The organism is Actinomadura verrucosospora (genome assembly GCF_039540335.1).
Taxonomy (GTDB): Bacteria; Actinomycetota; Actinomycetes; order Streptosporangiales; family Streptosporangiaceae; genus Spirillospora; species Spirillospora verrucosospora.
This window is the reverse complement of sequence record NZ_BAABEV010000051.1, coordinates 1-56234: the sequence shown is the minus strand read 5'-3', so window position 1 is coordinate 56234 and position 56234 is coordinate 1. Positions and strand designations below refer to the sequence as shown.

Annotated in this window: 53 protein-coding genes, 1 pseudogene and 1 riboswitch (1 of these 55 running past the window's edge); of the genes and pseudogenes, 37 read left to right on the top strand and 17 right to left on the bottom strand. The window is 73.9% G+C overall.

The genetic code is table 11. The annotated features are described in order from the left end of the window. Positions 1–542, bottom strand: partial view of a polyprenyl synthetase family protein gene (locus tag ABD944_RS36250; protein WP_345184786.1) — the 5' portion only. It extends 511 nt beyond the left edge of the window; 542 of the gene's 1053 nt are visible here — the first part of the coding sequence; it begins with the start codon at positions 540–542; its stop codon lies beyond the left edge, outside the window. Between the two features lie 179 nt (positions 543–721). On the opposite strand from ABD944_RS36250, the gene metF reads away from it, so the two are divergent. Then, on the top strand, positions 722–1657 hold the full coding sequence (gene metF / locus ABD944_RS36245; protein WP_345184784.1) for a methylenetetrahydrofolate reductase [NAD(P)H]: 936 nt from the start codon (positions 722–724) through the stop codon (positions 1655–1657). On the opposite strand, the gene ABD944_RS36240 is transcribed toward metF, so the two are convergent. Genes ABD944_RS36240 through ABD944_RS36220 form a run of 5 tightly spaced genes read right to left on the bottom strand, consistent with a single transcriptional unit; the run spans position 1594 to position 4296 of the window. Then, on the bottom strand, positions 1594–2196 hold the full coding sequence (locus ABD944_RS36240; RefSeq protein ID WP_345184782.1) for a GNAT family N-acetyltransferase: 603 nt from the start codon (positions 2194–2196) through the stop codon (positions 1594–1596). The two genes, metF and ABD944_RS36240, sit on opposite strands and share 64 nt — an antisense overlap. Before the next feature lie 10 nt (positions 2197–2206). After that, entirely contained in the window at positions 2207–2539 is a 333-nt protein-coding gene (locus tag ABD944_RS36235) for a hypothetical protein (protein WP_345184780.1), read from the bottom strand. Positions 2540–2548: 9 nt separating this feature from the next. Beyond that, positions 2549–3391, bottom strand: a complete 843-nt coding sequence (locus ABD944_RS36230; RefSeq protein WP_345184777.1) for a hypothetical protein — start codon at positions 3389–3391, stop codon at positions 2549–2551. Positions 3392–3449: 58 nt separating this feature from the next. After that, complete coding sequence (locus ABD944_RS36225; protein ID WP_345184775.1) at positions 3450–3800, bottom strand: arsenate reductase family protein; 351 nt, start codon at positions 3798–3800, stop codon at positions 3450–3452. Between the two features lie 31 nt (positions 3801–3831). Continuing rightward, a complete protein-coding gene (locus ABD944_RS36220; RefSeq protein WP_345184773.1) occupies positions 3832–4296 on the bottom strand; it encodes a YbaK/EbsC family protein in 465 nt (154 codons plus the stop codon). Positions 4297–4319: 23 nt separating this feature from the next. Here ABD944_RS36220 and ABD944_RS36215 point away from each other — a divergent pair, with 23 nt between their 5' ends. The 5 genes from ABD944_RS36215 (at position 4320) to ABD944_RS36195 (ending at position 10188) form a co-directional block, all read left to right on the top strand. Further along, the gene (locus tag ABD944_RS36215) at positions 4320–5111 is read left to right on the top strand and encodes a L,D-transpeptidase family protein (RefSeq protein WP_345184771.1); all 792 of its coding nucleotides are present in this window, start codon (positions 4320–4322) and stop codon (positions 5109–5111) included. Between the two features lie 260 nt (positions 5112–5371). Continuing rightward, on the top strand, positions 5372–5875 hold the full coding sequence (locus ABD944_RS36210) for an SAV_6107 family HEPN domain-containing protein (RefSeq protein WP_345184768.1): 504 nt from the start codon (positions 5372–5374) through the stop codon (positions 5873–5875). 197 nt (positions 5876–6072) lie between these two features. Next, entirely contained in the window at positions 6073–7260 is a 1188-nt protein-coding gene (locus tag ABD944_RS36205; RefSeq protein ID WP_345184767.1) for a CoA transferase, read from the top strand. A 119-nt stretch (positions 7261–7379) separates the two neighbouring features. Then, positions 7380–8630 (top strand): cytochrome P450, encoded by a 1251-nt coding sequence (locus ABD944_RS36200; RefSeq protein ID WP_345184765.1) that lies wholly within the window; start codon positions 7380–7382, stop codon positions 8628–8630. A 133-nt stretch (positions 8631–8763) separates the two neighbouring features. After that, positions 8764–10188, top strand: a complete 1425-nt coding sequence (locus ABD944_RS36195; RefSeq protein ID WP_345184762.1) for an MFS transporter — start codon at positions 8764–8766, stop codon at positions 10186–10188. A gap of 35 nt (positions 10189–10223) precedes the next feature. Here ABD944_RS36195 and bldD read toward each other — a convergent pair whose 3' ends face one another. Further along, entirely contained in the window at positions 10224–10718 is a 495-nt protein-coding gene (gene bldD, locus ABD944_RS36190; RefSeq protein ID WP_021597992.1) for a transcriptional regulator BldD, read from the bottom strand. Between the two features lie 436 nt (positions 10719–11154). On the opposite strand from bldD, the gene pyrR reads away from it, so the two are divergent. The 13 genes and pseudogenes from pyrR (at position 11155) to metK (ending at position 25854) form a co-directional block, all read left to right on the top strand. Next, entirely contained in the window at positions 11155–11715 is a 561-nt protein-coding gene (gene pyrR, locus ABD944_RS36185) for a bifunctional pyr operon transcriptional regulator/uracil phosphoribosyltransferase PyrR (RefSeq protein WP_345184760.1), read from the top strand. After that, on the top strand, positions 11712–12653 hold the full coding sequence (locus tag ABD944_RS36180) for an aspartate carbamoyltransferase catalytic subunit (protein WP_345184758.1): 942 nt from the start codon (positions 11712–11714) through the stop codon (positions 12651–12653). Before pyrR ends, ABD944_RS36180 begins: the two co-directional genes overlap by 4 nt. Further along, the gene (locus ABD944_RS36175; RefSeq protein ID WP_345184756.1) at positions 12650–13936 is read left to right on the top strand and encodes a dihydroorotase; all 1287 of its coding nucleotides are present in this window, start codon (positions 12650–12652) and stop codon (positions 13934–13936) included. The genes ABD944_RS36180 and ABD944_RS36175 overlap by 4 nt, the downstream gene beginning before the upstream one ends. Further along, positions 13933–15051, top strand: coding sequence for a glutamine-hydrolyzing carbamoyl-phosphate synthase small subunit (carA, locus tag ABD944_RS36170; RefSeq protein ID WP_345184753.1), 1119 nt, complete (start codon positions 13933–13935; stop codon positions 15049–15051). The genes ABD944_RS36175 and carA overlap by 4 nt, the downstream gene beginning before the upstream one ends. Then, positions 15051–18359: pseudogene (gene carB, locus ABD944_RS36165) on the top strand (carbamoyl-phosphate synthase large subunit); the annotation flags it as partial. The gene carA and the pseudogene carB, both read left to right, overlap by 1 nt. Before the next feature lie 156 nt (positions 18360–18515). After that, positions 18516–19403 carry an iron-sulfur cluster-binding protein gene (locus tag ABD944_RS36160; RefSeq protein WP_345184748.1) on the top strand — a complete coding sequence of 296 codons (888 nt, stop codon included), beginning with the start codon at positions 18516–18518 and terminating at the stop codon, positions 19401–19403. Next, positions 19400–20380, top strand: coding sequence for a dihydroorotate dehydrogenase (locus ABD944_RS36155; RefSeq protein WP_345184746.1), 981 nt, complete (start codon positions 19400–19402; stop codon positions 20378–20380). The genes ABD944_RS36160 and ABD944_RS36155 overlap by 4 nt, the downstream gene beginning before the upstream one ends. Continuing rightward, a complete protein-coding gene (pyrF, locus tag ABD944_RS36150) occupies positions 20377–21078 on the top strand; it encodes an orotidine-5'-phosphate decarboxylase (RefSeq protein ID WP_345184744.1) in 702 nt (233 codons plus the stop codon). The genes ABD944_RS36155 and pyrF overlap by 4 nt, the downstream gene beginning before the upstream one ends. 770 nt (positions 21079–21848) lie before the next feature. Beyond that, positions 21849–22175: an integration host factor, actinobacterial type gene (mihF, locus tag ABD944_RS36145; protein ID WP_131739210.1), complete on the top strand. Its 327-nt coding sequence runs from the start codon at positions 21849–21851 to the stop codon at positions 22173–22175. 115 nt (positions 22176–22290) lie between these two features. Further along, positions 22291–22857 carry a guanylate kinase gene (gene gmk, locus ABD944_RS36140; protein ID WP_089312392.1) on the top strand — a complete coding sequence of 189 codons (567 nt, stop codon included), beginning with the start codon at positions 22291–22293 and terminating at the stop codon, positions 22855–22857. Between the two features lie 27 nt (positions 22858–22884). Continuing rightward, complete coding sequence (gene rpoZ, locus ABD944_RS36135) at positions 22885–23139, top strand: DNA-directed RNA polymerase subunit omega (protein ID WP_131950118.1); 255 nt, start codon at positions 22885–22887, stop codon at positions 23137–23139. Between the two features lie 154 nt (positions 23140–23293). Continuing rightward, positions 23294–24535, top strand: a complete 1242-nt coding sequence (gene coaBC / locus ABD944_RS36130) for a bifunctional phosphopantothenoylcysteine decarboxylase/phosphopantothenate--cysteine ligase CoaBC (RefSeq protein WP_345184739.1) — start codon at positions 23294–23296, stop codon at positions 24533–24535. A gap of 125 nt (positions 24536–24660) precedes the next feature. After that, positions 24661–25854 (top strand): methionine adenosyltransferase, encoded by a 1194-nt coding sequence (gene metK, locus ABD944_RS36125; RefSeq protein WP_345184736.1) that lies wholly within the window; start codon positions 24661–24663, stop codon positions 25852–25854. Between the two features lie 172 nt (positions 25855–26026). Here the strand turns inward: metK and ABD944_RS36120 are convergent, their stop codons facing one another. Beyond that, on the bottom strand, positions 26027–27694 hold the full coding sequence (locus ABD944_RS36120; protein ID WP_345184734.1) for an MFS transporter: 1668 nt from the start codon (positions 27692–27694) through the stop codon (positions 26027–26029). Positions 27695–27829: 135 nt separating this feature from the next. Between ABD944_RS36120 and ABD944_RS36115 the strand changes: the two genes are divergently transcribed. The 8 genes from ABD944_RS36115 (at position 27830) to ABD944_RS36080 (ending at position 37279) form a co-directional block, all read left to right on the top strand. Continuing rightward, positions 27830–29914, top strand: a complete 2085-nt coding sequence (locus ABD944_RS36115) for a primosomal protein N' (RefSeq protein WP_345184732.1) — start codon at positions 27830–27832, stop codon at positions 29912–29914. Positions 29915–30087: 173 nt separating this feature from the next. Continuing rightward, positions 30088–31896 (top strand): hypothetical protein, encoded by a 1809-nt coding sequence (locus tag ABD944_RS36110; RefSeq protein ID WP_345184730.1) that lies wholly within the window; start codon positions 30088–30090, stop codon positions 31894–31896. Between the two features lie 142 nt (positions 31897–32038). Further along, positions 32039–32584, top strand: a complete 546-nt coding sequence (gene def / locus ABD944_RS36105) for a peptide deformylase (RefSeq protein WP_345184728.1) — start codon at positions 32039–32041, stop codon at positions 32582–32584. Next, positions 32585–33511 (top strand): methionyl-tRNA formyltransferase, encoded by a 927-nt coding sequence (gene fmt, locus ABD944_RS36100; protein ID WP_345184726.1) that lies wholly within the window; start codon positions 32585–32587, stop codon positions 33509–33511. Next, positions 33511–34917, top strand: a complete 1407-nt coding sequence (locus tag ABD944_RS36095; protein WP_345184724.1) for an RsmB/NOP family class I SAM-dependent RNA methyltransferase — start codon at positions 33511–33513, stop codon at positions 34915–34917. Before fmt ends, ABD944_RS36095 begins: the two co-directional genes overlap by 1 nt. Positions 34918–34952: 35 nt before the next feature. Continuing rightward, entirely contained in the window at positions 34953–35903 is a 951-nt protein-coding gene (locus ABD944_RS36090; RefSeq protein ID WP_345184721.1) for a phosphatase PAP2 family protein, read from the top strand. 12 nt (positions 35904–35915) lie between these two features. Beyond that, on the top strand, positions 35916–36593 hold the full coding sequence (gene rpe, locus ABD944_RS36085; protein ID WP_345184719.1) for a ribulose-phosphate 3-epimerase: 678 nt from the start codon (positions 35916–35918) through the stop codon (positions 36591–36593). A gap of 47 nt (positions 36594–36640) precedes the next feature. Further along, positions 36641–37279, top strand: a complete 639-nt coding sequence (locus ABD944_RS36080) for an HAD-IA family hydrolase (protein WP_345184717.1) — start codon at positions 36641–36643, stop codon at positions 37277–37279. 11 nt (positions 37280–37290) lie between these two features. Here ABD944_RS36080 and ABD944_RS36075 read toward each other — a convergent pair whose 3' ends face one another. Further along, entirely contained in the window at positions 37291–38796 is a 1506-nt protein-coding gene (locus tag ABD944_RS36075) for a P-loop ATPase, Sll1717 family (RefSeq protein ID WP_345184714.1), read from the bottom strand. A 185-nt stretch (positions 38797–38981) separates the two neighbouring features. Continuing rightward, a riboswitch (FMN riboswitch) is annotated at positions 38982–39112 on the top strand. 72 nt (positions 39113–39184) lie between these two features. Between ABD944_RS36075 and ABD944_RS36070 the strand changes: the two genes are divergently transcribed. From ABD944_RS36070 to ABD944_RS36045, 6 genes are all read left to right on the top strand, one after another. Beyond that, complete coding sequence (locus ABD944_RS36070) at positions 39185–39778, top strand: riboflavin synthase (RefSeq protein WP_345184711.1); 594 nt, start codon at positions 39185–39187, stop codon at positions 39776–39778. Beyond that, positions 39775–40416: a nicotinamide riboside transporter PnuC gene (pnuC, locus tag ABD944_RS36065; RefSeq protein ID WP_345184709.1), complete on the top strand. Its 642-nt coding sequence runs from the start codon at positions 39775–39777 to the stop codon at positions 40414–40416. The genes ABD944_RS36070 and pnuC overlap by 4 nt, the downstream gene beginning before the upstream one ends. Next, positions 40413–41705: a bifunctional 3,4-dihydroxy-2-butanone-4-phosphate synthase/GTP cyclohydrolase II gene (locus ABD944_RS36060; protein ID WP_345184707.1), complete on the top strand. Its 1293-nt coding sequence runs from the start codon at positions 40413–40415 to the stop codon at positions 41703–41705. The genes pnuC and ABD944_RS36060 overlap by 4 nt, the downstream gene beginning before the upstream one ends. Then, a complete protein-coding gene (gene ribH / locus ABD944_RS36055) occupies positions 41702–42214 on the top strand; it encodes a 6,7-dimethyl-8-ribityllumazine synthase (protein ID WP_345184705.1) in 513 nt (170 codons plus the stop codon). Before ABD944_RS36060 ends, ribH begins: the two co-directional genes overlap by 4 nt. A gap of 82 nt (positions 42215–42296) precedes the next feature. Continuing rightward, the gene (hisG, locus tag ABD944_RS36050; RefSeq protein WP_345184702.1) at positions 42297–43172 is read left to right on the top strand and encodes an ATP phosphoribosyltransferase; all 876 of its coding nucleotides are present in this window, start codon (positions 42297–42299) and stop codon (positions 43170–43172) included. After that, positions 43165–43611 (top strand): PH domain-containing protein, encoded by a 447-nt coding sequence (locus ABD944_RS36045; RefSeq protein ID WP_345184700.1) that lies wholly within the window; start codon positions 43165–43167, stop codon positions 43609–43611. Before hisG ends, ABD944_RS36045 begins: the two co-directional genes overlap by 8 nt. 18 nt (positions 43612–43629) lie before the next feature. On the opposite strand, the gene ABD944_RS36040 is transcribed toward ABD944_RS36045, so the two are convergent. From ABD944_RS36040 to ABD944_RS36030, 3 genes are read right to left on the bottom strand one after another with little or no spacing between them, the layout of a single operon-like run. After that, on the bottom strand, positions 43630–44268 hold the full coding sequence (locus ABD944_RS36040; RefSeq protein WP_345184696.1) for a hypothetical protein: 639 nt from the start codon (positions 44266–44268) through the stop codon (positions 43630–43632). Next, positions 44265–45665: a selenium-binding family protein gene (locus ABD944_RS36035; protein WP_345184694.1), complete on the bottom strand. Its 1401-nt coding sequence runs from the start codon at positions 45663–45665 to the stop codon at positions 44265–44267. The genes ABD944_RS36040 and ABD944_RS36035 overlap by 4 nt, the downstream gene beginning before the upstream one ends. Before the next feature lie 10 nt (positions 45666–45675). Continuing rightward, entirely contained in the window at positions 45676–46938 is a 1263-nt protein-coding gene (locus ABD944_RS36030) for a sulfite oxidase (RefSeq protein ID WP_345184692.1), read from the bottom strand. A gap of 190 nt (positions 46939–47128) precedes the next feature. Between ABD944_RS36030 and ABD944_RS36025 the strand changes: the two genes are divergently transcribed. Genes ABD944_RS36025 through ABD944_RS36010 form a run of 4 tightly spaced genes read left to right on the top strand, consistent with a single transcriptional unit; the run spans position 47129 to position 50923 of the window. Then, entirely contained in the window at positions 47129–48025 is an 897-nt protein-coding gene (locus tag ABD944_RS36025; RefSeq protein ID WP_345184791.1) for an AAA family ATPase, read from the top strand. Positions 48026–48027: 2 nt separating this feature from the next. Further along, a complete protein-coding gene (locus tag ABD944_RS36020; protein WP_345184690.1) occupies positions 48028–49146 on the top strand; it encodes a vWA domain-containing protein in 1119 nt (372 codons plus the stop codon). Further along, a complete protein-coding gene (locus ABD944_RS36015) occupies positions 49139–50263 on the top strand; it encodes an XdhC family protein (protein ID WP_345184688.1) in 1125 nt (374 codons plus the stop codon). Before ABD944_RS36020 ends, ABD944_RS36015 begins: the two co-directional genes overlap by 8 nt. An 18-nt stretch (positions 50264–50281) precedes the next feature. Then, positions 50282–50923: a nucleotidyltransferase family protein gene (locus ABD944_RS36010; protein WP_345184686.1), complete on the top strand. Its 642-nt coding sequence runs from the start codon at positions 50282–50284 to the stop codon at positions 50921–50923. On the opposite strand, the gene ABD944_RS36005 is transcribed toward ABD944_RS36010, so the two are convergent. The 5 genes from ABD944_RS36005 to ABD944_RS35985 all read right to left on the bottom strand — a co-directional run. Next, entirely contained in the window at positions 50853–52073 is a 1221-nt protein-coding gene (locus ABD944_RS36005; RefSeq protein ID WP_345184684.1) for a DUF6986 family protein, read from the bottom strand. The genes ABD944_RS36010 and ABD944_RS36005 overlap by 71 nt on opposite strands. Positions 52074–52123: 50 nt before the next feature. Beyond that, complete coding sequence (locus tag ABD944_RS36000) at positions 52124–53047, bottom strand: aldose 1-epimerase family protein (protein ID WP_345184682.1); 924 nt, start codon at positions 53045–53047, stop codon at positions 52124–52126. A gap of 56 nt (positions 53048–53103) precedes the next feature. Then, positions 53104–54555, bottom strand: a complete 1452-nt coding sequence (locus ABD944_RS35995) for a YlbE family protein (protein WP_345184679.1) — start codon at positions 54553–54555, stop codon at positions 53104–53106. Next, positions 54552–56021 carry an AllF/FdrA family protein gene (locus ABD944_RS35990; protein ID WP_345184677.1) on the bottom strand — a complete coding sequence of 490 codons (1470 nt, stop codon included), beginning with the start codon at positions 56019–56021 and terminating at the stop codon, positions 54552–54554. Before ABD944_RS35990 ends, ABD944_RS35995 begins: the two co-directional genes overlap by 4 nt. Then, positions 56018–56234: oxamate carbamoyltransferase subunit AllH family protein (locus tag ABD944_RS35985; RefSeq protein ID WP_345184674.1), on the bottom strand; the 217-nt coding region annotated here is incomplete at its 5' end. The genes ABD944_RS35985 and ABD944_RS35990, both read right to left, overlap by 4 nt.

Below are 56234 nucleotides of genomic sequence, written 5' to 3'. Positions count from 1 at the left end.
TGGCGGCGCGCGCCCTCCAGCATGTCGAGGTACTGGCCGCACATGACCTCGGTGCGCATCAGGTCGTAGACCTCCCGGCCGCGCGACCTGCTCGCACCGTCCAGCCCGGAGGTCTCGAACATCTCGCCCGACCAGGCCAGGCACAGGTCGCCGAGCAGGATGGCGGCGCCGCCGCCGAAGGCCTCGGCGTCGCCCGGCCACGCCTGGGCGCGGTGCAGCGCCTCGAACCGCCGGTGGGCGGACGGCTGGCCGCGCCGGGTGTCGCTGGAGTCCATCACGTCGTCGTGGATCAGCGCGCTCGCCTGGAGCAGCTCCAGGGACGCGGCGGCGGCCACGATGCCGGGCCCGTCCTCGCCGCCCGCCGCGCGCCACCCCCAGTAGCAGAAGGCGGGACGCAGCCGCTTGCCGCCGCCGAGCAGGGCGTCCAGGGCCGACAGCAGCGGTGCGAGGTCCTCGCTGATGGCGCGCAGCGCGGGGCGCCGGCGGTCGACGAAGGCCAGCAGCGCCTCGTCGACCTCCTTGCGGATCCGGGTGGTCGACATGCCGAGATCGTATCCACCTGGGTGCTTTCCACCCTCCATCGCGAACGTGAGATGTCATAAGATCTTCGGAAATGCGTACATAACGCATGCCGGGTGTGGCGAGCATCACGCGGATCGGCGGCCGGCCGCCCTTCCCCGCCGGGCCGGTCCCCTCCGGCGCGCTTCTGTAGGCTTGGGGAATGCGACCCGTACGCCCCCACAGGCCCCCGACCGTCCGAGAACTGCTCGCCTCGGGCGAGCGCTCGTTCTCGTTCGAGTTCTTCCCGCCCAAGACCGACAAGGGCGCGCGGAACCTGTGGCGTACGATCCGCGAGCTGGAGTCCCTGCACCCGACGTTCGTGTCGGTCACCTACGGCGCGGGCGGCGGCACCCGCGACACGACCGTCGACATCGTCGAGCGCATCGCCACCGACACCACCCTCACGCCGGTCGCGCACTTCACCGCCGTGAACCACTCCCAGGCGGAGCTGCGCAACCTGATCGGCCGGTTCGCCGCAGCCGGCGTCCGCAACGTCCTGGCGCTGCGCGGCGACCCGCCCGGCGACCCGATGGGGGAGTGGGTCAAGCACCCGGAGGGCGTCGAGTACGCCGCCGAGCTGGTCCGGATGATCCGCTCCTACGGCGACTTCTGCGTCGGCGTGGCCGCGTTCCCCTACAAGCACCCGCGCTCGCGCGACATCGAGAGCGACACCCGCCACTTCGTGGACAAGTGCCGCGCCGGCGCCGACTACGCGATCACCCAGATGTTCTTCCGCGCCGAGGACTACTTCCGGCTGCGCGACCGCGTCGAGGCGGCCGGCTGCGACGTGCCGATCCTGCCCGGCATCATGCCGGTCACCCAGCTCAGCACGATCGAGCGGTCCGAGCAGCTGTCGGGCGCGCCGTTCCCGCCCGAGGTCAGGGCCCGCTTCGAGGCCGTCGCGGGCGACCCGGAGGCCGTCCGCCGGCTCGGCATCGAGCACGCCGCCGAGCTGTGCGGCGAGCTGCTGGAGCAGGACGCGCCGGGCATCCACTTCATCACGTTCAACAAGTCGACGGCGACGCGCGAGGTCTACTCGCTGCTGGACGGCGCCGGGTACGGCGCGAGGGGCAGCCGCCCGCCCATCACCGCGTAGCGGGGCCCGCCGCCCGGGAACTCGAAGTCGGCCAGCAGGTCGACCAGGCCGACCGAACGGTAGAGGTGGCGCGCCGGGGTGTCCGGCGTCCTGTCGAGCGTCGACAGCACGACCGTCCGCTCCGGCCGCCCGTCGCACAGCGCGTTGAGCAGCCCCCGGCCGAGACCCCTGCCCTGCGCCTGCGGATGGACGTGCAGCTCGGCGACCTCGAAGGCGTCCTCCAGCCACGCGTCGGCGTGCTCGGGCCCCTCGCGGTCCGACAGCGCCTGGTAGACGACGTCGTGCCACCACTGGCCGCGCGCCCCGTGGAAACCGTAGGCGAACCCCTGGACGGGCGCCGGCATGACGGGCAGCGCCCCGCGCCGCTCGACCACGAACGCGCGGAACCCCGGATACGAGGAATGGCGCTCCATGATGGTGTGCCGGCCCGGGAGCTGCTCGTTCGGCGGTTCCATCGCGGCCGCGTACACGTCCAGCATGGGGCTCAGCCTGCGTAGGAAGGCGCGTTCGTCGATCTCGCGCAGCTTCGGGTCCCTCACCCGACAGAGACTAGACCCGCGCGATGGTCCGCTGGGTCGCGGAGAGCCGATCGTAGAGGTCCCAGAGGATCCGGTCGGCGGCCTTCCGCAGCGTGCCGCGGTTGGCGTCGAGCTGCCCGCCCCACTCGCGCGCCTCCGGGCCGAGCCACGCGTCCGTGCCGCCGAGGGTCTTCACGGGCCCGTCCAGCGCCTGCCGGAGCCGGTCGATGCTGCCGTAGGCGTCCGAGTACGCCTGGTAGAGCTGCTGGTACTCCGGGTTGGGCTGCTCGGCGGGCGACAGCCGGGCCGACGCGGCGCCCGTGATCGGCGGGGGCAGGCTGCCGGGAGGCGGTGGAGCGGCCATGGCGACCTCTCAGGCGGTGGCGGTGGACGGGTGCAGGTCGAGCCGGGCGAGGGCCTCGCGCGTGCGGCCGCTCATGTCGGCGCCCAGGAGCACCTGGACGGCGACGGGACGGACCCCGGCGCGGTCGGCCTCGGCCAGGAAGGCGCGCAGCCACTTCACGTCCATCGTCAGATGGTGGCTGGACGTGCCGAGGGACTGCCGCACGGCCGCCAGCCGCGCCCTGTCGCCCTGGGCGGCCTTCAGCAGCTCCGCGGCGGCCGCCGGGCCGAGCCGCTCGTACAGCTTCTCGGTGTAGTCGGGGTCGCCGGCGTTGGCCTCCAGGTGCTTCCAGACCGTGTCCGGGACGGGACGGCCGTGCTGGACGGACGCGGCCATGGCCAGCGCGTCGGCCCTGGCGGCCCGGGCGGCGGCGGGCCGGTCGGGGAAGTTGCCGATGTCGCCGGCGCCGTGCGGGGTCGGCTGCGGGGCCGCCTTCGCGGGCGGGGACCGGTGCGGCGGCGCCTTCACCGGCCGCGGCGCCCCCGCCGGGCCGCCTCCGGTCTTCCGCGGCGCCGGGGCCGGGGTGGGCGCCGGCGGCATGTCGATGCCTCCGCCGGGGGAGGGATGGGTGACCGCGAAGTTGTACCGGCGCGTCAGCATCCCGAGCTGCTCGGCGGCCCACCGCGCCACCTCGTCGGCCTGCCGGTACCCGGCCGCGGAGACGCCGGGCGGCGGGCGATGGCCGTTCAGCCACCCCTGGATCGCGTTCTGCGCGTCCTGGAGCTGCCTGATGACCTGGTTGAGCGCGGGCGGGTCGATTCCCCGGAACTGCGGGTCGCGCGCCGCCGGACCCGTCCGCATCTGCGTCGCCATCACCCCTCCGGTGCTCGGCCCCTGCGCCGTTTCCCGACTCCCCAGAATCACACCGGTGTCACTGGCTGTCGAGGGCCTTGCGCACCGATTCGGCATCGCGCGCCACGACGGCGCTCGCGTCCGTCACGACGATCGGACGCTGGATCAGCACCGGGTTCGCGACCATGATCTCGATCCAGCGGGCCCGGTCGCGTGCGAGGTCCTTGAGCCCGAGCTCCCTGGCGACGGGCTCGTTCAGCCGCGCCACGTCCCACGGCTCGGCGCCGATGCGGGCGAGGACCTCGTCCAGCTCCCGCGCCGTGGGCGGCTCGTCCAGGTAGCGGCGCTCGGTGTACTCCACGCCCGCCTCGTCCAGCGCGGTCTTGGCGGCGCGGCTCTTCGAGCAGCGCGGGTTGTGCCACAGTTCCATCACTCCACCCCTTCCCCTGCCTCGCCTGCCGTCACTCGACCTCGGCGGGGGTCCCGCCGGTGATCCTCAGCAGTTCGCCGTACGACGTCGGGAAGACGGTGTGCGGGTGCCCGCCCGCCGCCCACACCTCGTCGTGCCTGTCCAGCCAGACGTCCACCAGCGTGCGGATCGGCTCCGGATGGCCGACCGGCGCGACGCCCCCGATCGGCTGGCCGGTCGCCTCCCGGACGAACTCCGGCGACGCCCGCCGCACCTTCGCCGCGCCCACCAGCGCCGCGACCTTCACCGTGTCGACGCGGTGCGCGCCGCTGGTCATCACCAGCAGCGGCGACCCGTCGGCGTCGAACACCAGGCTGTTGGCGATCGCGCCGACCTCGCAGCCCAGCTGCTCCGCCGCGGCCTGCGCCGTCCTCGCGGAGTCGGGCAGTTCGACGATCGCTCCCGTCGCGCCCAGGTCGAGCAGAGCCTTCGCGACGATTTCGGCATTCGGATGCATGGGTAGAACTTTAAGGTCAGCGCATGCGAGGGAGAGCGATCGACGTGCGGAAGAGCGCGGTTCTGCTGATCGCGGCCGTCGTCCTGACGGGCTGCGACGACATCGACGCGGCGGCTCCCGCCCCGTCGGAGGGGACGAAGACGAAGGCGACGCCGTCGAAGGCGCCGGCGACGCCCAAACCGAGTCCCACGCACCGCAAGCTGAAACCGGGTGCCAAGGGGCCCGACGTCAAGGCGCTCCAGCAGCGCCTCAAGGCACTGCACTACGACCCGGGGAAGGCCGACGGGAGGTACGGGCCGTCCACGCAGACGGCCGTGTGGGCGTTCCAGGCGGTGAACCGCCTCAAGCAGAAGAGCACGCTCTCCGCCTCGTTCTGGAGGGCCCTGGACGCCCCCAAGGAGCCTCGGCCGGTTGCCAAGAAGCGCGAGAGGAACCGCGTCGACGTGGATCTGAAGCGCCAGTACCTCGTCCTCTACAAGGACGGAAGGCCGCGGCTCATCACGCACGTGTCGTCAGGGTCGGGGGAGTACTACTGCGCCAAGGACCGGGGCGCCACCGTCGCGCGCTGCCGCTACGCCACGACCGGCACGGGCGACTTCCGGACCGGGCGCCGTGCCTCCGGCTGGGAGACCTCGCCCCTGGGGCAGCTCTACAACCCCATCTACTTCAACGGCGGCATCGCCTTCCACGGCGCCCTGGACGTGCCCCTGCACCCCGCCTCGCACGGCTGCGTCCGCATGCCGATGCACATCGCCGAGTACTTCCCCGACCTCGTCGGCACGGGCGTCCCCGTGCACGTCAGGCGGGCTCGCTAGCCTCCCCGCGAGCGCCGCGTCCGGGCCGCTGTCAACCCCGCTGACCTGCGGGATACGACACGCGTTCGAACACGTTGACGAATCGCCGTCAGGGCGGTTTACTGTGAAGCGCATCGAACTTATGTTCGATGTGGTGCGGGACTCGCGGCCCGCGCCAGGGCGACGTCCCGCCGATCGCGGTGTTTCGGCGGGGCCGACGGCCGGGCGGAGAGAGGGGAAGCTCTCCGCCCGGCCGGCCCGAGCCCCGGAAGGAGGCAGAGATGTCCGGAACGATGACCGCACGCGGAGTCCACTCCGCAGCCCAGGCCGTCCCGTCCCCCAGTCCTCGCCCACGCCACCGCCCGATGCCCGCGCCGCGCCCGGCGCACACGGCCGTCGGGCAGTTGCACGCCGCCCGCATGGGCCTCGCCGAGGCGGCCGAGGCCACCTCGCCGGCCGTCCGCTACGTGTGCGCCCACCTGGCGGCGCTGCGCGCGGCCGCCGCGGTCCTGGCGTCCAAGGAGCCTCTGGAGACCCATCGCCGCGGCCGTCCGCGCAGCGTCTGGGTGCTGCTGCCCGAGGCCGAGCCCGCGCTGCGGGAGTGGGCCGCCTTCTTCGCCGCCGGCGCCGACAAGCGCGCCGCCGCCGAGGCGGGCCTGCCGCGCGCCGTCACCCCGCGCGACGCGGAGGAGCTGCTGCACGACGCCGAGGTCTTCGTCACCCTCGTCGAGGACACCCTCGGCGTCGACGGGCAGCCCACGCTGCCCGTCCCCGAGGCCGGCTGAGCCACCCCGGAGGCCGTCCCCCTCCCCGGGCCGGCCCCGCCGGAGGCCGGGGGCGCCGCCCCGCCATGGGAGGCCGCGTCCCCCCTCCGGCGGCCGGACCGATCGCGCCGGAGGGTCCGCAACCCCCGAGCCGGCCCCTCCGGCGCGGTCTCACCCCGGTCGCGGCACGGCGGAGGGCGGTTGGTAGACATGGCCGGATGTCCGACCTACTGCCGCTGGACGGGATGCGCGTCATCGAGCTGTCCAGCTTCGTCGCGACGCCGCTGGGCGGGATGACCCTGGCGCAGCTCGGCGCGGACGTCATCCGCGTCGACCAGATCGGCGGCGGGCCCGACATCGACCGGTGGCCGCTCGCGCCGTCCGGCCGCAGCCTGTACTGGGCCGGGCTGAACAAGGGCAAGCGGTCGGTCGCCGTCGACCTGCGCTCGCCCGAGGGCCGCGAGCTGGTCGCCGGACTCGTCGCGCACGGCGGGGCGGTCCTGACCAACGCGCCGCCGCGGCCGGGGCTGTCCTACGAGGAGCTGAGGGCCGCGCGGCCCGACCTGATCCACGTCCGGCTGCAGGGGACCCGGGAGGGCGGCAACGCCGTCGACTACACGGTGAACGCCGCCACGGGCTTCCCGTCGATCACGGGTCCGGCCGGTCAGGAGGCCCCCGTCAACCACGCGCTGCCCGCGTGGGACGTGGCGTGCGGCCTCTACATGGCCGTCGGGCTGCTGGCGGCGGAGCGGCACCGGCTGCGCACCGGCGAGGGCCGGCAGATCCGGGTCGCGTTGCGGGACGTCGCCCTGGCCACCGCAGGGAACCTCGGGTACCTCGCGGAGGCCCAGCTCGGCGAGCCCCGGGCGCGGCTCGGCAACCACCTCTTCGGCGACTTCGGGCGCGACTTCGCCACGGCCGACGGACGGGTCATGGTGGCGGTCCTCACGGCCCGGCACTGGCGCGACCTGGTCGAGGCGACCGGCCTCGGCGAGGTGGTCGGAGCCCTCGAACGCGCCCTGGGCGCCGACCTCCGCCGCGCCGGCGACCGCTACGGCCACCGCGAGGCGCTGGGAGGCGTGCTCGCGTCGTGGTTCGCCTCCCGCACCTGCGAGCAGGTCGCGGAGGGGCTGGAGCGCACGTCCGTCCTGTGGTCCCGCTACCGCGACTTCGCGGAGGTGGCCGCCGGACTGCGCGACGAGCCGCTCATGGCGCCGCTCGACCAGCCGGGCGTGGGCCTCCACCTGGCCCCGGGCTCGCCCGTGCGGTTCGGTGGGTCCTCGCCGCCGCCGGTTCCCGCGCCCACCCTCGGCGAGCACACGGACGAGGTGCTCCGGGACGTCCTGGGCCTGCCCCCCGAGCGCGTCGAGGCCCTGCGCGGCAACGGGACGATCATGGGTTTGTGACGCGGACGATCGTGGAAATCCTCCTGGCAGGCATTCCGAACCGTGGGTCTCGGCTGGCCTGCCGTTGACGGTCCGGCCATCGAGCCCCGCCGCGTCCGTACGACGAAGGGATCCGCCGGATGGCCCTCGACGCCGCCCCGGAGCAGTCCGCACCCGCCCGCATCCCGCATCCGCTCGACAGCGACGCCGACGGCGTCAACCGGCCGGGGCTGCACAAGAACCCGCGCTACCACGAGATCCGCGAGACCGGCACCGGCGTCGCCGAGGTGCGGCGCCACGACGGCACCACGGCCAAGCTCGTCACCCGCTACCACGACGTCGAGCAGGTGCTGCGCGACCAGGAGGCGTTCTCCCGGGAGGCGGCTCTCGACGCCGACGCCGTCGACCTCGAAGGGACGATGCTGGGCCTGGACATGGAGAACCACGCGGCCGTCCGCGGCGCCGTCAAGGACTGGTTCTCGCCGCAGGCCACCGAGCGGCTGCGGCGCAAGGCGCAGGAGCGGGCGGCCGCGCAGCTGACGGCGATGCTCGCGGGCGAGGAGCCCGCCGACCTCGTCACGGCCTTCGCGCTGCCGTTCTCGCTCGATCTGATCTGCGACATGATGGGGCTGCCCCAGGGGGACCGGTTGCGCTTCCACGCCTGGGGCGACGCGTTCCTCGGCACCAGCGCCCAGACCCGCGTCGACGCGGCCGAGGCGCAGACGGCGATGGTCGGCTACCTCAGCGGCCTCGTGGAGGAGCGGCGGCGCGACCCGTCCGAGGATCTGCTGTCCCAGGTCGCCGAGGGCGCCGCGGGCCTGCCGTTCGACCGCCGGGTCAAGCTGCCGATGACGCTGGTGCTCGGCGGCTGGGAGACCGTGGCGAGCAGCATCGGCACGCAGATCCACGTCCTGCTCACCCACCCCTACGAGGACCACGAGACCGCCTACGGCTACCTCAGCGCGCATCCCGAGGCCGTCCCCGGCGCGGTCACCGAGCTGGAGCGCCTGTTCTCCACGACCGCGGCGGACGACCTGCCGCGCCGGGTCACCCGCGAGGTGACGCTGCCGAGCGGCGAGCGGCTCGCGCCCGGAGACCTGGTCATCCCGTCCCACGACGCCGCGAACTGCGACCCGCGCGTCTTCACCGACCCGCACCGCATGGACTTCGGCCGCACCCCGAACCGGCACCTGTCCTTCGGCTACGGCCCGCACCACTGCATCGGGCGCCACCTCGGGCACATGGAGGTGGAGACGGCCGTCGCGCTGCTCACCCGCGAGCTGCCGTCCCTGCGGCTGGCGGTGCCGTCGGACGAGATCACCCGCAAGCCGGGCCACGTCATCAACGGGCCCTCCGCCCTCCCGGTCGCCTGGTCCTCGCCCGCGGACTGACGGCCTTCCCGCGTCCGGCACGGCGGTGGAGAGATCCTCAGCGGCGGCGGCGCCGGTAGCCGACGGCAAGGCGGGAGCGGGGTGGTTCGTCCCACTATGAGATTGTTAGGGGGGCGAACTTCGGGAGGGCGCGGTGGCGGGGCGGGGCGGGCGCGGGCTGGTCCCCCTGCTGGCCTTCCTCGGCGTGATGGCCTACTCGCTCTCGATGGCCGTGGTGACGCCCGCGCTGCCGCAGATCCAGCACGGGCTGCACACGACCCCGGCGGGCGCGGCGTGGGCGCTCACGGCGATGACGCTGTCCGCGGCCGTGGCCACGCCGGTGGTCGGGCGGCTCGGCGACCTGTACGGGGCGCGCCGCGTGCTGCTCGCCGTGCTCGCCGTCGCCACCGCCGGGACGCTCGTCGCGGCGCTGGCCGGGACGGTGCCGGTCATGCTCGCCGGGCGCGTCCTGTCCGGCGTCGGCGGCGGCGTCTTCCCGCTGGCGTACACGATCATCCGGGACGTCCTGCCGCCCGCCCGGCGGGCCCCGGCCGTCGGGCTCATGTCGTCCATGCTCGGCCTCGGCGGCGCCGTGTCGTGGTGCCTGGCAGGGCCGATCATCGACCTGCTCGGCTGGCGCTGGCTGCTGTGGGTGCCGGTCGTCGGGCTGGTGCCCGGCGTCGTCCTGGCCTGGTGGATCGTTCCGGCCGGACACCGCGGCGAGGGCCCGCGCCCGGCGGCGCGGGTCGACTGGTGGGGCGCCGCCCTCTTCGCCGCCTGGCTGGTGGCCGCGCTCACCGCGCTCACCGAGGGGATGGACTGGGGCTGGACGTCCCCCGGCGTCCTCGGGCTCCTCGCGCTCGCGCTGGCGGCGGTCGGCGCCTGGCTGTGGGTGGAGGGCCGCGTCCGCGAGCCCCTGATCGACCTGCGCCTCATGCGGGTGCGCGGGGTGTGGACGGCGAACGCCGCCTCGCTCCTGTCCGGCTACGCCCTGATGGCGGGCGGGCTGCTGTTCCCCCTGCTCGTCCAGCTCCCGGAGGGCACCGGGTACGGCTTCGGCGGGACGGCCACGCAGGCGGCGCTGCTCCAGCTCCCCGCCAGCGTCGGCATGACCGTCGCGGGCATGACGGCGGGCCTGCTCGACCGGCGCGTCGGCTCCCGCGCGGTGCTGCTCGGCGGCGCGGCGACGACCGGCCTCGGCTACGCGTTCGTGGCGGTCGAGCACGGCGCCATGTGGCAGCTCTACGTGGGCGGCCTGGCGCGGGGCGTCGGCCTCGGCTTCGCCTACGCCGCCGTGGCGACCCTGGTGGTCGCGGCCGTCCCGCCGGGGGAGACCGGCGTGGCCACCGGCATCAACACGCTGCTGCGGACGGTCGGAGCGTCCCTCGGGACGCAGGTCAGCGCGGTCATCGTCGTGGCCGTCCCCGGCGAGGGCGGGTTCTCCGCCGGGTTCGCGGTGAGCGCCGCCGTCATGGCGGCCGTCCTCCCGCTGGCCCTGCTCGTCCCGCGCCCGGGACGGCGGCGCGCACGCGGAACGGGGCCCGGCGCGGTGCCGGACCCCGTCACGGTCGTGCGGTGAAGCAGGTCGTGCGGTGGAACAGGTGGTGCGGTGACTCAGAACGACTCGACGGCGCGGCGCGCCTCCGGGTCGAGGACGCCCCAGCCGATCAGCTCCTCGGTGAGCTCGGTCGGGGACTTGTCATAGATGACCGCGAGTGATCGCAGGTCCTCCTGACGGATGGACAGGACCTTTCCGTTGTAGTCGCCCCGCTGGCTCTGGATCGTCGCGGCGTAGCGGGCGAGAGGACCGGCCTTGTCTTTCGGAAGCTGCTGCAACCGCTCTAGATCGATCACGAGCTTGGGTGTAGGCCCGAGCGGGCTCGGCGCGGCTCCGCCGGGCAGCAACTCGGAAACCGGCACGCCATAGAAATCGGCGAGCTCGGCCAGCTTCTGAACGGTGACGGCGCGGTCGCCCCGCTCGTACGAACCCACGACGACGGCCTTCCAGCGGCCGCGTGACTTCTCTTCCACACCGTGCAGGGACAGGCCCTGCTGGGTGCGGATGGCGCGCAGGCGCGCGCCGAGAGCCTTTGCATATTCAGACGGCATGATGCGGCCCCCCAGGCTCACTTTCGTCGTCGTCGAACCCCGGCTGTCACCGGGGGGAGACAGATTCGCGAAGCCAGGGGGCCTCAGGACTCTGTCTCCAGGGATGGTTACGGACAGTGACGGTAAAACGGGTACGGCCCCAGGTCAAGCTGATTGGAAAAAAGCGGTCGAATCCGCAGGACTCGATCCGGGCCGTCCGGATCGCGGCCGGCCCGTGCGGGCGGGGGTGCGGCGGCCCGCGCGGGCGGGCGCCCCGGCCCCCGGGACGCCCCGTAATGTGACCCCTCTCACCTGCGAAGACGGGGACCGGGCCGGGGTGCGGGGCAGGCGGGGCCGGCTGCTAACGTGTGGGGGACACGACGTCCTTTAAGGCCCGTCCCGTGAGGCGGGGAAGGAGGTTTCGGCGGTGAATGCTGCCTCCAGGCAGGAGCAGCGCGTGGCGGACGGTGACCCCCGGCCCAAGGCCGTTCTGGAGGGTCCCGACATCAGGCGCGCGCTGACCCGCATCGCACACGAGATCCTCGAGCGGACCAAGGGCGGCCACGACGTCCTGCTGCTCGGCATCCAGACCCGGGGCGTGACGCTGGCCGAGCGGCTCGCCGGCGCCCTGCGCGAGGTCGAGGGCCGCCCGGTGCCCTGGGGCTCGCTCGACGTGACCATGTACCGGGACGACCTGCGGATGCGGCCCGCCCGCGCCCTCGGCCGCACGGAGCTGCCCCCCGAGGGGATCGACGACAGGGTCGTCGTGCTCGTCGACGACGTGCTGTTCTCCGGGCGCACGGTGCGCGCCGCGCTGGACTCGCTGAACGACCTCGGCCGGCCCCGCGCCGTCCAGCTGGCGGTGCTGGTGGACCGCGGGCACCGGCAGCTGCCGATCCGCGCCGACTACGTGGGCAAGAACCTGCCCACCTCGATGCGCGAGACCGTGAAGGTCCTGCTGGACGAGAACGACGGGCGCGACGCGGTGCTGCTCGGCCCGACGGGGGGTACCGAATGAACCGCCACCTGATCTCCGCCGCCGACCTCACCCGCGACGACGCGCTGCTCGTCCTCGACACGGCCGAGGAGCTCGCGCAGATCGCGGGCCGCTCCATCAAGAAGCTGCCGACGCTGCGCGGCCGGACGGTCGTCAACCTGTTCTTCGAGGACTCCACCCGCACCCGCATCTCGTTCGAGGCCGCGGCCAAGCGGCTGTCCGCCGATGTGATCAACTTCTCCGCCAAGGGCTCCAGCGTCTCCAAGGGCGAGAGCCTGAAGGACACGGCGCTCACCCTGGAGGCGATGGGCGCGGACGGCGTCGTCATCCGGCACAACGCCTCGGGCGCGCCGCACCGGCTGGCCGGCTGGGTGCGGGGGAGCGTGGTCAACGCCGGCGACGGCACCCACGAGCACCCCACGCAGGCGCTGCTGGACGCGTTCACGATGCGCAAGCGCCTGGGCGATCTGGAGGGCCGCAAGGTCACGATCGTCGGCGACGTGCTGCACAGCCGCGTGGCACGATCCAACGTCCTGCTGCTGGACACGCTCGGCGCCGACGTCACCGTGGTCGCGCCGCCGACCCTGCTGCCGGTCGCGATCGACACCTGGCCCTGCTCGGTGTCCTACGACCTGGACGCGGTCATCCCGAAGAGCGACGTGATCATGATGCTGCGCGTCCAGCAGGAGCGCATGAACGCCGCCTACTTCCCGACGGTGCGCGAGTACAGCCGCCGCTACGGGCTGGACGCCGAGCGCATGGCCGAGCTGCCCGACCACGCCATCGTCATGCACCCCGGGCCGATGAACCGCGGCGTCGAGATCGCCGCCGAGGTCGCCGACTCGGTCCGCTCCACGATCGTCGAGCAGGTCGCCAACGGCGTCAGCGCGCGCATGGCCGTCCTCTACCTGCTGCTCGGAGGCTCCGAGCCCGCCATCGGCCAGGAGGTCCCCCAGTGAGCACCCACATCATCAAGGGCGCCCGGATCCTCGGCGGCCGGACCGCCGACATCCTCGTCCGTAACGGCGCGATCGCCGCGGTCGGGACCGGCCTGGACGAGGCCGGCGCCGAGGTCGTCGACGCCGCCGGGCTCGTGGCCCTGCCCGGTCTCGTCGACCTGCACACCCACCTGCGCGAGCCGGGCCGCGAGGACGCCGAGACCGTCGAGTCCGGCACGCGGGCCGCCGCGATGGGCGGGTTCACCGCCGTCCACGCGATGGCCAACACCGACCCCGTCGCCGACACGGCCGGCGTGGTCGAGCAGGTGTGGCGCCTCGGGCGCGAGGCCGGGTACTGCGACGTCCAGCCGGTCGGGGCGGTCACCCGCGGCATCGCCGGCGAGCAGCTCGCCGAGCTGGGCGCGATGGCCGACTCCGCCGCCGGGGTGCGGGTCTTCTCCGACGACGGGCACTGCGTGTCGGACGCGGTCATCATGCGCCGGGCCCTGGAGTACGTGAAGGCGTTCGACGGCGTCGTCGCCCAGCACGCCCAGGAGCCGCGCCTCACCGAGGGCGCCCAGATGAACGAGGGCGAGATGTCCGCGGCGCTCGGCCTGCGCGGCTGGCCCGCCGTCGCCGAGGAGGCGATCATCGCCCGGGACGTGCTGCTGGCCCAGCACGTCGGGTCGCGGTTGCACGTGTGCCACGTCTCCACGGCCGGCTCGGTGGAGATCATCCGCTGGGCCAAGAGCAAGGGCTGCCCGGTGACCGCCGAGGTCACCCCCCACCACCTGCTGCTGAACGACGCCAAGGCCGGGTCCTACGACCCGATCTTCAAGGTCAACCCGCCGCTGCGCACCGCCGACGACGTCACCGCGCTGCGGCACGCCCTCGCCGACGGGACGATCGACTGCGTCGCCACCGACCACGCCCCCCACCCGGTCGAGGCCAAGGAGACCGAGTGGGCCGTGGCCGCCATGGGCATGATCGGCCTGGAGACGGCGCTGCCGGTCGTCCAGGAGGCCATGATCGAGACCGGTCTGCTCGACTGGGCCGGGGTCGCCGACCGCATGTCGGTCCGCCCCGCCCGCATCGGCCGCCTCTCCGGACAGGGACGTCCGCTGGAGGCCGGCTCCCCCGCCAACATCACGCTGTACGACCCGGCGCCGCGCCGCGCCGTCGACCCGTCGGCGATGACCTCCAAGAGCCGCAACACCCCGTTCGCGGGGCTGGAGCTGCCCGGACGGGTCGTCGCGACGTTCCTGCGCGGCAAGCCGACCGTCCTCGAAGGGAAGCTCCAATGAACCCTGCTCTGCTCGTTCTGGAAGACGGCAGGGTGTTCCGCGGGGCCGCGTACGGGGCCGAGGGCGAGACCTTCGGCGAGATGGTCTTCAACACCGGCATGACCGGCTACCAGGAGACCCTGACCGACCCCTCGTACGCGCGCCAGATCGTGGCGATGACGTCCCCCCACATCGGCAACACCGGCGTCAACGCCGAAGACCCCGAGTCGCGCCGCATCCAGGTGGCCGGCTACGTGGTGCGCGAGCCCGCCCGCGTGGCGTCCAACTGGCGCGCCACGGGCTCGCTCGGCTCGGCGCTGCGCGAGCAGGGGGTGGTGGGCATCGCCATCCCCGGCACGCGGGCGCTGACGCGGCACCTGCGCGACCGGGGCGCGATGCGCGCCGGCATCTTCAGCGGCGCGGACGCCGCTCTCGCCGGAGAGGACGCCCTCGTCGAGCGCGTCCGGCAGAGCCCCTCGATGGAGGGCGCCGACCTGGCCCGGGACGTCTCCACCCGGGAGCCCTACGTCATCCCGGCGCGGGGCGAGAAGCGCTACACGGTCGCGGCCGTCGACCTCGGCATCAAGTCGATGACGCCGTACCGGATGTCCGAGCGGGGCTGCGAGGTGCACGTCCTGCCGGCGACCAGCACGGCCGGCGACATCCTCGCCCTCGCCCCCGACGGCGTGTTCTTCTCCAACGGCCCCGGGGACCCGGCCGCCGCGGACTACGCCGTGGACGCGCTGCGGGGCGTCCTCGACACCGGGACGCCGTTCTTCGGGATCTGCTTCGGCAACCAGATCTTCGGCCGCGCGCTCGGCCTCGGCACCTACAAGCTGAGGTTCGGGCACCGGGGCATCAACCAGCCCGTCCAGGACCGGACGACCGGCAAGGTCGACGTGTCGGCGCACAACCACGGGTTCGCCGTGGACGCGCCCGCCGACGGGCCGTTCGCCACCCCCTACGGGCCCGGCGAGGTCAGCCACGTCAACCTGAACGACGGGTGCGTCGAGGGGCTGAGGCTGCTGGAGCGCCCGGCGTTCAGCGTCCAGTACCACCCGGAGGCCGCGGCCGGCCCGCACGACGCCTCCGGCCTCTTCGACCGTTTCTGCGAACTGATGGAGGCGTCGAAGTAATGCCGCGCCGCGAAGATCTGAACTCCGTCCTCGTCATCGGCTCCGGGCCGATCGTCATCGGGCAGGCGTGCGAGTTCGACTACTCCGGCACCCAGGCGTGCCGGGTGCTCAAGGCCGAGGGCCTGCGGGTCACGCTGGTGAACAGCAACCCGGCCACGATCATGACCGACCCCGAGTTCGCCGACGCGACCTACGTCGAGTCGATCACCCCGGAGGTCGTCGAGAAGATCATCGCCAAGGAGCGGCCGGACGCGCTGCTGCCCACCCTCGGCGGCCAGACGGCCCTGAACACCGCCATCGCGCTCTACGAGAGCGGCGTCCTGGCCAAGTACGAGGTCGAACTGATCGGCGCCGACGTGGACGCGATCCAGGCCGGGGAGAACCGCGAGCGGTTCAAGGAGGTCGTCGCCAAGGTCGCCCGCGAGCAGGGCCTGAACGCCGAGTCCGCCCGGTCGGTCATCTGCCACTCGATGGCGGACTGCCTGGCGGCGGCGGGCGAGCTCGGCTACCCCCTCGTCGTCCGGCCGTCGTTCACGATGGGCGGGCGCGGCTCCGGCTTCGCCCACGACGAGGACGACCTGCGCCGCATCGCCGGGGCCGGGCTGGACGCGTCCCCGACCGGCGAGGTGCTCCTGGAGGAGTCGATCCTCGGCTGGAAGGAGTACGAGCTGGAGGTCATGCGCGACCGCCGCGACAACGTGGTGATCGTGTGCTCGATCGAGAACCTCGACCCGATGGGCGTGCACACCGGCGACTCGATCACCGTCGCCCCCGCGCTGACGCTGACCGACCGCGAGTACCAGAACATGCGGGACGTCGCGATCGCGGTGATCCGCGAGGTCGGCGTCGACACCGGCGGCTGCAACATCCAGTTCGCCGTGCACCCCGGCACCGGCCGGATGATCGTCATCGAGATGAACCCGCGGGTGTCGCGGTCCTCGGCCCTGGCCTCCAAGGCCACCGGCTTCCCCATCGCCAAGATCGCGGCGAAGCTGGCCATCGGGTACACGCTGGACGAGATCCCGAACGACATCACCCGCGAGACGCCCGCCTCGTTCGAGCCGACGCTCGACTACGTCGTGGTGAAGGTGCCCCGGTTCGCGTTCGAGAAGTTCCCCGGGGCCGACGGCACGCTCACCACGCACATGAAGTCCGTGGGCGAGGCCATGGCCATCGGGCGGTGCTTCACCGAGGCCCTGCAGAAGGCCCTGCGGTCCCTGGAGCAGAAGGGCACCTCGTTCAGCTGGGCGGGCGACGCCGACGCCGCCGCGCTCGTCGAGTCGGCCCGCCGCCCCCACGACGGGCGGCTCAGGGACGTCCAGCGCGCGCTCTGGGCCGGAGCCACCGTCGAGGAGCTCTACGAGGCGACCGGCATCGACCCCTGGTTCCTGGACCAGATCGCCGCCATCAACGAGGTCGCGGAGGAGATCCGCACCGCCGACGACGCGCTCACCAGGGACAAGCTGCTGCGCGCCAAGCGGCACGGGTTCTCCGACGCGCAGATCGGTGAGCTGCGCAACCTCTCCGAAGAGGTCGTGCGCGAGCTGCGCCACGCCCTCGGCATCCGCCCCGTCTACCTGACCGTGGACACCTGCGCCGCCGAGTTCGAGGCGCAGACCCCCTACCTCTACTCCGCCTACGACGAGGAGACCGAGGTACCGCCGGGCGCCAAGCCGAAGGTCATCATCCTGGGCAGCGGCCCCAACCGCATCGGCCAGGGCGTCGAGTTCGACTACTCCTGCGTCCACGCGTCGTTCACGCTCGCCGAGGCGGGCTACGAGACCGTGATGGTCAACTGCAACCCCGAGACGGTCTCCACCGACTACGACACCTCCGACCGGCTCTACTTCGAGCCCCTCACGCTGGAGGACGTGCTGGAGGTCGTCTACGCGGAGCAGCGGTCCGGCGAGGTCGCGGGCGTCATCGTCCAGCTCGGCGGCCAGACGCCCCTCGGCCTCGCCCAGAAGCTGAAGGACGCCGGCGTGCCGATCGTGGGCACCTCGCCGGAGAGCATCCACCTCGCCGAGGAGCGCGGGGCGTTCGGACGCGTCCTGCACCGGGCGGGGCTGCTCGCCCCCAAGCACGGCACGGCCACGTCCTACCAGGAGGCGCGGGAGATCGCCGCCGAGATCGGCTACCCCGTCCTCGTCCGCCCGTCCTACGTGCTCGGCGGGCGCGGCATGGAGATCGTGTACGACGACTCCACGCTGGAGTCGTACATGGCCCGCGCCACCGAGGCCAGCCCCGAGCACCCCGTCCTGGTCGACCGCTTCCTGGACGAGGCCATCGAGATCGACGTGGACGCGCTGTTCGACGGCGAGGAGCTGTACCTCGGCGGCGTGATGGAGCACATCGAGGAGGCCGGCATCCACTCCGGCGACTCGGCGTGCGCCCTGCCGCCCATCACGCTGGGGCACGACGACATCCGCCGCATCCGCGAGTCGACGGAGGCGCTCGCGCGCGGCGTCGGCGTGCGCGGGCTGATGAACGTCCAGTACGCGCTGTCCGCGGGCGTCCTGTACGTGCTGGAGGCGAACCCGCGGGCCTCCCGCACGGTGCCGTTCGTCTCCAAGGCGACCGCCGTGCCGCTCGCCAAGGCGGCGGCCCGCGTGATGATGGGCACGACCATCGCCGAGCTGCGCGCCGAGGGCATGCTGCCCGAGGCCGGCGACGGCGGGACCCTGCCGCTGGACGCGCCGATCGCGGTGAAGGAGGCCGTCCTGCCCTTCGACCGGTTCCGCAACGAGCACGGGCAGGGCGTCGACATCGTCCTCGGCCCCGAGATGCGCTCCACCGGCGAGGTCATGGGCATCGACGAGGTGTTCGGCACCGCGTTCGCCAAGTCGCAGCAGGCCGCGTACGGGTCGCTGCCGACCAAGGGGCGGGCGTTCGTGTCCGTCGCGAACCGCGACAAACGGCACATGGTGTTCCCCGTGAAGCGCCTGGCTGACCTGGGCTTTGAGATTCTTGCCACGGAAGGGACCGCGGAGGTCCTGCGCCGCAACGGCGTGCGTGCCAAGATCGTGCGCAAGCACAGCGAGGGTCCGGGCCCGTCCGGCGAGCCCACGATCGTGCGGCGCGTCCTGGACGGCGAGGTCGACCTCATCGTCAACACTCCCTTCGGCAGCCCCGGCCAGTCCGGGCCGCGGCTCGACGGCTACGAGATCCGTACCGCGGCCGTGCTGCGGGGCGTACCGTGCGTGACGACCGTCCAGGGCCTCGCGGCGGCCGTGCAGGGCATCGAGGCCGTCGCCGGCGGCCAGGTCGGCGTCCGCTCCCTCCAGGAGCACGCCGAGCGGCTCAGCGGCGCGCACGGCCGCGCCGGTGCCTCCGGCCCGGACGGCGCGGACGGCGCGGCCCTGGACGGGGACGGCGCCGTGTCGCCCGGCTGACAGGACCGGGCGGGCCGGGCGGCCGCGACGCCGCCCGGCCCGCCCGGCGCACGCGATGAGAGAGGGAGACGGGTGTCCGACACGCCGGTGCAGACCTCGGCGACGGTTCTGACGGTCCGCCAGGTGCAGGACTACCGCGCGATGACGCTGGTGGCCCCGGCCATCGCCGAACGGTTCAGGCCCGGCCAGTTCGTGGCGCTCGCCGTGGGCGGCGAGCACACGTCCCGCCTGGTGCGCCGCTGCATCGGGGTGCACGAGGTCAAGTCCGACTACGGCGGCACCGTCGAACTGGTGTTCGCCGACACCGAGCCCGGCACCGCCTGGCTCGCCGGCCGCCGCTCCCGCGACCAGCTCGACCTCGTCGGGCCGCTCGGCCGCCCGTTCCGGCTGCCCCGCGATCCCGTCACCTGCCTGCTCGTCGGCGGCGGGCCCGGCGGCGCGGCCGTGTTCGCGCTGGCCGACACGCTGCTGCGGCGCGGCTGCCAGGTGCACTTCGTGCTCGCCGGCGCCTCCGCCCGGCAGGTCTTCGGGTCCCGCATGGCGCAGCGCATCGGCGACAGCGCGGCCGTCGTCACCGAGGACGGGTCGATGGGGGAGAAGGGCGCCGTCCGCGACGTGCTGCCCCGCGTCATCGAGGAGACCGGCGCGGACGTCGTCTACGGCTGCGGCCCCACGGCCCTGCTCCGCTCGGTCACCCAGATCGCCGGCGACTTCGGCCTTCCCTCGCAGGTGTCGGTCGAGGAGTTCCTCCAGCAGACGGGCGCGTGCGGCATCGGCGTGTGCATGACGTGCATGCTCCCCGTCCACGGGGAGGACGGCGTGACCCGCATGGTCCGCGCCTGCGCGGACGGCCCCGTCCTGCGCGGCGACCGCGTCCGCTGGGGCGACCTCGGAACCATCCCGTTCGACGCGCTCGGCGCGCCGCGCGTCCTGAACGTCTCTGAAGGGGGCTCGCAGTGAGCGATCGGGTCACGACCACGCTCGGGCCTCTGGAACTGCCCAACCCGGTCCTGACGGCCTCCGGATGCGGCGGGACGGGACGCGAGCTCGCCCAGTTCTTCGACCTCACCCGCCTCGGCGCGTTCGTCACGACGTCGGTGATGGCGCAAGCGCGCGCGGGACGTCCCACACCGCGGGTGACCGAGACCCCGAGCGGCCTCCTGACCGCGATGGGCCTGCCCGGTCCCGGCGTGGAGACCTTCCTGGAACGTGACCTTCCCTGGCTGATCGAGCAGGAGGTCCGCACGATCGTGTCCGTCGCGGGCAGCAGCGTCGAGGAGTACGGCGACCTGGCGCGCCGCCTCCGCAACGTCCCGGGCGTCGCCGCGATCGAGGTCAACGTCGCCTGCCCCAACGTCGAGGACCGCGGCCGCATGTTCGGCTGGCACCCGGCCGCCGCGGCGTCCGTCGTGCGGGCCGTCCGCGCGCACGCCCGGCCGGGCGTGCCCGTCTTCGCCAAGCTCGCCCCCGACGTGACCGACATCGTCGGCATCGCGCTCGCGTGCGTCGACGCGGGCGCCGACGGCCTCACCCTGATCAACACCATGGAGGCCATGGCGATCGACCCGCAGACGCTGCGTCCGGCCCTCACGGGCGTGTCCGGCGGCCTGTCCGGACCCGCCGTGCGGCCCGTCGCGGTCCGCTGCGTCTACCAGGTGCACGCCGCGCTGCCCACCACCCCGATCATCGGCGTCGGGGGCATCGCCACCGGCCTGGAGGCCCTGGAGTTCATCCTCGCCGGCGCCTCCGCCGTCGCCGTCGGCACCGCGCTGTTCCACGACCCCCTGGCCGGCCCGCGCGTCCTGCGCGAACTGGAGGAGGCGCTCGCGGCCCGCCGCATCGACCGCCTCGCCGACGCCGTCGGCCTCGCGCACAAGCCCGCCGGGTACGTCCCGCCCCAGGTGCGCCGGCAAGAGCCCGAGAAGGAGAAGCTGTGACCGCCCCCATCGCCGTCGCGCTGGACGCGCCCGACCTGGAGACCGCCGCGCGCTGGGCCACCCTGGTCACGCCGCACGTCTCGACCGTCAAGGTCGGCCTGGAGCTGTACCTGCGGTACGGGCCGGACGTCGTCGCCAGCGTGCGGGGCGCCAGCCGCGTCCAGGTGTTCCTCGACCTCAAGCTGCACGACATCCCCGCCACGGTCCGCGGCGCCGCCCGCGCCGTGGCGCGCCTCAAGCCGGCCTACCTGACCGTGCACGCCGCCGGGGGGCCCGCGATGATCCGCGAGGCGGTGCAGGCCGCCCCCGCCACCAAGATCGCCGCGGTGACGGTCCTGACGTCCCTCAAGGACGCCGATCTCACCGCCGTCGGCCTCGCGGGGCCCGCCCCCGACGCCGTCCGCCGTCTGGCCGTCCTCGCCGTCGAGGCGGGCGCTCAGGCCCTCGTGTGCTCCCCGCAGGAGGCCGCCGCCGTCCGCGCCGAGGTCGGTCCGGACATCACGCTCATCACGCCCGGCGTCCGTCCCGCGGGCTCCGGCCACCAGGACCAGGCCCGCGTCGCCACGCCCGAGGACGCCCTGGCCGCCGGCGCCGACCTGCTGGTGATCGGCCGTCCCATCACCGCCGCCCCCGACCCGGGCGCCGCCGCGGCCGCGATCGCCGCCGCGCTGCGCCGCACGTCCGCCGGCACGGCCTGAACGCGGTTCCGCGGCGCTCGGGTCCGTGCGCCGCCCGCGCCGGGACATGCCTCGGCGCGCCATTGGTTCGCGAGCGCGCAGAACCGCTTTGTGGGTGAGTTTTGCGGCACGGGTGAACGCGAATGTGGTTTTAGTCGCATGCGAATGCGAGGACGGGAGTCGCCGCTTTGCGATACGTGCCGAACGGCGAACTCGTTCACGCGGAGGGTCGATTCCGGACCGGGGGGAGTCTCCGGACGGGGCGGCCGGCGTCTCCGCGTCCATGGGGCGCCCTGGCGGCGGGCTGGGGGAGCTGGTGCGGTGCGGGCGTCCTCCGGGCGAGCGGACGATCTTGGCGGGTGTTGTCGAGGATGACAGTAACGGTGCCGGGGCGACGTGCGGAACGGCGCGGCGTGACGAGTGTCACTCGGTCGGGATCGTTTGTGGGAGGCCCCGCCGCGCCGCCCCGGCGGGGCTCCGGAGGGCGGTGGCGGGACCGTGGCGGCGCGGGCTCCCGGAGGCGCGAAGCGCAGCGGCGGAGCGGTGCTGGGTGCCACATATGCGGTCAGAACGGGCGGTTTTTCACGATCATGCGAAAGTCCCAGCAAGGCAAGGGGATGCGGCACCGAGGGGTCCGAGTTGGGTACACTCTGTATTCAGGACACTCCGAGGAGTGATTTTCGTGAATTTGTGGCGGGCTAAACGGCACTTCACGTTGCCTTATGGGTGGTGAACTCGCTAGTTTCCCAACCCGTCCGACTCCGTCGAGTGGAAACCTGAGGTGACCCGGCGTGGCTCTTCCGCCCCTAACCCCCGAACAGCGCGCCGCAGCCCTGGAGAAGGCTGCCAAGGCTCGCAAGGAGCGGGCCGAGGTTAAGAACAAGCTGAAGCACGGGGGAACCTCGCTCGCCGAGGTTCTCAAGGATGGTCAGTCCGACGACGTCATCGGAAAGATGAAGGTGTCGGCCCTTCTGGAATCGCTGCCCGGTGTGGGCAAGGTCCGTGCGAAGCAGATCATGGAGCGCCTGGGCATCGCCGAGTCCCGCCGTGTGCGGGGCCTCGGCGCCAACCAGCGCGCATCCCTGGAGCGTGAGTTCGGCGGAAGTGCGAACCGCTGACGCGCGACTCACGGGCGGGCGCGGCGGCCAGGCCGCCGCGGCCGGCTCGGGGCGACCCGCAGACGGCACCATCCCGCCCGGCTCCGGCGCACCCATCGCTGCGCCGGAAGGCTCCATGCCGCATGGCCCGCTCGCGCGGCGGCTGACGGTCCTGTCCGGGCCGTCGGGCGTCGGCAAGAGCACGGTCGTCGCCGAGATCCGGCGCTCACACCCCCGGGTGTGGCTGTCGGTCTCGGTGACCACCCGGGCTCCCCGCCCGGGTGAGACCGACGGTGTGCAGTACTTCTTCGTCGACGACGCCGGTTTCGACCGGCTCGTCGCCGAGGGGCAGCTCCTCGAATGGGCCGAGTTCGCGGGCAACCGCTACGGCACCCCCCGCCGGCCCGTCGAGGAACGCCTCGCCCGCGGCGAGCCGGTGCTGCTGGAGATCGACCTCCAGGGCGCCCGGCAGGTCCGCCGCTCCATGTCCGAGGCCCGCCTGGTGTTCCTCGCTCCCCCCAGCTGGGAGGAGCTCGTCCGCCGCCTCACGGGGCGCGGCACCGAGCCCCCCGAGGTCATCGAGCGCCGCCTCGACGCGGCCCGCGTCGAGCTCGCCGCCGAGAAGGAGTTCGACGTCACGCTCGTCAACACGTCCGTGCAGGACGTGTGCGACGAGCTGCTAGCCTTGATGGCTGACCAGTAGCCTGTTCAACCTACGGAAGGCCACCGAGTGGCAGTCAGCAACGAGGGCATCACCAACCCCTCGATCGACGAGCTCCTTGAGGTCGTCGACACCAAGTACGGCCTCGTGAGCATCGCGGCCAAGCGCGCCCGGCAGATCAACGCCTACTACGCCCAGCTGGGCGAGGGCCTGCTGGAGTACGTCGGCCCGCTCGTCGAGACCCAGGTCCAGGAGAAGCCGCTGTCGATCGCGCTCCGCGAGACGCGCGAGGGCCTCCTGAACGCCGAACCCATCGAGGGCTGAGGCTCCCGAGGCGGCCGGCTCCGCTCACCGGCCCGGGGTCGCCGTCTCCGGCGGCCGCGTCCGCGGCGGCTTCCGGGAGGCATCTCCGGACCCCGGTGCGGATACGCCCACCCCGGGGGGAGAGCGGGCGGCGCCTGATGGGATCGTGGGCGACATGACCTCCCCCAAGCCGCGCGTCGTGCTCGGAGTGAGCGCGGGCATCGCCGCGTACAAGGCGTGCGAGCTGCTCCGGCGGCTCACCGAGTCGGGCCACGACGTCACCGTCGTGCCGACCGCGGACGCGCTCCGCTTCGTCGGAGAGCCCACCTGGGCCGCGCTGTCCGGCAAGCCGGTGTCCCCGCGGGTCTGGGACGGCGTCGCCGAGGTCCCGCACGTCCGGCTCGGCCAGCAGGCCGACCTGGTGTTCATCGCACCGGCCACCGCGGACCTGCTCGCCAAGGCGGCCCACGGCCTGGCCGACGACCTGCTGACCAACACCCTGCTCACCGCCCGCTGCCCCGTCGTGTTCGCGCCCGCGATGCACACCGAGATGTGGCAGCATCCGGCCACGCAGGCCAACGTGGCGACCCTGCGGGAGCGCGGCGCCGTCGTCGTCGAGCCCGCGTCCGGCCGCCTCACCGGCAAGGACACCGGGCCCGGCCGGCTGCCCGACCCCGCCGAGCTGTTCGAGGTCGCCCGGCACGTGCTGGCCCGCGGCGCCGACGGCCGCGACCTCGCCGGACGGCACGTGGTGGTCTCCGCCGGGGGCACCCGGGAGGCCATCGATCCCGTCCGTTTCATCGGGAACCGCTCGTCCGGCCTGCAGGGTTACGCGCTCGCCCGGACCGCCGCGGCGCGCGGCGCCAGGGTGACGCTCGTCTCGGCGAACGTCGCCCTGCCCGACCCGGCGGGCGCCGAGACCGTCGCCGTCGGATCGGCCGAGGAGATGCGCGAGGCGGTCGTGGCGGCCGCCGGAACGGCGGACGCGGTCGTCATGGCCGCCGCCGTCGCCGACTTCCGCCCGGCCGACTACCGCGGCTCCAAGATCAAGAAGGCGGAGGGGGCGGAACCCGAGCCGATCCGCCTCGTCAAGAACCCCGACATTCTGGCCGAGCTCGGCCAGGTCCGGCGGCCCGGCCAGGTCGTCGTGGGCTTCGCGGCCGAGACCGACGACGTCCTCGCCAACGGACAGGCCAAGCTCGCCCGCAAGGGCAGCGACCTTCTCGTCGTCAACCAGGTCGGCGAGAACCTGACCTTCGGCCGCCCCGACAACGCCGCGGTCATCCTCGGCGCCGACGGGTCGCGGACCGAGGTGCCCCGCGGGGCCAAGGAGGCGCTCGCCGAGGTCGTGTGGGACCTCGTCGCCGCACGGCTGGATCGCACGCCGCCGGGCGCGCGTCCGGGCGAAGGGTGCTGATCCCGCTAGACTTCTGGTCCTAACATCGTGGGGAACCCATGGCGGGGGGCGGCGTCCCTCGCCGAACTCGACAAAGAATCCGTTCTGCGACGTCAGTCAGCAGCCGCTGCAAGGAGTTCACGTACGTGTCTCGCCGCCTGTTCACCTCCGAGTCGGTGACCGAGGGTCACCCGGACAAGATCGCGGACCAGATCAGCGACGCGATCCTCGACTCGATGCTCAAGGACGATCCGAAGAGCCGGGTCGCCGTCGAGACGATGATCACGACGGGTCAGGTGCATGTGGCCGGTGAGGTCACCACCGAGACCTATGTGGACATCCCGGGCGTGATCCGGGAGAAGATCCTGGAGATCGGCTACGACTCGTCCAAGAAGGGCTTCGACGGCCACTCCTGCGGCGTGTCGGTGTCCATCGGCGCGCAGTCGCCCGACATCGCGCAGGGCGTGGACGACGCCTACGAGTCCCGCGAGGGCGAGGGCGTCGACGACCTGGACCGGCAGGGCGCCGGCGACCAGGGCCTGATGTTCGGCTACGCCACCAGCGAGACCCCCGAGCTGATGCCGCTGCCGATCACGCTGGCGCACCGGCTCGCCCGGCGCCTGTCGGCGGTCCGCAAGAGCGGCGACGTGCCCTACCTGCGCCCCGACGGCAAGACCCAGGTCACCATCGAGTACGACGGCGACCGCGGCGTCCGCCTCGACACCGTCGTGGTGTCCAGCCAGCACGCTCCCGACATCGACCTGAAGGAGCTGCTCGCCCCGGACGTCAAGGAGCACGTCGTCGACCCGGTGCTCGCCGAGTTCGAGCTCGACACCGAGAACTACCGGCTGCTGGTGAACCCCACCGGCCGCTTCGAGATCGGCGGCCCGATGGGCGACGCCGGCCTCACCGGCCGCAAGATCATCGTGGACACCTACGGCGGCATGGCCCGCCACGGCGGCGGCGCCTTCTCCGGCAAGGACCCGTCCAAGGTCGACCGCTCCGCCGCGTACGCGATGCGCTGGGTCGCCAAGAACATCGTCGCCGCGCAGCTCGCCGACCGCGCCGAGGTCCAGGTCGCCTACGCGATCGGCAAGGCCCACCCGGTCGGGGTGTTCGTGGAGACGTTCGGCACCGAGAAGGTCGCCCCCGAGAAGATCGAGAAGGCCATCGGGGACGTCTTCGACCTGCGCCCGGCCGCGATCGTCCGCGACCTCGACCTGCTCCGCCCGATCTACTCGCAGACGGCCGCCTACGGCCACTTCGGCCGCGAGGAGCCCGACTTCTCCTGGGAGTCGACCGACCGCGCCAAGGACCTGGCCTCCGCCGCCGGCCTGTAACCGGTCTTCCGCGAAGAAGGGCCCCGGGACGCCCCGGGGCCCTTCTTCGCGCGCCCGTGCTGTTCCGGCGCCCCTGCCCTGGCGCGACCAGGTCTCCTCGCGCGTGCGGCGGGCGCCTGCCCCAGTGCGGCCTGGTGCCGCGGGGAAGCGGTGCGGACGCGCCGTGACGGGGTCAGCCGGCGCAGTGGTTGCCGCGGTGCAGGCCGTAGCGGGCGGCGATGGTGTAGCGGCCGGGGGTGCGCGCCTCCAGCCGGACGAACTCGCCCGCGCGCGCCAGGCAGGCGTTCCCGCCCGTCGCGCTCAGCCACGGTGACCAGGAGACGCGCAGCAGGACCGACCCGGGCGAGGGCACGTCGACGACGAGCTCGCCGGAGTTGAGGTTCCTGACGAACGCGGGCGGGTCGACCAGCGGCGTGGGGCTCGCGACGCGGTACAGCCGCCAGTGCGTGTCCCGCCAGATCTCCGTCAGGTACGGCTGGCCGCCTTCGACGAGGGCGGCCTCCTCCTGCGCCGACCAGTCGACCTCCTGCTCGGGCAGGACGACGTACTGGACGGCCCACTTGTGCAGCCAGTCGCGGTACGAGGCGGGCGTCAGCGCGCCCTTCTCGTAGAACAGCTCGTGGCGCTCGGCGTCGACCTGGCGGTTCCAGCCGCGGGCGAGCGCGAAGTGGCGGCTGAGGCCGGAGGACTCCCAGTGGGAGCGCAGCGGGACGACCTCGATGCGCGCGTCGTCCGCGCCGACGGCGCCCAGCTCTGCGACGAGGCCGCGGGCGTGGTCGGCGGCGGTGGCCGCGGGCTCGGTGTGGATGAGGTCGTCGACGGGCTTCACGACCTGCCAGGACGCCGTCACGATGAACGCCAGCGACAGCACGGCGATGCGCGCCCGCCCGTGGGCGCGCGCGACTGCCGACAGCAGGAACATGCCGCCGAACAGCAGCGAGAGGCGCTCGACGTTGCTGCCGATGGGGGAGGGGATCAGCCAGGTCAGCAGGATCCCGGCCAGGTAGACGGCGGCGCCGGTCCGCACGAACCTCCAGCTCTTCGGAGCGCAGAACAGGATCGCGGCGACGCTGGTGACGGCGGGCAGCACGATCGCGTCCAGGGAGATCGGCTGGACGCCGCTGAACGGGAAGAGCAGGCTGGTGGTGCCGACCACGACGGGCAGGCCCACGGCGACGCAGACGCCGGCGCGGCGGCGTCCGGTCAGGAAGAGCGCGGCGGCCAGCACCAGCAGGAACAGGCCGGCGACGGGGCTCGCGAGCGAGGCCAGCAGGCTCAGCACGACCATCGCCGCGGCGCGCAGGGCGGGCGTGCCGCGCGGGGTGAACGCCACGATGGTCGCCATGAGCGCGAACATCAGGCCGAGGCCGAACGTGACGCGGCCGGAGGCGGCGTTGCAGGTGAGCGCGAAGGCGGCCCAGAGGGAGGCGGGCAGCGCGACCGGGGCCCGGAACTGCTTGAGCAGGTACGCGGTGAGCGTGGCGCAGATCGTGCCCGTGATCACCGCGACCGTGCGGATGCCGAACAGCGCCATCAGGTACGGCGACACGAGGCTGTAGGAGGCGGGGTGCATCCCGCCGTACCAGGCGAAGCTGTAGGCCGCACCGGGGTGCTTCCAGGCGAAGTCCGTCCACGCGGCCTGCGCGGCGAGGTCGCCGCCCTCGGTCGCGAGGAACAGCCCCCACACCAGGTGCAGGACGGCGGCGGCCAGCGTGGCGGCGACCACGGGGTGGCGTGCCCGCTTCTTCCACCGGGAGGCGGCCGCGGGGCTTGGAGAACGGCGTGACACCCCGTTGCTGACCGGGGCGTCCGTCCGCTCATGGGCATGAGCTGTGGTCACATCGCCTGCAAGGCTCGTCGGACGGCGAGGGTGCGGACGGCGTCGGGCAATGGGCCGGAGGACGCGCACCCGTTCAAACGGACCAACCCTAGCGTGCGACTCCGGGTGTCGGATCGATCTGGTAGGACGGGGGGCGTGACGAAGGACGGCGGGGGAACGGACCTGATCCCGGGGCTGGACGCCCTTCCGGGCGCGGCCGCCCCCAAGGCGGGCCGGTCCGGGAAACCCGCCGCGCCGGGGAAGAAGGCGGCGGGGAAGAAGGGGGCGCGCCGTCCGGCCGCGGAGCTGCCCGTCGCGCGGATCGCGGTCGACATGTCGCTCCCGCACCTCGACCGCCCCTTCGACTACCTGGTCCCCGCCGAGCTTGACGCCAAGGCGGTCCCCGGCTGCCGCGTGCGGGTGCGCTTCGCGGGCCAGCTCGTCGACGGCTTCCTCCTGGAGCGGGTCGCCGAGAGCGGCCACGGCGGCAAGCTGCTGTTCCTGGAGAGGGTGACCTCGCCCGAGCCCGTCCTGACCCCGGAGATCGTCACGCTGGTGCGGGAGGTGGCCGACCGCTACGCGGGCACGTTCGCGGACGTCCTGCGGCTCGCCGTCCCTCCCCGGCACGCCCGCGTCGAAGCCGAGCCCGTGGAGGAGGGCGCCCCCGCACTGCCCGGGGCGCCCGACGCCGGCGTGTGGCGGGAGTACCCGGCGGGGGAGTCCTTCGTGAACGCGCTGGCCGGCGGGAGGGCGCCGCGGGCCGTGTGGAGCGCGCTGCCCGGCCCCGACTGGACGGCGGCCATCGCTCGCGCGGTCGCCGCCACGTTGAGCGGAGGGCGCGGCGCGCTCGTCGTCGCCGCCGACGGGCGCGACGTGGCGCGCATCGACGCGGCGCTGGAGGCGGAGCTGGGGGAGGGGCTGCACGTCGCCCTGACGGCGGAGCTGGGCCCTGCGGAGCGCTACCGGAGGTGGCTCGCCGTCCTGCGCGGCAAGGCGCGGGCGGTCGTCGGCACGCGCGCCGCCATGTTCGCGCCCGTCGCCGACCTGGGGCTGGTCGTGCTGTGGGACGACGGCGACGACGTCCACGCCGAGCCGCACGCGCCGTATCCGCATCCCCGCGACGTGCTCGCCCTGCGTGCGCACCGGTCCGGGGCCGGCGCCCTGATCGGCGGGTTCACCCGGACGACCGACGCGACGCAGCTCGTGGAGACCGGCTGGGCCCACGCGCTCGCCGCCGACCGGAACCGCGTCCGGGCGAGGATGCCGCGCGTCCGCTACGTGGGGGAGGACGCGCAACTCGCCCGGGACGCCGCCGCCCGCACAGCGCGCCTGCCGAACATCGCCTTCGAGGCGGCCCGGCAGGCGCTGGAGAGCGGGCCCGTGCTCGTCCAGGTGCCGAGGCGCGGATACGTTCCCGGCATCGCCTGCGGAAGGTGCCGCACCCCGGCGCGTTGCCAGACCTGCCAGGGGCCGCTGGCGCTCGCCTCGTCGCACGCGGCCCCCTACTGCGGCTGGTGCGGCCATATCGCGGGCGACTGGCACTGCCCCGAATGCGGCTTCTTCCAGGTGCGCGCCGTGGTGGTGGGCGCCAAACGCACGGCGGAGGAGCTCGGCCGGGCGTTCCCCGGCGTGCCCGTGCGCACCTCGGGGCGGGAGGCCGTCCTCGACCGGGTCGGTCCGGAACCGGCTCTCGTGGTGGCGACGCCCGGGGCCGAGCCTCCGGCGGAGAGCGGATACCCGGCCGCGCTGCTGCTGGACGGCTGGGTCCTCCTCGGCCGGCCTGACCTGCGCGCCGGCGAGGAGACGCTGAGGCGCTGGATGAACGCGGCGTCGCTCGTCCGCCCGCAGGGCCCGGTGATCGTGGCGGCGGAGGGGGCGCTGCCCGCGGTCCAGGCCCTCGTGCGCTGGGATCCGGTCACGTACGCGGAGCGGGAACTCGCCGAGCGCAGGGAGGTGGGGTTCCCGCCCGCCGCGCGCATGGCGTCGCTCACCGCGTCCCCGGCCGCCATACGGGAGCTTCTGGCCGACACCCGGTTGCCCGACGGCGCGGAGGTCCTCGGTCCCGTTCCCGTCCCGCAGGCGGGCACGGAGGCCCAAGACAAGGAACGCGCGCTGATTCGAGTACCCCGCGCCGGGGGAAACGCCCTGGCGCGAGCGCTGAAGGAAGCCCAGGGCGTGCGCAGCGCACGCAAGGCCACGGAGACCGTCCGCGTCCAGATCGACCCCCTCGAACTGATCTGACGCTGCAACTCAACCGGCGCCGCGGAGCTCGACCGGTGCAGCGGAACTCGATCACGCTGTGACTCGACCGACTCCATGGGACACGAGTGATCCCGTGGGCTCGACCGAGGCGACTCGGCCGACTCGGGGCTCAACCGACCCCGGGGAACGCGGCTGACCAATAGGGTTCTGGCGTGGCCGACAACTGGGTGGAGACCACCGCGGGCGACCTGCGGCGGTGGTCGGACGAACGCGGCGAGGCGCTTGACGAGCAGGGTGTCCGCATCCTGCTCGACCTGGCGCGGGAGGAGATGGGCCTCGCGGGCCCGGAGGCGCTGGAGCCGCGGCACGTCCGCGAACTGCTCCTGGAGGTCTTCCCCGAGTCCGTGGTCGCCGGGCGCGACGACGTCCCCACCATCCTGGACGCGCTCCGCCGGGTCGTCGCCTACCTGCGCGACACCGGCGCCGTCCCGGCCCCGGCCGCCGACGCGCTGGCGGCGGAGATCGACCGGGCCGGCCCCGAGTTCGCCGAGGTCGTCGCCGCCGTCGACAGCGAGGAGCGGCAGGCGGCGGCCGAGGTCGTCGCCGGGCTGATGCAGGCCGACGGGATCGACCTGGACGACGGCGACGCCGTCGACGCGTGGATGCGTGACTTCCAGGCGCTCCCGGAGGAGGAGCGCTTCGCCCGCACCGAGGAGTACCTGCGGCAGGCGGGGGACCTGGTGGTCCCGCCCGTCCGGCTGGCGCCGCAGGCCGAGGTCGCGGACGCGGCGCGGCGGTCGGGCCTCGCCGAGGCGGTCCTGGCCCTGGCCCGCTGGACGGGCGAGCGCCCGCTGACCGAGCACGGCATGCTCACCGAGCCCGACGCCGAGGCCGCGCGCCGCGCCCTCGGCCTCGACGCGCCGCGGCGCCACGGGCGGCTGGAGGACGACGGCGCGCTGGAGCGGCTGTGGTGGGCCGCCGTCGAGGCGAAGGTCATCGATGCCGGGGACGGCCGCGCCTCCCCGGGCCCCGCGCTGCCGGGCCTCGAATCGGGCGACGACGCGGCCCTGCTCACCGCCTGGTTGCCGCTGTTCGACGCCGCCGTCGTGCCCGGCCACGACTACGCCGACGGCCTGGACGCGGTCGAACTCGTCCAGAACGAGCTGACCGGCGTCCTCATCCACCTGTACGAGCAGGAGGAGCCGTCCGCACCGGACGCCCTCGCCGAGGCTCTGCTGGGCCACATCGAGGAGGCCTACGACCTCAGCGACGCCGACACCATGCACGCGCTCGTGGCGGACGCCCTCGCCCTGGAGCTGGCGGCCCTGGAGGACTGGGGCGTCATCGAGGCGTCCGGCGCGGGCCGGGCGCTGACGCCGCTCGGGGTGTGGGCGGTGCGGGAGCTGCTCCTCGCGGACGGGTTCACCGCCCCGGTCATCGGCGAGCTGGCCGGCGCCCGCGCGTCCGAGCTCGTCGCGGGGCTCACCTGGTACCGGCCTGACGCCGCCGACGAGGAGATCGACGGCTGGCTGGCGTCCCACGACTCCAAGGACGCCGCCGCCGACCTGCTGGACGTCATGCGGACCGGCGGTCCCGGCGCCCGCAACCTCGCCGCCGCCGTCCTGCACCGCGTCGGCCCCGAGGCCGCCGGGGTGGTCCGCGCCGCGCAGGAGCACCCGCTCGTGGCGCCCTACGCCGCGATGTGGCTGAACGCGGCGGGCGACCCGGCGGGGCGCGAGCTGGCCCGCGAGGAGTACCTCTGGGTGTTCGTCGACACGGTGGCCGGGATGATGGAGACCGCCGAGCCGGAGGAGGCGGTCGCGGCGGCGCTGGTCGACGCGCCGCCCGGGGCCGAGATGAAGACCATGGTGGACGAGCTCTGGCGCACCCACCATCCCGGTGTGGCGGACGTCCTGGAGGCCCTGGGCGCCCACCACCCCGACAAGGCGACGGCCAAGGCCGCCCGCACCGCCGCCTACAAGGCGCGGTCGGCGCGCCAGAGCGCGCACCGCGGTGTGTGAACGCGGGGTGTGAACATGGCGTGAATGTTCCGGGCCCGCGCCTCCGTAGACTTGGGGGCGCGTCCCAGTGGACCGGTGGCACCCGCAGCGGTCGGGTGGCACTCGCAGTGATCAGCGACATTCGCAGGAAACGGAGTCCCCGTTGGCCGTCAAGCCCATCCGCCTCTTCGGCGACCCCGTGCTGCGCACGCCCGCGGAGCCGGTGAAGGACTTCGACAAGGAGCTGCGCCAGCTCGTCAAGGACCTCACCGACACGATGATCGACGCCCCTGGAGCGGGCCTGGCGGCCCCCCAGCTCGGCGTCGGGCTGCGCGTCTTCACCTACTACGTCGACGACCGCCTCGGGCACGTCGTCAACCCGACGCTCGACCTGTCGGACGAGCAGGAGACCGACGACGAGGGCTGCCTCTCCCTGCCCGGCCTCGCGTTCCCCACGCCCCGCTCCGTCGGGGTGGTGGCGAAGGGCTTCAACATGCACGGGGAGCCCATCACGCTGGAGGGCACCGACCTGCTGGCCCGCTGCGTCCAGCACGAGACCGACCACCTCGACGGGATCATCTTCATCGACCGGATGGACCCCGAGCAGCGCAAGGCCGCGATGAAGGCGATCCGGGAGGCCGAGTGGTTCGGCGAGCCGGCCCCCGTCGTGAAGGAGTCGCCGCACCGCACCCTCGGGAAGGCGATCTAGATGCGGCTGGTCTTCGCCGGGACGCCCGAGACGGCGCTTCCGGCCCTGACGGCCCTTCTGGGGTCGTCGCACGAGGTCGCCGCGGTCGTGACCCGGCCCGACGGGCGTTCGGGGCGGGGGAGGCGCCTGAGCGCCAGCCCGGTCGCCTCGCTCGCCGCCGAGGCCGGCGTCGAGGTGCTCAAGCCCGCGAAGGCCCGCGACCCCGAGTTCCTCGACCGGCTCCGGGAGATCGCGCCGGACTGCTGCCCGGTGGTCGCCTACGGCGCGCTGCTGCCCCCCGAGGCCCTGGACATCCCCCGGCACGGCTGGGTGAACCTGCACTTCTCGCTGCTGCCCGCGTGGCGCGGGGCCGCCCCCGTGCAGCGCGCGATCCTGCACGGCGACGACGTGACCGGCGCGGCCACGTTCCAGATCGAGGAGGGCCTGGACACCGGCCCGGTCTACGGCGTGCTCACCGAGCCGATCCGGCCGGACGACACCGCCGGCGCCCTGCTGGGACGGCTGGCCGTCGCCGGTGCCGACCTGCTGCTGGACACCATGAACGGCATCGACGCGGGCGTCCTTGAGCCGCGGCCCCAGCCGACCGAGGGGGTGTCCCACGCGGCGAAGCTCACGCCCGAGGACGGCCGCGTCGACTGGAAGAGCCCGGCCCTGCACATCGACCGCCTCGTCCGCGCCTGCACCCCGGCGCCGGGCGCGTGGACGACCTTCCGCGACACCCGGGTCAAGCTCGGCCCCGTCCGCCCGGCCCCGGGCGCCGCCGAGCTGGAGCCCGGCGCGCTCAGCGCGGGCAAGAGCGAGGTGCTGGTCGGCACGGCCACCCATCCCGTCGCGCTCGGCGAGGTGCGGCCGCAGGGCAAGCGCCCCATGGCCGCCGCCGACTGGGCCCGCGGTCTCGACCTCACCGGCAAGGACGCGCTGCACTGATGCCTCCCGCCCGCAACCGCCGACGCGCCCCGAACACCCGCCCGGGCGGCCCCCGCAAGACGGGCCGCCCCCAGGACCTCGTCCGCCGCACCGCGTTCGACGTGATCCGGGCGGTGGAGACCCGCGACGCCTACGCGAACCTCCTGCTTCCCGCGCGCCTGCGCGACCGCGGCCTGACCGGACGCGACGCCGCCCTCGCCACCGAGCTGACGTACGGGACCCTGCGCGGCAGGGGCACCTACGACGCGGTTCTCGCGCTGTGCAGCGACCGCGAACTGCGCCGCGTCGACGCGCCCCTCCTGGACGTCCTGCGCCTGGGCGCCCACCAGGTCCTCGGCACCCGCATCCCGCCGCACGCCGCCGTGGCGACGACCGTGGAGCTGGCCCGCTCCGTCTCCGGCCCGGGCCAGGCCAAGTTCGCCAACGCCGTGCTCCGCAAGGTCGCCATGCGCGACATGGACGCCTGGCTGCGGATCGTGGCCCCCGCCGACGCCGACGCCACGACGCGCCTGTCGATCGCCCACAGCCACCCGAAATGGATCGTGTCCGCCATGCGGGACGCGGTCGGGGCGGCCGAGATCGACGAGCTCCTCGCGGCCGACAACGCCCGGCCCCGCGTGACGCTGGTCGCGCGCCCCGGCAGGGCGACCCTCGAAGAGCTGTACGACGCGGGCGCCGAACCCGCCCCCTACTCGCCCTATGGCGCCGTCCTGGCGGAGGGCGACCCGGCGGGCATCGACGCCGTCCGCGATGGGCGCGCGGCCGTCCAGGACGAGGCCAGCCAGATGGTCGCCCTGGCGCTGGCCGAAGCTCCCCTGGACGGTCGTGACGCGCGCTGGGCCGACCTCTGCGCCGGCCCCGGGGGCAAGGCCGGGCTCCTGTCGGCTCTCGCCTCCCAGCGCGACGCCCGGCTCCTCGCCGCGGACGTCCAGCCGCACCGCGCCGGGCTCGTCCGGCGCGCGGTCGACGACCGCGCGGGCGTGGTCGCCGCCGACGGCACCGCTCCCGCGTGGCGCCCGGCCTCGTTCGACCGCGTCATGGTGGACGCCCCGTGCACCGGCCTGGGCGCGCTCCGGCGCCGCCCCGAGGCGCGCTGGCGCCGGGGCCCCGAGTCGGTCGCCGAACTCGGGCCGCTCCAGCGGAAGCTGCTCGCCGCGGCGCTGGAGTCCGTCCGGCCCGGCGGAGTGGTCGCCTACGTCACCTGCTCGCCGCACCTGGCGGAGACCCGCGTGGTGGTGGACGACGTCCTGCGCAAGCGGGACGACGTCGAACGGCTCGACGCGCCCGGCGTCCTGGCGGCGATCGCCCCCGGCCTCACCGGGCTCGGTGACGGCCCGTACGCCCAGTTCTGGCCGCACCGCCACGGCACGGACGCGATGTTCCTGGCGCTGCTCCGCCGCACCTGACCGCCGCACCCGGCCTCGGGGGAGGCGCCGCGCTGATGGGAGGCTCCGTGCTGACCGGCTTCATGATCTTCATGTCGTATCTGGGCAGCGCGGCCTTCTACGTCCCGCTGCTCCTGGCGCTGTTCTGGTGCGTGGCGCCGCGCCTGGCCGCGCGGGCCGCCGTGGTGCTGCTGTTCGGCGCGGCCGTCAACGCGCTCCTCAAGCTGGTCTTCCACGCGCCCCGCCCCTACTGGACGGACCCGAACATCCAGGGCAGGCAGTCGCTGTCGTCGTTCGGGATGCCGTCCGGCCACGCCCAGAACAGCGTCGCCGGGTGGGGCTTCTTCGCGGCCCAGACCCGGCGCTGGTACCTGTGGGCGGGCGCCGCCATCGTGATCTTCCTGATCGGAGTGTCGCGCGTCTATCTGGGCGTCCACTCGCCAGGGCAGGTGCTGGCGGGCTGGGGCGTCGGCCTGGCCGTCCTGGTCGCCGCCCTCGGGCTGGAGCCCGTCGCCGTCCCGTGGTGGCGGCGGCAGCATCTGGCAGTGCAGCTGGCGCTCTCCCTCGCGGTCTCCCTGATGATGCTCGCGGCGGCCTGGGGTGCGGCGCGCCCGCTGCGGGACTGGCAGTGGCCCCGTGCGTGGGCGGAGGCCGTCAAGGCGGCCGGAGGCGTCGCCGAGCCCGTCACGCTGACCGATTCGGCCCAGGCGTCCGGCGCTCTCTGCGGCCTCCTGATGGGCCTGTCCCTGGTCGCCTGGCGTGGCTGGTTCGATCCGGGCGGCAGGGCCTGGCAGCGCCTGGCGCGGCTCCCGCTGGGCCTCGCGGGGGCGGCGGTCATCGCCTTCTTCGAGGGGGCGAACCTGGTCCAGGCGTTCGTCGTCCAGGCGCTGCTCGTGCTGTGGGTGACGGCGGGCGCGCCGGAGGCCTTCGTCCGCCTGCGCCTGGCGGCCCGCCCCACCCCGGGCCTCACCCGGGCGGGTGACGATCGGGCGGGGCTGCGCCAATAGACTCGGGGCATCATGGCTCCTCAGATCGCACCCAGCATCCTGTCCGCCGACTTCGCCCGCCTGGCCGAGGACGTCGCGCGCATCGCCGACTCCGCCGACTGGGTCCACGTCGACGTGATGGACAACCACTTCGTCCCGAACCTCACCCTGGGACTGCCCATCGTGCAGGCGCTGCTCAGGAACAGCGCCCTCCCCCTCGACTGCCACCTGATGATCGAGGACCCCGACCGCTGGGCGCCGCAGTACGCCGAGGCCGGAGCCGGGAGCGTCACCATCCACGCCGAGGCGGCGAAGGCGCCCATCCGCACCCTGAGGGCCATCCGCGCCGCGGGCGCCCGCGCGGGGCTGGGCGTCAACCCGGCCACCCCGGTGGACGGCTTCGAAGACCTCCTCGGCGAGATCGACATGCTCCTGCTGATGACCGTGGAGCCCGGCTTCGGCGGCCAGAAGTTCCTGGACGTCGTCCTGCCGAAGGTCCGCCGCGCCCGGGAGCTCATCAAGGGCCGCGACCTCCCGGTCTGGCTCCAGGTCGACGGCGGCGTCAGCGCCGAGACGATCGAGCGCTGCGCGGAGGCGGGCGCCGACGTGTTCGTCGCCGGCAGCGCCGTGTACGGGGCCGACGACCCGGCCGAGGCCGTCCGCAGGCTCCGCGCCCAGGCCGAAGAGGCGACGGCCAAGGCGGATTGGTGAAAGGTCCCGCGGAGCGGGCGGGGGGTGTGGGGGGTCGTCCCCCCACCATGACTCTGCCCTGCGCCGCCGTCCTGTTCGACGTCGACGGCACCCTCGTCGACTCGACGCCCCTGGTCGAACGCGCGGGCCGCGAATGGGCCGCCGAGTACGGCATCGACCCTGACGTGTTCATGTCGGGCGCCCACGGCCGCCGCACGAGCGACCGTGTGGCCGAGTTCCTGCCGGCCGGACAGGTCCGCGAGGCCACCGCGCGCCTGGACGCCCTTGAGGCGGTCAGCACCGACGGCATCGTCGCCCTGCCGGGCGCCGTGGAACTGCTGGCGGACATGGGCGGCCTGCCCCACGCCTTCGTGACGTCCATGGACCGGTCGCAGCTCAAGGTGCGCACCGGAGTGGCCGGCATCCCCTCCCCGCCCGTCGTGGTGACCGCCGAGGACGTTTCCGACGGCAAGCCCGACCCGTCCGGCTACCTCCGGGCGGCCCGCCTGCTGGGCGTGGACCCGTCCGCCTGCGTGGTCGTGGAGGACGCCCCCGCCGGGATCGCGGCGGGCCGCGCGGCGGGGGCCACGGTCGTCGCGCTGGTCACCAGCCACCCGGAGGAGTCCCTGGCCGAGGCCCACCACGTCGTCCGGGACCTGAGCCGCGTGCGGGCCACCCCCACCGGCCTGCGCCTCGCCCTCGGCTGAGCGCCCGGGTCTCAGCCGCCGGCGCTCCCGACCACCGCGGCGTCGATTCCGAGCGAGGCGTGGAACATGGCGTGCACGCGGAACCGCCGCACGGCCGCGAGGTTGAGGTGCTGCACCTGGTGGCTGCCGAGGAACCGCCCCTCCGCGGACGCCCGCGCGGTCAGCAGGCCCGCGCGCCACAGGATCTCGATCAGGTCGTTCGGGTCGCACGAGGGCAGCCATGACGCGGTGCCGTGGGTGGGGACGTCGCCGCAGGCCAGCTCCAGGCAGAGCAGTTCGAGCTCGTCGCGGCGGAACAGGGGCGGACGGCTGCGGAACGCCTCGAACACGCTCAGCAGCCCCGGGTACTGGGAGCGGTACTCGGCCGCGATGTCCTTCGTCCGCTCGGCGGAGTAGCCGTACTCCGACCGCTCGATCGCGGAGTACGGCACGGGCAGCTTGGAGCGCCGGGCCCTGGCCTGCTCCAGCGCCTCCGAGCAGAACTGGATGAGCTCCCGCGGCCGGTACAGCGTCCGGTCGACCATGTAGCCGAACGACCCGTCCCGCCCCCTGCCGGGCGGCGGCGCGAAGACCGCCGACCAGCAGGCCCGGTCCCCGGCGCGTTCGAGGGCGTCCACCGCGAAGCCGTTCTCGTGGGCCGAGTGCCGGATCCGCCTGGCGATCAGTTCGAGCAGCGAGTCCTCCGACCAGTAGATCTTCTCCAGCAGGTCCCGGTGCTTCTGCGCGTCGTCGTACAGGGCGGGGATGTCGTCGTAGAGCTCCTGCCGCAGCGAGATGTAGACGCGCAGGTTCGGGTGCAGCGCGTTGATGGACACGCACGCCTGGAACAGCCCGGACACGAACGCCTTGGCGTCCTCGGAGGAGTCCCAGCCGCGGTCCAGCTCGTCCACGAGCACCACCACCCGCTGGTTGTCCAGCACCTTGCGCAGCGCCGGCAGCAGGTTCTGGATCTCCTCCAGCTGGTAGAGGCGGTCCAGCTCGCGGGTCCGCACGCCGGCCTCGATCGGCCCGATCTTCACGGCCTCCAGCCGCTTGAGGTAGGACACCAGCAGCGACAGGGGGCCGAGCTGCTGGGCGCCGTGCATGTCCCGGATGTAGTTGTGGATCTGCCGGCCGCCGTTCTTGGTGAGCCGCATCCCCTTGCGCGCGAGCGCCTTCATCACCAGCACGTAGATCAGGTACTTCCACGCGGCGGCGTAGGCGCCCTGCTTGGCCCACGAGCCCGCGTTCTCGGCGGCCATGGTGGAGCTGAGCAGCTCGTAGGAGTAGTCCTCGGGCGACAGCTCGATGACGTGGCCGCCGGCGGCGCGCTCCCGCCTGGCCAGCACCTGGAAGATCGCGCTCTTGCCGGCTCCGCGGTTGCCCATCAGGATCGTCTTCGCGCCGGACCGGACGCGGTGGTAGGCGGGGGACTCCACGAAGTACTTCTCCAGGCCCCGTGAGATGTCGCGCTCCGCGGACGGAGTGCCGAAGTCGAGAACGTCAAGGATCTTGGGCGACAGGGACAACTTCGCCATGGGCCTTCCCGGAAATGGAGGCAGGGGGTTCGTTGACAACTTGCATCGCCTTACCGCCTCCCGGCAAGACCCGCCGCCGATGCCCGTGGAGTGGGCGAACCGGCCGGGGCCCGCGCGAAGGAGTTGTGGCGATGGCCACAGGGGCGGGAATGGGAATGCGTGGCACACTGGTTGGCAAAGCATGAACGCGTGCTCCGGGGTCGGTGAAATTCCGAACCGGCGGTGACAGTCCGCGACCCGGCCGAAGCCATCGGCCGGTTGACCCGGTGGAACTCCGGGACCGACGGTGAAAGTCCGGATGGGAGGCAGCGCGCGGTACACCCCTGGCCAGGGGTGTATTCGGACGCACGTACGTCCCCCGGAGCCACTGATCTAGGAGGCCCGGGAGATGTTCACCGGCATCGTCGAGGAGCTCGGCGAGATCGTGGCGATCGACCCCCAGGGGGACTCGGTCGCGCTCGCGGTCCGCGGGCCGCTGGTCGTCCAGGACGCCGTGCACGGCGCGTCGATCGCCGTCAACGGCGTCTGTCTCACCGTGGTCGACGTCAAAGGCGAGGTCTTCACCGCCGACGTCATCAAGGAGACGCTCGACAAGTCCAGCCTGGGCGCGCTGGAACCGGGCTCCAAGGTCAACCTGGAACGCCCCGTGCGGCTGTCGGACCGGCTCGGCGGCCACCTCGTCCAGGGCCACGTCGACGGCGTCGGCGCGATCGTCTCCCGCGAGCCGGGGGAGCGGTGGGACGTGGTGACGGTGTCCCTGCCCGCCGAGCTGAGCCGCTACCTGGTCGACAAGGGCTCGATCACCGTCGACGGGATCAGCCTCACGGTCGTCGAGGCGGGCGCCGACCGGTTCAGCGTGGCGCTCATCCCGACGACGCTCGCGCTGACCACCCTCGGCCACAAGCGGCCCGGCGACCCGGTGAACCTCGAAGTGGACGTCGTCGCCAAGTACGTCGAGCGCATGCTGGGAGACCGGTCATGAGCTGGCTCGGCGCCGGTTTCGAGGTCTTCGGCGAGCACATCCTGTGGACCGACCTCGTCGGCAACGTCCTGTCGCTCGCCGTCGTCTGGCTCGCCATGCGCAAGACCCTCTGGACCTGGCCGGTGCAGATGGTCGGCGCCCTCCTGCTGCTCGCGGCCTCGCTGCACGCGCACGTCCCGGGCAACGCGCTCAAGCAGATCCTCTTCTGCGGGCTCGCCCTCTACGGGTGGCTCATGTGGACCCGCGGACGGCGCGAGGCCGACGGCCTGGTCGTCCGGCAGGCGACGCTCAGGGAGCGGGCCGTGCTGCTCGGCGCGCTCGTGGTCGGCACGGCCGTGGTCGCCCAGCTGTTCGTGCACCTCGACTGGCTGAAGGTCGCCTGGTCGCCGTGGGCGAACGCCTACATCTTCGTCGGCAGCGCGGTCGCGACGTTCGCGCAGAGCCGCGCGCTCGTCGACTTCTGGATCGTCTGGGTGCTGGTCGACCTGGTCGGGGTGCCGCTGGCGCTCAAGTCCGGGCTGTACGTCTCCGGCGCGGTCTACGGGATCTTCTTCGTGATGGTGATGGTCGGGTTCAGGAACTGGCTCCGGGAGTCCCGGGGCGAGCGCAACTCCACGCGGAAGGCGGTGACCGCATGAGCGGCAACGACACGGCGCTGAACGGCACGGGAACCGGGGGCACGGGGATCTTCGACTCCGTCGAGTCGGCGATCGCCGACATCGCGGCGGGCCTGCCCGTCGTGGTCGTCGACGACGAGGACCGCGAGAACGAGGGCGACATCATCTTCGCGGCGTCGAAGGCGACGGCCGAGCTGCTGACGTTCACGATCCGCTACACCAGCGGCGTCATCTGCGTCCCGATGGAGGGCGCCGACCTCGACCGGCTGCAGATCCCGCTGATGACCGCGCAGAACACCGAGCGCATGCGCACCGCGTACACGGTCAGCGTGGACGCCCGGCTCGGCATCTCCACCGGCATCTCCGCCGCCGACCGGGCGCGGACGATCCGCACGCTGTGCGACTCGGCGTCCGAGCCCGGCGACTTCGTCCGCCCCGGCCACATCTTCCCGCTGCGCTACCGCGAGGGCGGCGTCCTGCGCCGGCGCGGCCACACCGAGGCCGCCGTCGACCTCGCCCGGCTCGCCGGGCTCCCCCCGGCCGGCGTCCTCGCCGAGGTGGTCAACGAGGACGGCACCATGGCGCGCCTGCCCGAGCTCCAGGTCTTCGCGAAGGAGCACGGCCTCAGGCTCGTCTCCATCGAGCAGCTCGCCGAGTACCGCAGGCGCACCGAGGCGATGGTGACCCGCGTCGTCGAGACCCGGCTGCCGAACAGGTACGGGATGTGGCGCGCGGTCGGGTTCTCCAGCGCCATCGACGGCGGGGAGCACATCGCGCTCGTGCTGGGCGACCTCGGCGAGGGAGAGGACGTCCTGGTCAGGGTCCACTCCGAGTGCCTCACCGGCGACGTCCTGCACTCCGAGCGCTGCGACTGCGGGACCCAGCTCGACGCCGCCATGGAGCGGATCGCCGGCGAGGGCCGCGGCATCGTGCTCTACCTGCGCGGTCACGAGGGGCGCGGGATCGGCCTGCTCGCCAAGCTCCAGGCGTACGCCCTCCAGGACAACGGCTCCGACACCGTCGACGCCAACCTGGAACTGGGGCTGCCGGCCGACGCGCGCGAGTACTCCAACGCCGGCCACATGCTGCGCGAGCTGGGCGTACGCTCGGTACGGGTGCTCACGAACAATCCGGACAAGCTCAGGGGACTGGGCGGCTTCGGGGTGGACGTGCGGGGGCGGGAGGCCATGCCCGTCATCGTCACCGAGCACAACCGGCGCTACCTGACGGTCAAGCGCGACCGCCTCGGCCACGAGCTTGAGCTCGGGCCCCAGATCGAACCCGGACACCGGAGCGAGGGACTTTCATGAGCGGCGCGGGACGCCCCGAGGACATCACGGTCGACGCGGCCGGGCTCACGCTCGGCATCGTGTGCACCCGCTGGCACGAGCCGGTCACCGACCGGCTGCTGGAGCGGGCGCTCGCCGCGGCGAAGGCGTGCGGCGTGGACGAGCCGGTCGTGGCCCGCGTCGCCGGCGCGCTCGAACTGCCGGTGATCGCCCAGCAGATGGCCCGCGACCTCGACGCCGTCGTCTGCCTCGGCGCGGTCGTCCGGGGCGCCACCGCCCACTTCGACTACGTGTGCGACTCGGTGACCGCCGGTGTGACCCGCGTCGCGCTGGACGAGTCGACTCCGGTGGGCAACGGGGTGCTCACCTGTGACACCATTGAGCAGGCACTGGAACGCAGCGGGCTGCCGGGCAGCTCCGAGGACAAGGGATGGGAGGCGACTGTGGCCGCACTCGACACGGCACTGACCCTGCGAGGTCTGCGGCATCACGGTCACGCCGGGCACGGCCTGGAGCATCTGGGCTCCTAGGCAGGGGGCGGATCCGGCCGCAGGGCCGTCCGCGCTCCCGAAACCCGGTGTCCCGTACCCATCCTCATCGAAAGGCTCATCCGTGCTGTCACTCGTTCTGCCCAAGGGGTCGCTGGAGAAGGCGACCATGCAGCTGTTCGACGCCGCCGACCTCACCGTCCAGCGCGCCTCGGACCGCGACTACCGCGCCTCCATCGACGACCCGCGCATCGACCGCGTCCGGGTCCTGCGCCCGCAGGAGATCCCGACCTACCTCGAACAGGGCCTGTTCGACCTCGGCATCACCGGCCGCGACTGGATCACCGAGACCGACGCCGACGTCGTCAGCCTCGGCGAGCTGAAGTACTCCAAGGCGACCTCCAACCCGGTCCGCGTGATCATGGCGGTGCCGGACGGCGCGCCCTGGCAGTCCGTGGCGGACCTGCCGGAGGGCGTGCGGATCTCCACCGAGTTCCCGGCGATGACCAAGCGGTACCTCGACCGGCACGGCGTCAAGGCCACGGTCGTCCCGTCCTACGGCGCGACCGAGGCGAAGGTGCCCGACATCGTCGACGCGATCGTCGACCTCACCGAGACCGGCTCGTCGCTGCGCAAGAACGGCCTGCGCATCCTCGACACGCTCCTGACCAGCTACACCGAGCTGGTCGCGAACCGCGAGGCCTACGAGGACGCCGAGAAGCGCGCCGCGATGGAGGACATCTCCCTGCTGCTGCAGGGCGTGATCCGCGCCCGCGGCAAGGTGCTGCTGAAGCTGAACGTCGCGCACGGCGACCTGCAGAAGGTCCTGGACATCATGCCCGCGATGGCCTCGCCCACGGTCACCTCGCTGGCCGGCGGCGAGTCCAACGCGGTGGAGTCGGTGGTGGCCAAGCGCGGCGTCAACACGCTGATCCCGGCGCTGAAGGCGGCGGGCGCCCACGACATCCTCGAGATCCCCATCGCGAAGATCGTTGACTGACGTCCCGGCCCTGCCGACGGTGTGGCGCCCCCGCACCACCCGGCTCGTCGCCTACACCACGGCGGGCGTGATCGTGCTCGGCATGATCGTGCTCGCCGTGGTGGTGGCGCCGCAGTTCAAGCTGTTCGACCGGATCCTGATGGTCGCCTTCGCCGCGGTGGTCGCCTGGGTGCTGCACATGCTGGCGCGCTGCCGCGTCGGCGCCGACGAGTCCGGCCTGACGGTCGTCAACGCCTTCCGCACCCGCCGCCTCGAATGGCCCGAAGTCGTCGGCGTCTCCATGACCACCGGCGACCCCTGGCCCACGCTCGACCTCGCCGACGGCACCTCCCTCCCCGCCATGGGCATCAACGGGGCCGAGAAGGCCCGCGCCGCCCACCAGCTCACCGAACTCCGAGCCCTCCTCCACACGCGCGGCGAAGCCCCCGACCCCACCTGACGCCCTGGACCGGCCGGGTCACCAGGCGGTGATGGCGGTGATGGTGCCGGCGCCTATGAGGGCCACGGCCCAGAGGCGGTCGAGGTTGAACCAGGCGCGGCGCAGGACGGCCAGGCCGACGATCTCGTAGACGAGGACGGCGATCACGCCGGCGACGGTGAACATCGACAGGGTGTGCACGGCGGTGACGAAGATCCCGGTCGACAGGGCGCTGCCGGAGGACGACGCCAGTCCGTGGTCGTGGCCCGCCGGGGCCGTCCCGGACGAGGTGAGCACGGGCAGCAGCATCAGGCCCGCGCCGTGCACCGACGACATCAGGAACGACCAGCCGGCGAGCTGCCAGAGCGAGATCCGCATCCCGACCCAGCGGAAGTGCCGCCGCGACAGCAGGCGCCACAGGCCGAACCCGACGAGCACGGCCCCGCCGCCGATCGCGACCGCGCGGGTCGCGACGACGGAGCGGGTGAGGGCGACCAGGACGGCGACGGCGCCGACGGAGGCGGCGTGGCCCGCGGCGATGGCCGGGAGCGACTGCAGCACGAGGGACCGGCTGCGCTCCTGGAGTCCGCGGGCCACGGCGAACAGCCATCCCATGGCCGGGTTGAGGCCGTGGAACGCGCCGAGCGCGACGAGTGCGGCGAGCGACCCGTCGTTCACGGGTAGCAGTAGGAGTCCGAGGAGGCGTCGCCGCCCTGGAGACGCGTCTGGTGCGGGCGGCGGCCGCGGAAGTCGTCGCCGCTGGGGAAGAACCGCTCGTCGAACGAGAAGCCGTCCGGGGTGGAGTCGAGCTTGGCCATCCAGGCGCCGACGCCGTCGGGATAGAACTGGTCGTCCCACGAGCCGTACAGCGAGTTGGTGACGTAGACGCGCTTTCCGTCGCGGCTGACCTCCACCATCTGCGGCCCGCCCGCCAGGGGGCGCCCGGGGTCGGCGGGATGGGGGGTCCGGCCGACGATGCCGCCGATGCGCACCGAGCCCGCCTCGACCGGGTGGAACGGGTCGCTGACGTCGTAGCGCTTCAGCTCGCCGGTGCCCCAGCAGGAGACGTACAGCCACTGGTCGTCCACCGACAGGTCGATGTCCGTCACGAGCGGGGGCACGGCCCCGAACGGCCGGATGACGGGCGGGAGGGCGTCCGGGTCGGCCGGCTCGGCCGGGATCGTGATCACCTTGGTCGCGGCCCACCGGTCGCCGTCGCGGTGCCAGACCCACACCGACGCCGACAGGTCCTCGACGCTGACGACCACCCCCGCGAACCCGTACAGCTTCGTCGGGTCGTGCGCGGGGCGCAGCTCCAGGACCATCTGGTGCTCGTCCCCGAGGTCGACCGTCTGGACGTGCTTGCGCTTGCGCAGGTCGAAGAAGTTCAGCGAGTGCCCGTACTTGCGGCCGAGCAGCAGTTCCCCGACGACACCGTCCTCGATCATGGACGGCGTGCCCCACTCGGACGCGACGAGGACGTCGTGCGCGATGTGCCACCAGGCGTCGTAGGCGAAGTGCTGCGGGCCCCGGTCGACCTCCCAGCGTCCGAGGACCTCGAACGAGGTGTGGTCGAGCAGCGCGATCCCGCCGGGGCCGTCCTCGCCGTTCGCGCCGCCGAGGGCGGTCAGGTAGAGGCCCTCGGGCCCGCAGTGGACGGTGTGCGGGCGCGAGTACCCGGCGCGCTTGGCCAGCTCGTCCGGCTCCAGCGTCTTGACGATCTTCGGGGCGGTCGGGTCGTCCTTGGTGTCGATGACGTACACCCGCGACGACCGGAGCCCGGGGACGATCAGGTACCGCCGCTCGACGTGCGGGTGCGGGGAGCCGGGGCACAGGGCGCTGCTGCACGCGTTCCACCCGAAGTGGTGCAGCTCGTCGCCGAGATAGGGCAGCTCGGTCCACCCGACCACGGAGCCGTAGGAGGCGGAGCCGGGGTCCACGTCGAGCACCGCGATCGCGTCCGGCTTCTCCGCGGCCCGGTCGAACGCCGCGACGTAGGCGAGCTTCTCCGGCGGCGCCGAGGCGGCGTCGCGCGGCGAGGCGTAGAACGTCGGGTCTGGCTTCCACAGTGGCATGGGTGCCCTTTCAGGTGATGGTGACCGGGTGCCGTACGACGGCGCCGAAGAGATAGCCGAGCGTGTTGTAGGGGGCGGTCGCGGGCTGGGCGGTGCCGGTCTCGTCGGTCGCGCGCGCCAGGAGCTCGTGGCGGCCCGGCCGTTCGGGTCGCCACGGCAGCTCCCAGCGGACCCATCCGCGGGGACTCGGGTGGCGGTCCCGCAGTCGGGCGCGGCGCCACGTCCTGCCGCCGTCCACGCTGACCTCGACGTGCCGGATGCGGCCGCCGCCCGACCAGGACCGGCCGCGCAGGACGTGCGGGCGCGCCGGCAGGGACGCCTCCCAGGGCAGCTCGAACGCGGACTTGACGTTCATGCGGGTCAGGGGCGGCGATCCCTCCTCGGGGTAGCCGGGCCCGAAGAGCCGGTAGTAGCGGGTGTTCCACGGGGAGAACAGCGGCTCGTCGGCCACCTGGATGTCTCCCAGCCACTTGATGGAGGCGATGCCCGTCCACGAGGGCACGACCAGGCGCACCGGGTGGCCGTGGTCGGGCGGCAGGGGGGCGCCGTTCATCTCGTAGGCGAGGAGCGCGTCCTTCATGGCCTTCGCGATCGGCAGGGGGCGCCGCACGCGGCCGAGGTTCTCGCCCTTGTCCACGAACTCAGCGTCCAGCCCGCGCGGCATGATGTCCACGGCCTCAGGGGTGACACCTGCACGACGCAGGACGGTCGCCAGGCGGACGCCGCGCCAGCGGGCCACGCCGACCCCGCCCAGCCGCCACGGGGTCCCCGACACCTCCTGGCCCTGCTGGGAGGTGTAGAACGCGCGGGCGTTGCCGGTGCACTCGATGAACGCGGTGACCTCCTCGGCCGGGAGCCGGAGGAGGTCCTCGTAGGTGAACTCGACGGGGCGGTCCTCGGTGGGGGCGCCGCGCAGGCCGGTTCCCCAGAGCCTCAGCCGCCAGGTGCGCGCGTCGATGAGCGGTGTGGCGACATGGTTGCGGACGAAGAACCGGTCGGTGGGGGTGAGGTACCCCTGCCCGCGCATGGCCTCCCACCGCATCTCGGCGTTCGTGCCCTGCGGGACGAACAGCTCCGGGGGCAGCGGCTTCACGATTCCGGTCGCGGCGTCCGCGGGCCGCGGGCCGAGGGCCGCGGAGAGGCCGGCGGTCAGCCCGGCTCCCGCCGACAGCCGCAGGAGTCCCCTCCGGGAGGGGGATCGGACGCGCTCGTAGGTCGCCTCGTCGGTCAGGTCGTCCCCATGGGGCAGGTCACCGGGATCACCGCTTCGCATGGCTCCGATGCTGCTCAGCCCGCGTCCAAAAGTCAACTTTCCCTACTGCTTTGACAGGTTTTTATCGGTGGGGGAGGTTCCCATAGCGCGGCAAAGCGGGGCGGACGGCCGAGCCGGATCCGTACGGAACCAGATGTGTGACTTGGGTCTCGGGCTGAGTAGCCTGTGATCCGTGGGGGAGGCGGCGCCGATGACCGTGGACCAGGTCGGATCGCCCGCGGAGCTCGCGGGCCTGCTCGACAGGAACGGCTACCTGTGCGACGAGGGGCTCGCCACGGCCTGCTTCCTCGCCCTGCGGATGGGACGGCCCCTGTTCCTGGAGGGGGAGGCGGGCGTCGGCAAGACCGAGCTGGCCAAGACGCTCGCGCGGGGCCTCGGCGCGCCGCTGATCCGATTGCAGTGCTACGAGGGCCTCGACGCGTCGCAGGCGCTCTACGACTGGGACTTCCCCCGCCAGCTCCTGCACCTGCGCGCGGCGGAGGCCGCGGGCGTCAGCGACGTGTCGCGGCTGGAGGGCGAGCTCTACGACCGGCGGTTCCTGCTGGCGCGGCCGCTGCTCCAGGCCCTGGAGACGTCCCCCAGCGTGCTGCTCGTCGACGAGCTGGACCGCGCCGACGACGAGTTCGAGGCGTTCCTTCTCGAGGTCCTCAGCGACTTCACGATCACCGTCCCCGAGCTCGGCACGATCCGGGCCGAGCGGCCGCCGGTGGTCGTGGTGACGTCCAACCGCACCCGCGAGGTCCACGACGCGCTCAAGCGCCGCTGCCTGTACCACTGGCTGGAGCACCCCTCGTTCGACCGCGAGGTCGCGATCATCAGGCGGCGGCTGCCGGACGCGGCGGAGCGGCTCGCCGGGCAGGTGGCGCGGGCCGCGCAGCGGATGCGCGAGGCCGACCTGCTGAAGCCGCCGGGCGTCGCCGAGTCCCTGGACTGGACGGAGGCGCTCGTGGCCCTCGGCGTCCGCGACCTCGACCCGGGTACGGCGGCGGTGACGCTCGGCGCCGTCCTGAAGTACCGCGAGGACCAGCAGCGCGTGCTCGGCGGCGACGGCGCGGCCGGGCTAGAGGCACTGCTCGACGGGGGGTGACCGTGGACCGGGACGTCACCGAGACGATGGTCGGCTTCGCCAGGACGGTGCGCGCGGCGGGCGGGGCCGCCGATCCCGAGCGGGTCCAGGCGATGCTCGCCGCGCTCGACCATCTCGACGTTCTCGACCCGCACGACGTGTACTGGGCGGGCCGGCTCACCCTGTGCGCCGACCCCGACGACCTCGCCCGCTACGACCGCTGCTTCGCCGCGTACTTCTCGGGCGCGACCGCCCGCCCGGGACGCGGGAGGCCGCCGGTCGTGGTGCGCCGGGTGCCGATGGCGGAGCCGGGCGGGCGCGGCGGCGGGCAGGGGCCGCAGGAGCTGGAGGCGGCCACGGCCAGCGACGTCGAGGTGCTCCGCGACCGCGACGTCGCGCGGCTCGGCGCCGCCGAGCGCGCCGAGGTCGCGCGGCTCATCGCCCTGCTGGACGCGGGCGCCGAGCGGCGCAGGTCGCGGCGGTTCGCGCCGACGCCGACCGGGCGGCTCGACCCCGCCCGCACCGTCCGGGAGACGCTGCGGCGCGGTGGCGAGACGTCCCTGCTCCGGCACCGGAGCCATCGCACCCGGCCGCGCCGGGTCGTGCTGATCGTGGACGTCAGCGGGTCGATGAGCCCGTACGCCGACGCGCTGCTGCGGTTCGCGCACGCCGCCGCGCGCTCGGGCGGCCGGGACGTCGAGGTGTTCAGCGCGGGGACGCGCCTCACCCGCCTCACCCGGGAGCTGCGGCACCGCGACCCGGACGCGGCGATGGCGGCGGCGTCCGCGGCCATCCCGGACTGGAGCGGCGGCACGCGCCTCGGCGAGGAGCTGAAGGAGTTCCTCGACCGGTTCGGGCAGCGGGGGCTGGCGCGCGGCGCCGTCGTGGTGATCGCCTCGGACGGGTGGGAGCGCGGCGACGCCGGGCTGCTCGGCGCGCAGATGGCGCGGCTGCACCGGCTCGCGCACCGGGTGGTGTGGGCGAACCCGCACAAGGCGCGGCCCGGGTACGAGCCGCTGACCGCGGGGATGGCCGCGGCGCTCCCGCACGTCGACGACTTCACCTCCGGGCACAGCCTCGCGGCGCTGGAGGAACTGGCCCGCCTCGTCGCGGGCGCCGGAAAGGGGAGGGCTCATGCGTGACGTGCTCGGCGACATCGCCGGCTGGTACGGGTCCGGGCGGACGTTCGCGCTCGCGACCGTCGTGAACACCTTCCGCAGCGCGCCGCGCCCTCCGGGGGCGGCGATGGCGGTCTCGCCCGACGGGGAGGTCGCGGGCAGCGTGTCCGGCGGCTGCGTCGAGGGCGCGGTGTACGAGCTGGGGCGGACGGTCCTGGAGACCGGCGAACCCGTCGTCCAGCGGTACGGGGTGAGCGACGACGACGCGTTCGCCGTCGGGCTGACCTGCGGCGGGATCCTGGACGTGCTGGTGGAGCCCGTCGGCCCGGACACCTTCCCCGAGTTCGCCGACGTCGCCGCCGCCATCGAGGCGCGCGAGCCGGTCGCGGTCGCCACCGTCGTGGCCGGGCCCGGCCGGATCGGCGCCCGCCGCGTGGTCTGGACCGACCGCGCGTCCGGATCCCTCGCGCCCGGCGCCCCGCACGCGGCCCGCCTCGACGCGGCGGTGGACGACGACGCGCGCGGCATGCTCGCCCAGGGCCTCACCGGCCAGCGGCACTACGGGCCGGAGGGGGAGCGGCGGCTGGACGACCTCACCGTCTTCGTGCACTCGTTCGCGCCGCCGCCGCGGCTGCTGGTGTTCGGCGCGATCGACTTCGCGGCGGCCGTCGCCCGGATCGGCAAGTTCCTCGGCTACCACGTGACGGTGTGCGACGCGCGGCCGGTGTTCGCGACGCCCAAGCGGTTCCCCGAGGCCGACGAGGTCGTGGTGAAGTGGCCGCACAAGTTCCTGGAGGAGACGCGCGACGCCATCGACGGGCGTACGGCGATCTGCGTCCTCACCCACGACCCCAAGTTCGACGTGCCGCTGCTGGAGGTGGCGCTGCGCACCGAGGCCGGCTACGTCGGCGCGATGGGCTCGCGCCGCACCCACGACGACCGGACGGCGCGGCTCCGCGAGGCGGGCCTGACCGGCGCCGAGCTGGCCCGGCTGCGCTCGCCGATCGGCCTGGACCTCGGGGCCCGCACGCCGGAGGAGACGGCCGTGTCGATCGCGGCGGAGCTGGTGCAGCTGCGCTGGGGCGGTTCCGGCCGCCCGCTCACCGACACCAGCGGCCGCATCCACGCCGAGTCGGGCTGACGGCACTACCCTCGCGGGATGACGTTGCGCAGTGAGGAAGCACCGGCCGGCCTGCTGCTCGCGGCGGGGGAGGGCCGCCGCCTCGGCCGTCCCAAGGCGACGCTGGAGCTGGACGGCGAGCGGCTCGTCGACCGGGGCGTCCGCACGCTGCGGGACGGGGGCTGCTCCCCGGTCCTGGTGGTGGCGGGCGCCGCGCAGATCGAGGTCATCGGCGCCGTCGTCGTGCCCAACCCCGACTGGCGCGACGGCATGGGCTCGTCCCTGCGCGCCGGGCTCGCCGCGCTGCCGCCCGGCTGCCCCGCCGTGGTCGTCGCGCTGGTCGACCAGCCCCTGGTGACGCCCGCCGCCGTGCGACGGCTGGTCGCGGCGTTCGAGGAGGGCGCGGGCATCGCGGTCGCCACCTACGGGGGTGCGCCGCGCAACCCCGTCCTGCTGGCCGCGGGGCATCTCGCCGGCGTCGCCGAGGCGGCGGTCGGCGACCAGGGGGCGCGCGGCTACCTGCGCGCCCACCCGGAGCTGGTGACGCCCGTCCCGTGCGACGACGTCGCCGCGCCCGACGACATCGACACCCCGGAAGACCTGTCCGCGCTCAGCCGCCCGCGGGAAGGACGCTCTCGTCCAGCGCCCCGCAGTCGACCGCACGGCGCAGCCGGGCGGTGAGCGCCTTGACGGTGGCGGGCTCGTCCAGGACGCCGCTCCCGTTCCCCGCCTGCTCGTGCCAGGCGCGGACCCGTCCGATCACGTCGTCGGCGCCGTTCAGGTGGAAGGCGTACACGGCCGCGTACCGGCTCGGCAGGTGCGCGGGATGCAGGTCCCAGCCCTGGTAGAAGCCGTGCGCCAGCGAGTGCCGGACGTGCGCGGCGTGCGCGGCCCACGCGGCGTTCACCTCGTCGGGCCCGTCGTTGCGGGGGATGATGTTGGTGGAGCCGTCCGACAGCCGCACCCCGGTGCCCGCGAGCGACACCTGCATGATGTGCCGGGCGAAGTCGCAGGCGGGGTGGTCGAGCCGCTGCTCGTGCGGCGGCAGGCCGAGCGCGGCGGTGTAGTCGAACACGCCGAAGTGGGCGGCGGTGATGCGGCCCTGCGCCTCGGTGACGAAGGACTGGAGTCCGATCCGGTCCTCCTCGTGGTCCATCAGCGCCTGCGGCGTCTCGATCTGGATCTCGAACCGCAGGATGCCCTGCGGCAGCCCGAGCGAGGTCTCCAGCCGGTCCAGGAACTCCACGAACAGCCTGACGTGATCGATCGAGGTCGCCTTGGGGAAGGTGATGGTGAACCCGCCGGGCAGCCGGCCGAGCCGGTCGCGCAGCGCGGTGAGGAAGCCGTCCAGCGTCCGCATCGCGCGCTCGTGGCCGCCGTCGGTGAACGACTTGACCCGCAGCCCCCAGTAGTGCGGCAGGCCCTTCACCTGGTACGCGGCGGCGACCGCCTCGACGACCTGCTCGACGTGGGCGTCCTCCTCCTGGTCGTCGCGCACCCCGTAGCCGTCCTCGAAGTCGATCCGGACGTCCTCCACCGGCTCGGCGGCCAGTTTCGCCGCGACGCGCTCCCGCACCGGCCCGGCGAGTTCCGGATCGAGCCCGAACGCCGCGCCGAACGACCCGGCGCCCGGCGTGTGCGTGTTCAGCAGCCGCAGCGCCTCGGCGCCGAAGTCGGAGGGCGTCGAGCGGGAGAACCGGTCCGCCGGGACGTACACCGTGTGGACCGGCTGGCGGCCTTCCGCGCCGCCGGGGAAGCGCTCGCCGTGGACGTCGCGGACGGTGGCGATGCGCGCGGACAGATCGTCGTACGAGGAGACGCTGAGGTTCACCCTGCAATGATCCCCCAACCGCCGCCGGGGAGGGAACCGATCCGGCGTGATCAGAACACCCGGATTCCCCAGGTCCCGCTGAACTCGGCGCCCGGTTCGAGGTCCACGACGTCCTCCCCGGACACGAACGCGTTGGGCGGGCACGTCATCGGCTCGACGCCCAGCCCCATCCGCGGGCGCGGGGCGTGGTCGGCGGTGTAGACCTCCATCCACGGGTGCGCCTCGTCGGCCCAGAGCGCGACCGTGCGGCCGCCCCCGGACAGGGTCGCCCAGGTGCGGCCGTGGCCGTCGCGGTTGAGCCCGGTGAACGCGTTGTCGATCCGCCGGTCGCCGAACACGGGCCCGGTGCGCAGGTCGTACGGGGTGCCGGTGACGTCCAGGGACGGCCCGGACGGGATCGTCCGGTCGTCCACCGGGACGTACCGGTCGGCGCCCAGCGTGACCGTGCAGCCGTCGACGGGCTCGCCGACCGTCAGGTAGGGGTGCGCGCCGTGGCCGTAGGGGGCGGTCCGCGTCCCGGTGTTGCGCGCGGTCATCCGCACGCGCAGGCCCTCGGCCGCGTCGAGGACGTACTCGGCCTCCAGGTCGAGGCGGAACGGGTACCCGGCCGCGCCGAGCAGCCGGTGCGTGAGCCGCACCCGGTCGGGCTCGTGCTCGGCGGCGGTCCACGCCGCCAGGCGGACCAGGCCGTGGATGGCGCAGTCCCGCTCGGGCTCGGACAGGTCGAGCCGGTGCGTCTCGCCGCCGTACGCGTAGCGGCCGCGGTCGACGCGGTTCGGCCACGGGACCAGCAGGTGCCCGGACGCGGCGGGGGCCGGCTCGTCGGCGCCGTGCGTCAGCACCAGCGGGCGCCCCCGGTGGGTCAGCTCCCGCAGACTCGCGCCCGACTCGGTGACGACGGCCTGGTAGTGCCCCGCGCTCAGCGCGTACTGCTCGCCCGTCAGGGCGCGCCCCCCGGTGATCGACTCGCTCATGCGGGCGACGTTACCCCGCCGTCGCCGAGGCGGGAGCCGGCGCCCCGCCGCTCCCGCTACACCGTCTCCGCGAGGGCGTGCAGGGCGTCGGCGAACACGTTCGCGGGCGGCTCGACCAGGCCCGCGCCGACCTGGCCCGTGCCGGCCTCCCGCCCGGCGATGCCGGTGTCGATGACGGGCAGGATCCCGGTGCGGACGACGCGGGCGACGTCCACGCCCACCGGGGTGCCCCGGAAGGACAGCAGCGGGATCTGCAGCACCGGGTGCTCGGCCAGGGTGATCTCGTACATCCGCTGGGTGGCGGCGACCGCGTCGGGGACCTCGCCGCCCACGAACCGCACGATCGCGGGCGCGGCGGCGAGCGCGAACCCGCCCATCCCGGCCGTCTCGGTGATCGCCGAGTCGCCGATGTCGGGGTTGGCGTCGTCCGGGCCGTAGCCGCCGAGGTAGAGGCCGTCCGGGACGCCGGCGGGGCCGGTGAACCAGCGGTCGCCCGTCCCCGACACCTGGATGCCGAAGTCGGTGCCGTTGCGGGCCATCGCCACGACGAGGCTGGAACCGGGCACGCCGCGGGCCGCGTCCGCGCACGCCTTCGCCGCCGCCATCCCCGCGTTGAGGAAGAAGTGGTCGTTGCCCGCCGCGAACGCCAGCGCCTCGGCGGCCCTCGCCCGGGGCACCTCCTCGGCCGCCGCGAGCGCGGGCGCCAGCTCGCGCAGCAGCAGCGACGTCGCCGCCCGGTTGCGGTTGTGCAGCTCGTCGCCCATCTGCAGGGCCTGCGCGATGAGCGACATCAGGTCGAGCGGACCGTGCCGCCGCACCGCCTCCCGCAGGGCCGGGCCGAGCACCTCGCCCATCCACGCCAGCCGCTCGATCACCTCCGGCCCGTACGCCCCGTACCGCAGCACCTTCCCGAGGCCCTCGTTGAGCGAGCAGTAGGAGGTCCCGCCGTGCTCGGCGTCCTCGACCACGAGCATCCACATGGACGGGCTGACGACGCCCGCCATCGGGCCGACCGCGGCGTGGTGGTGGCACGGCTCGAACACGGCCGCGCCGCGCTCCAGCCGGCGCTCGGCGCCGCGCGGCGTCTCGGCGAGCCCTTCGAGGAGCATCGCCCCGACGAGGGCGCCGCGCATCGGGCCGGACGCGCGGTCCCACTCCAGCGGCGGGCCGGCGTGCAGGAACGTCCCCGGCTCCAGGCCGAGCACGTCGCGCGCGGGGCGCACGTCCACCAGGTGCGGGCGCGCCGTCACCATCCGCCGGACGGCGCGCGCGTTGGCCTCGGCGTGGCCGGGGGCGCCGAGGACCGCCGCCAGCGCCGCCTCCGTCCCGGCGGGCGGCGGGCGCCAGTCGACGGCCTCCACCGGGACGGCCTGGTCGGCGAGCGCGCTCGCGAGCACCTCCACGCCGGTCGCGACGACGCTCGGCTCGCGCGAGAGCAGCCCGCCCAGCCGGTGGGCGCGGTGTGTGTCGCGGTGCGTGTCGCGCCGCGTGTCCCGCTCGTCGCTCATCGGGGCGTCCCTTCGACGATCGGCCCGTCCACCAGCGTGAGGGCGTGCCGGGTCGCCTGCGCGTTGGAGGCGAACACGTCGGCGCCCGCCTCGCACAGCGCGACGGCCTGCCGGTCGCGGTCCTGCGGGTCGGCCGCCGTCCCGCACAACGACACCACCACGGCGAGGTCGGAGCGGTCCCGCAGCGCCGCGGCGACGGCCGGGGCGAGGGCGGCGGCCGGATCGGGCTCGGCGCCGTACCCGAGCACCACGTCCAGGAGCAGGGCGCCGCAGCCGTCGTCGGCGGCCTCGGCGCGCAGGGCCTCCAGCCGCAGCGTCGGGTCGATCATCGGGTGCGGGCGGCCCCGCGTGTAGGCGTCGTCGCCGAAGTCGGTGAACCGGTGGCCGCGCGCCTCCAGATCCCGGCCGAGCGCGTCCCGCGCGATCATCTCGGCCTCGTCGCGCAGCGTCCCGCCCGCGAACAGCCCGCGCAGCGCCCGCCCGCGTACGGGCGCGGCGGCGCGCGGGGAGGTCCAGCGGGGCCATGCCGGGACGGGCCGGCCGAGCGCCCTCAGCGCCTTCTCCGCTGCCCGCGTCAGGTCGTCCTCGCCGGGCAGCGGAAGCGCGAACACCACCGGGGTGTCCAGGCGCCGCGCCGCCTCCCGGATCAGGTCCAGCACCTGCGGCGCGGGCGGCTTGGACACCAGCACGATCAGGTCGGTGGCCGGGTCGGCGTCCAGCGCGGCCAGCGCGGCCAGCGCCGACCGTCCGCTCACCTCGGGCGACAGGTCCCGCCCGCCGACGCCGAGCACGTGGCTGACGCCGGCGCCCGCGGCGTCCAGCAGGCACATCAGCTGCTGCGCGCCCGTCCCGGACGCCGCGACGACGCCCACGGGGCCGGGCCGCACCGCGTTGGCGAACCCCAGGCCCGCACCGCCGACCACGGCGGTCCCGCAGTCCGGGCCCATCACGATCAGCCCGCGCCGCGCCGCCGCCTCCTTCAGCGCGATCTCCTGCGCGACCGGCACGTTGTCGCTGAAGATCATCACGTTGAGGCCGGCGTCCAGGGCGTCCATCGCCTCGGGGAAGACGTGCGGGCCCGGCACCGACAGCAGCGCCACGGTCGCCTCGCCGCGGGCCGCCGCGGACCCGGTCGTCCTGGCCGGCGCCGGCGCCCCCAGCAGCCCCTCCGGCGCGGGCGGGCGGGACGCCTCCCGCAGCAGTCCCTCCAGCGCCTCCCTGGCCTCGTCCAGTCCGGCTCCGCCGGGTCCCTCGTCCTCGACCCGGATCGCCACGACCAGGTCGTCGGGCCCGGCCTCGTCCGGCACGGCGAAGCCCATGCGGCCGAACATCTCGCGGTTCAGCCCGGTGCCCATCGCGACCATGGCCCCGGCGACGCCCGGCCGCTCCGACAGCCGCCGGCTCACCCGCATCAGCGTGACCGAATCGTGGTAGCCCCCCCGCCGCACCTCGACCCAGTCCCTCATACGCGCCCTCCGAGGGCGGCGCGGCAGCCGGCGAGGACGCCGTGCGCCAGGTCCGTGCCCGACGTGTGGCCGAGCGCCAGCAGGCGGCGCACGGCGGCCTGCGGCGGCTCGTGGCCGGCGACGCCGCGCAGGTCGGCGGCGACCTCGGCGAGCGGGTGGCCCGCCGCCGCGCAGTGCAGCAGCGTCGCGGCCAGCACCGTCGCGCTCGCGACG

What these genes read in the sequence shown, in the direction of transcription:
- ABD944_RS36060 (WP_345184707.1), top strand. Translation starts at nt 40,413, where the DNA reads ATGAGCGGCAACGACACGGCGCTGAACGGCACGGGAACCGGGGGCACG.
- ABD944_RS36230 (WP_345184777.1), bottom strand. Translation starts at nt 3,391, where the DNA reads ATGGCGACGCAGATGCGGACGGGTCCGGCGGCGCGCGACCCGCAGTTC.
- ABD944_RS35990 (WP_345184677.1), bottom strand. Translation starts at nt 56,021, where the DNA reads ATGAGGGACTGGGTCGAGGTGCGGCGGGGGGGCTACCACGATTCGGTC.
- ABD944_RS36030 (WP_345184692.1), bottom strand. Translation starts at nt 46,938, where the DNA reads ATGCGAAGCGGTGATCCCGGTGACCTGCCCCATGGGGACGACCTGACC.
- ABD944_RS36090 (WP_345184721.1), top strand. Translation starts at nt 34,953, where the DNA reads ATGGGAGGCTCCGTGCTGACCGGCTTCATGATCTTCATGTCGTATCTG.
- ABD944_RS36220 (WP_345184773.1), bottom strand. Translation starts at nt 4,296, where the DNA reads ATGCATCCGAATGCCGAAATCGTCGCGAAGGCTCTGCTCGACCTGGGC.
- ABD944_RS36080 (WP_345184717.1), top strand. Translation starts at nt 36,641, where the DNA reads ATGACTCTGCCCTGCGCCGCCGTCCTGTTCGACGTCGACGGCACCCTC.
- ABD944_RS36215 (WP_345184771.1), top strand. Translation starts at nt 4,320, where the DNA reads ATGCGAGGGAGAGCGATCGACGTGCGGAAGAGCGCGGTTCTGCTGATC.
- ABD944_RS36205 (WP_345184767.1), top strand. Translation starts at nt 6,073, where the DNA reads ATGTCCGACCTACTGCCGCTGGACGGGATGCGCGTCATCGAGCTGTCC.
- fmt (WP_345184726.1), top strand. Translation starts at nt 32,585, where the DNA reads ATGCGGCTGGTCTTCGCCGGGACGCCCGAGACGGCGCTTCCGGCCCTG.
- rpe (WP_345184719.1), top strand. Translation starts at nt 35,916, where the DNA reads ATGGCTCCTCAGATCGCACCCAGCATCCTGTCCGCCGACTTCGCCCGC.
- ABD944_RS36025 (WP_345184791.1), top strand. Translation starts at nt 47,129, where the DNA reads ATGACCGTGGACCAGGTCGGATCGCCCGCGGAGCTCGCGGGCCTGCTC.
- ABD944_RS36235 (WP_345184780.1), bottom strand. Translation starts at nt 2,539, where the DNA reads ATGGCCGCTCCACCGCCTCCCGGCAGCCTGCCCCCGCCGATCACGGGC.
- metF (WP_345184784.1), top strand. Translation starts at nt 722, where the DNA reads ATGCGACCCGTACGCCCCCACAGGCCCCCGACCGTCCGAGAACTGCTC.
- bldD (WP_021597992.1), bottom strand. Translation starts at nt 10,718, where the DNA reads ATGCCGTCTGAATATGCAAAGGCTCTCGGCGCGCGCCTGCGCGCCATC.
- ABD944_RS36035 (WP_345184694.1), bottom strand. Translation starts at nt 45,665, where the DNA reads ATGCCACTGTGGAAGCCAGACCCGACGTTCTACGCCTCGCCGCGCGAC.
- ABD944_RS35995 (WP_345184679.1), bottom strand. Translation starts at nt 54,555, where the DNA reads ATGAGCGACGAGCGGGACACGCGGCGCGACACGCACCGCGACACACAC.
- ABD944_RS36010 (WP_345184686.1), top strand. Translation starts at nt 50,282, where the DNA reads ATGACGTTGCGCAGTGAGGAAGCACCGGCCGGCCTGCTGCTCGCGGCG.
- ABD944_RS36180 (WP_345184758.1), top strand. Translation starts at nt 11,712, where the DNA reads ATGAACCGCCACCTGATCTCCGCCGCCGACCTCACCCGCGACGACGCG.
- ABD944_RS36210 (WP_345184768.1), top strand. Translation starts at nt 5,372, where the DNA reads ATGTCCGGAACGATGACCGCACGCGGAGTCCACTCCGCAGCCCAGGCC.
- ribH (WP_345184705.1), top strand. Translation starts at nt 41,702, where the DNA reads ATGAGCGGCGCGGGACGCCCCGAGGACATCACGGTCGACGCGGCCGGG.
- ABD944_RS36095 (WP_345184724.1), top strand. Translation starts at nt 33,511, where the DNA reads ATGCCTCCCGCCCGCAACCGCCGACGCGCCCCGAACACCCGCCCGGGC.
- ABD944_RS36000 (WP_345184682.1), bottom strand. Translation starts at nt 53,047, where the DNA reads ATGAGCGAGTCGATCACCGGGGGGCGCGCCCTGACGGGCGAGCAGTAC.
- coaBC (WP_345184739.1), top strand. Translation starts at nt 23,294, where the DNA reads ATGACCTCCCCCAAGCCGCGCGTCGTGCTCGGAGTGAGCGCGGGCATC.
- ABD944_RS36225 (WP_345184775.1), bottom strand. Translation starts at nt 3,800, where the DNA reads ATGGAACTGTGGCACAACCCGCGCTGCTCGAAGAGCCGCGCCGCCAAG.
- ABD944_RS36075 (WP_345184714.1), bottom strand. Translation starts at nt 38,796, where the DNA reads ATGGCGAAGTTGTCCCTGTCGCCCAAGATCCTTGACGTTCTCGACTTC.
- carA (WP_345184753.1), top strand. Translation starts at nt 13,933, where the DNA reads ATGAACCCTGCTCTGCTCGTTCTGGAAGACGGCAGGGTGTTCCGCGGG.
- pnuC (WP_345184709.1), top strand. Translation starts at nt 39,775, where the DNA reads ATGAGCTGGCTCGGCGCCGGTTTCGAGGTCTTCGGCGAGCACATCCTG.
- ABD944_RS36200 (WP_345184765.1), top strand. Translation starts at nt 7,380, where the DNA reads ATGGCCCTCGACGCCGCCCCGGAGCAGTCCGCACCCGCCCGCATCCCG.
- gmk (WP_089312392.1), top strand. Translation starts at nt 22,291, where the DNA reads ATGCCGCATGGCCCGCTCGCGCGGCGGCTGACGGTCCTGTCCGGGCCG.
- ABD944_RS36070 (WP_345184711.1), top strand. Translation starts at nt 39,185, where the DNA reads ATGTTCACCGGCATCGTCGAGGAGCTCGGCGAGATCGTGGCGATCGAC.
- ABD944_RS36015 (WP_345184688.1), top strand. Translation starts at nt 49,139, where the DNA reads ATGCGTGACGTGCTCGGCGACATCGCCGGCTGGTACGGGTCCGGGCGG.